This window comes from Pseudomonas oryzihabitans, assembly GCF_007665395.1.
Taxonomy (GTDB): domain Bacteria; phylum Pseudomonadota; class Gammaproteobacteria; order Pseudomonadales; family Pseudomonadaceae; genus Chryseomonas; species Chryseomonas psychrotolerans_C.
The window spans coordinates 339,570-394,327 of sequence record NZ_VDND01000001.1 but is presented as its reverse complement, the minus strand read 5'-3'; the positions used below and the strand labels follow the sequence as shown (position 1 = coordinate 394,327).

Genomic DNA, 54,758 nt, shown 5'->3' with positions numbered 1-54,758 from the left:
TGATGGGGCCGTCCTTGAGATGGGCCCACTCGGCCTCGACCTTCTCGGCGAAGACGTCGGCACCTAGGGCCTTGACCAGGATCTTGATCCGCGCCTTGAACTTGTTGTCGCGGCGGCCATAGCGGTTGTAGACCCGCAGGGTGGCTTCCAGGTAGCTGAGCAGGTGCTGCCAGGGCAGGAATTCACGGATGAATTCGCCGGTGTGGGGCGTACGGCCCTGGCCACCGCCGACGAGGACGCGGAAGCCCAGTTCGCCGGCCTCGTTGCGCACTGCTTCCAGGCCGATGTCGTGCACCTCGATGGCGGCGCGGTCCAGGGCGGCGCCGTTGACGGCGATCTTGAACTTGCGCGGCAGGAAGGCGAATTCGGGGTGGAAGGTCGACCACTGGCGGATGATCTCGCACCAGGGGCGCGGATCGACCAGTTCGTCATGGGCGACGCCGGCGAACTGGTCGGTGGTGGTGTTGCGGATGCAGTTGCCGCTGGTCTGGATGGCGTGCATCTGCACGGTCGCCAGCTCGGCGAGGATCTCGGGGACGTCTTCCAGCTCCGGCCAGTTGAACTGGAAGTTCTGCCGGGTGCTGATGTGGGCGTAGCCCTTGTCGTAGTCGCGGGCGATCTGCGCCAGCTTGCGCACCTGGGTGGTGTTCAGCAGGCCGTAGGGCACGGCCACGCGCAGCATGGGCGCATAGCGCTGGATGTAGAGGCCGTTCTGCAGGCGCAGGGGGCGGTATTCCTCGCCACCGAGCTCCCCGGCGAGGAAGCGGCGGGTCTGGTCGCGAAACTGGGCGACACGTTCTTCGACGATCCGCTGATCGTACTGATCGTAAACGTACATGGTCATCCTGCTGTCAGGCGGCGCGCACGGCTGCGCGTGATCGAAGTCTTCGGCTCCCCCGGAAGGGCGCTAGGGACTTTTCTAGGCCGTGAACGATAGCAGCAGGGCTATATGCTTAAAAGCGATGTTTCTTTATATATAAATCTATTCCGGCGATAAGTGGTAGCAGGGGGCGGCGCCGGACACCGCCCCCTGGGGCTGCTTAATTGAGGCCCAGCTTGCCACGCAGGGTGGACAGATCCTCGGCCAGGGTATTGACCGGACCGACCAGCGCCTTGCGATCCCGCTCGCTGACCTTGTCGTAGGTCTCGAAGCCGCCGTCCTTGGTCTTGTACTTGGCCAGGATCTTGTCGACCGTGGCGAAGTTCTTGTCGACCTTGGCGACGAAGGCCTGGTCCTGCTTCTCGATCTGCGGACGGAACAGGTCGACGATCTTCTTCGCGCCATCGACGTTGGCCTGGAAGTCGTACAGGTCGGTATGGCTGTAGCGTTCCTCCTCACCCGAGACCTTGGTCGCCGCGACCTCTTCCATCAGCGCTGCTGCGCCACCCACCACCTTTTCCGGCGGGAAGGTCAGGCCGTCGACCCGGGCCTGCAGGTCCTTGACGTCGCTCAGCAGCTTGTCGGCCAGGGCGCCCTGGCCGTCGGTGGTGTTCTGGGTGAAGAGGGCGTATTCCAGGCGGTGGAAGCCGGTGAAGTCCTCCGACTTCACGCCCTGCTCATGGTCGTCCTCGCGGGAGTCGATGGCGGCGTCCAGATCGCTGAACAGCTCGGCGATGGGCTCGACCTGCTCGTAGGACACCCGGGTCGGGGCATAGAGCTTGCGCGCGGTGGCCAGGTCACCGCGCTTGACCGCGGCGGTGAAGGCCTGGGTCTGCTCGGTCAGCTTGGCCAGGTTGTCGGTGACGTAGATCTTGTAGTCGGAGATGGGGCCGACCAGATCCAGCGGCGAGTTGGCGGCGAACACCGGCATGGCCAAGGCCAGACCGAGGGCAACGGCGAGGGACGAGCGTTTCATTCGACTTCTCCTGTCGAGGGTTCAAGACGTTGCCGCGGCCAACAGGCTGCGGCCGAGATAATCCTTTGGATCGGTGACCCCGGGCAGGACGAAGAAGTAACCGCCGCCGATGGGCTTGATGTATTCCTCCAGCGGCTCGCCATCCAGACGCTTCTGCACGGCGATGAAGCCCTGTTCCAGATCGGCCTGGTAGGCAATGAACAGCAGCCCCATGTCGAGCTGGCCGTTCTTGCGTACGCCGTTGGAGTAGTTGAAGGGCCGGCGCAGGATCAGGTTGCGCTGGCTCTCCGCGGTGCGCGGATTGGCCAGGCGGATATGGGCGTCCAGGGGCGTGATGGCGCCCTTGGGATCGCTGGCGTAGTCCGGTACGTCGGTTTCGTGGCCACCGGCCATGGGTGAGCCGCTGGCCTTGCGCCGACCGAAGATGGCCTCCTGCTCCTGCAGTGGCGTGCGATCCCAGCGTTCGACGAAATTGCGGATGATGCGTACCGCCTGGTAGCTGCCCTGGGCCGCCCAGGCCGGCTCGCCGCTGTCGGGCTGGACCCAGACGATGCGCTCCATGGCCTGGACATCGGTGGAATCCGGATTGGCCGAGCCATCGCGGAAGCCGAGGAAATTGCGCGCGCTCTCCGCCGGTTGCCCGGGCGGTGGGTCCTGCACCGGTACGCTGCCCTCCTGTTTCCAGCGGATCGCCAGCAGGTCGGGCAGGTTCTTCACGATGTCGCGCAGGGCGTGGATGTTGGTGTCGGGGGTGTTGGCGCAGAACTGCAGGCAGAGATCGCCGTGGCAGCAGTCCGCCTCCAGAGCATCGTTGGGAAAACCGCTCATGCGCTGCAACTGGCGCGGCTTGGCCGCGGTCAGGCCGAAGCGGTCGTCGAACAGGGATTCACCCACCGAGACGGTGATGGTGAGGTTGTCCGGCGTCACCACTGGCCCGAGGATGCCGGAATCCAGCGGCGGCAATTTGGGGTCCACTTCCGGGACCGGACCGCCCTGCATCAGAAAGCGGATGCGTTCGTCGAGGGTACGCAGCAGCCGTTCCAGGTCTTCACGATCGCTGGCCAGCACATCGAAGGCCACGATCATCCCGGCTGCTGGACGCGGGGTGACGATGCCGCTCTGGTGCTGCCCGAGGAAGGCTTGGCGCTGATGGGTATTGGTGCTGCCGGGCGCGCGGGTGACTTCGGCGGTGCTGGCCGCCCGGGCATGCATCGGGCAGAGCCCGGCACCGGCCAGGGCCACGCTGGCGGCGCCGAGGCCACCTAGCAGGCGGCGACGTTCGATGTTGGGCTGATCGGGAGCGGACTTCTTCATGGCGTGGTCTTGGTCGCGGCAAGGCCCAGGGCCGGGGCGACCTGGTCGAGGGAGTCGGCCAGGGCCTGGGCCGCCGTGGCGACGCGCTGGCGGTCGTCAGGTGAAAGGGCGGAGTAGGGACGCTGGACATCGCCCAGCGCTGTTGCCAAGGCGTCGGCCTGGGTATCCAGGCGGTGCTGAAGTTCGGGATGCCCCTTGCCGAGCAGCGGGCGCAGCAACCCGATCACCTTGCGCGTGCCGTCCAGATTGGCGGCGAAACCAGGCAGGACGAGCTGGCTGTAGCGTTCTTCCTCACCCGAGATCCGGGTGCTGGCGAGGTTGTGCAGCAAGCGGGCGGCATTGCCGCTGAGCTGCTCGGGCGGCAGCGCCTGGCCGAGCAGGGCATCGCGCAGGGCCGCGGCGTCCTGCTGCAGGCGAGCGGCGACGGGTTCCAGTCCCGCCGTGCCGCCGGCGGCGAAGAGGCCTTGCTCGATGCGGTGGAAGCCGCCGAAGGCCGGATCCTGCTCGCGCTTTTCGTAGTAGTCGGCGCGGGCGTTGAGGCGGTTGTCCAGTTCGGCGAAACGCTGGGCCGTCGCCGCCAGGCGCTGGTAGGGCAGGCGGGCCGCGGCGTAGGCGGCGCGCGCCTGGCCCAGGTCACCCGTGGCCAGCGCCTCTTGCAGGGTGGTGATGCCCTGCAGCAGCAACCGGCTCTGCTGGTTGAGATAGACCCGGTATTCGGACAGCGGTCCGACGAACTGGGTCAGAGTCGGACCTGCCTTGCTGGCGGCCTCTGATGCTGCCGTGGGCAACACCTTCAGGGTTCCGCGCGGATTGCTCAGCAAGCCGCAGGTAATGGCGTAGTCGCCGGGAGCCAGGGTGGCATTGATGACCTGGCTGAGGCCAGGCGCGATGTTCTCGCGCTCTTCCACCACCAGGACGCCAGCGAGAATTTCCCATTCCACGGCCCGGTCCGAGCGGTTGACGATGCGGAAGCGCGCCGGACCCGCGGGTACTTCCAGCGCATTGGGTTCGCAGCGGTTGGCCAGGATATCGACCCTGACTTCACCATCGCCCACCGCGGCATGGCGCTGACCGGCGGAGCGCGAAGCGTAGTAGAAGGCGGCGGCCGCTACGATCAGCAGCGTTGCGGACCCCGCCACGGCCAGGCGCATGGCTGCCGACGTCTTCTTCGGGGGCTGGGCAAGGGGTGCGTTCAAGAGGGGCGCTCCAGCGAGGCGGGGGTGGCGGCGGCCGGGCGTTGCGCGGGCGCGGGCGGGCGGAAGAACAGTGGCAGGGTGACGGCCAGGAACAGCAGATAGGCGCCGAGGGTGCTGACCGTCGGGGTGTCCTGATAGCCGAACATGCCGGCCAGCACCGTACCGACCGGACCGTCGGCGGGCAGTACGTGGCTCCAGTCGAACACCACCTGTTGCAGCGAATTCCACAGCCCGGCTTCGTGCAGCGCCTTGATGGAATTGGTGAACAGGCCGGCGGCCACGAACAGGATGAACAGCCCGGTGAAGCGGAAGAATTTGCCGAGGTTCAGCCGTACGCCGCCGTTGTACAGGCCGTAGCCGACCGCAAGAGCGATGGTCAGGCCCAGCAGGGCGCCCAGGGGCGCGCCGGGGCCCTCGCTCTGCTGGAAGATGGCCAGCAGGAAGAAGACGGTCTCCAGGCCCTCACGGGCGACGGCCAGGAACACCATGCCGATCAGGGCATAGACCTGGTTGCGTGAGGCGGACAGGGCAGCGTCCAGCGACGCGTGCAGCTCGGTCTTGATCGAGCGCGCGGCCTTGCGCATCCAGAACACCATGGAGGTGAGGATGGCGGTCGCGGCCAGGCCGACCACCGCTTCGAAGAGTTCCTGCTGGCGCTGCGGAAACTCGGCGCTGGCCAGTTGCAGGCCGGCGCCGACGAAGAGGGCGAGGGCAGCGGCCAGCATCACGCCGATCCAGACCGCAGGCATCCAATGCCCCCGGCCGGTCCGCTGCAGATAGCTGGCGATGATGCCGACGATGAGCGCCGCTTCGATGCCTTCGCGGAGCATGATCAGAAAGGGGACGAGCATGGAGAAAGTCACCGACATGAGCGCGGGCGCGCCAATGCGCCCGGAGATCGGTGATTTGTATCACAATGATTCGGATTGTTAAATGAGGATGATTCTCGTACCGCGATCCTTGCGCCTTTTGGCGCCCAGACGCCTGGCGCGGTACGGCCCCGACTCAGGCCAGGAAGGCCACGGCGGTGTCCGGTGACTTGCCGGTGGAGAAGCGCCGGAGCTCCCGCCAGCTGCGCAGGTCGACGACCGCCAGCTGGTTGTCTTCGAGGGCGGCGAATAGCCGCTCGCCTCTGGCATCGACGTTGAGGCCGGGCACGGCGCTGCCCATGGGCAGGTAGGCCACCTCGGCCAGGGTGTCGGGGCGCAGCAGCGACAGGCTCTTGTCCGCCAGGTTGGACACCAGCAGGCGCCCATCCGGCAAGGCGGCGACCCGCACCGCCTCGCCGCGCAGCTTGGCCTGCCGCAGCGGGGTCAGGTCGCGAGCGTCCAGCGCATGCAGTATGCCGGCGAAGCGATCCAGCACATAGAAGGTGCGCTCGTCCGGGCTCAGGCAGCAGCCCTCGGGCGCCTGGCCGAGGAATCTTTTCACCGGCAGGACGGCGGGATTATGGGCATTCACCAGGATCACCAGGCCGCTCAGGGTATCCGCCACGTAGGCGCGGCGACCGTCGCGGGTCAGTACGAAGTAGTGGCTGCGGGTACCCCCGACGGGGACGATCTGGCTGGGCGAGGCGTCGGTAGCCGGCTGGTCGAAGCGGATGAGCAGCGAATCGGTCTCGCTGAGCACATAGAGGCGACCCTGGTCGTCCAGGCGCATGCCGTGCAGCCGGTGGTAGGGCGCCAGGTCGATGGCGCGCACCAGCCGCTGGGCGGCCAGATCGATCACGCTGACCTGATGGCCACCCTCGCCGGGCGCCTGCCAGCTTTTGACACCGTATTGACCGACGTAGGCAAAGCGCCCCTGGCGGTCAGCGACGATCTCGTGAGGCTGGGTCGGCAGTTCGAGACTGCCGACGCGCTTGCCGTCCGCCAGCCGATAGAAGCCAACGCCCGGGGCTTCCTTTTCGACCAGGGCGAGATATTCCTCGCCGGCGGCCAGTGTCTTGAGTGGATAGGCGCCCAGAAGAGGCAGGGCGGCACTGGCGGCCAACAGGCCAAGGGTCCGGCGACGATTCAGGTGAAGCATAGGAGGTCTCCCGAGGGGCAAGCCTCCGTGCCAGGGTCAAGCAAGTCCGTGCTAGTCGAATAGACCCTTGAACCAGGTCCAAACTCCGAAGGAGTAGTCGGGGAAGATGTCGATGTTCAACGCGGACTTGAGCAGATAGAGCAGCAGCAGGCCGACCAGGCCGCAGGCCAGCAGGATTACCGCCATCACCGTGGCCTTGCCGAGCAGCGACAATTCCTGTTCCAGGCGCGAAAGTTCGCGGTAGTTGCGGCCGGCCAGGAAGACGAAATAGTAGCGGCGGTGCCAGAACTTCACGGTGCCCCGCAAATCCACGCGGTGCTTGTTCCAGCTGCGGGTACCGAAAGCCAGCTTGAGGGCTTCCAGCTGGGCGTCGGTGAAGGATTCGCGCAACTCTTCGGGAAGTCGCTCCTTCAAGCCAGCGATGAAAGGATCATGGCGTTTGATGCGGTCCTGCATGAAAGGAGCTTCCCTCTGAATGGTGCGAATGCACTCTGAGGGAGCGGACGTGGGGGTGTTCCGCCGCAACCGATGGGCGGAGCCGTCCGCGGGATGATCGGTCAGGCGCCAACGCGTCGCGGTCGCAGCACCTCCGCCCGGGCGCGTAGCTGGCCACAACCGCCATCAACGTCCTGGCCGGCGGAGTTGCGTACCTTGGTAAGCACGCCACGGCTGTGCAGGTAGCGCACGATCTGGACGATGCGCTCGCCGTCGGGGCGCTGGTAGTCGTCCACTTGCAGGCTGTTGTAGGGGATGAGGTTTAGCACACCGTACTTGCCTTTCATGAGCCGCAGGAGCTCGTCCATTTCTTCCTGGCTGTCGTTGATCCCTGCGAGCAGGGTCCACTGGTACTGGATGGGGTAGCCGATCAGCCGGGCATAGGCTTCGCCCTGAGCGATCAAGTCGGCGGGCTCGTAGCGCGGCGCCCTGGGCAACAGTCGGGCCCGGCGCTCGGCGTTGGTGCTGTGCAGCGACAGCGCCAGGGCGGGCCTGACCTCCTGCCGGGGCAGGCGCTCGAACACCCGAGGATCACCCACCGTGGAGAACACCAGGTTGCGATGACCGATGCCACCGGCGGTACCCAGCAGGTCGATGGCTTCCAGCACGTTGTCCAGGTTGTGGGCTGGCTCGCCCATGCCCATGAAGACCACCTTCTTGACCGGCCTGATCCGGCGCGCCAAGGCCACCTGGGCAACGATCTCGGCGCTGCCCACCTGCCGCAGCAGGCCACTCTTGCCGGTCATGCAGAACACGCAACCCACGGCGCAGCCGACCTGGGACGACACGCAGAGGCCATCGCGGGGCAGCAACACGCTTTCCACCGCCTGGCCATCCGCGAGGGTCACCAGCATCCGCGCCGAACCGTCGGCGCCAGGATGCTCCGAGGTCATCCTGGCCAGGCCTTCCAGTCGTGCGGTCAGCGCCGGGATCGCCTGGCGTACCTCCAGGGGCAGGAAGTTCTCCGCCTGCTGGCGGCGGGTGCCGGTGTCCAGCGGCAGGCCCTGGCACCAGGCGCGCAGGATCCGGGCGCTGTGCTTGGGCTTGGCACCGGCAGCGGCGAGCAACTGGACGACATCGGCAATACGCATGGGAAAAGGGCAGGTCGAGGGCGGGCGGCGATAATAGGACAGGGCAGGGATGCTATCCTAGTCCTTTGCACGACGAGGACCCGTCATGAAGTTCATCCACCAGCGCGAGCATCTCAACGAGGGCGATCTGGTCGTCATCCAGAGTTCGGGGGTGTGCAACATCCGCCTGATGAACGATGCCAATTTCCGTAGCTTCAAGAATGGCGGCCGCCACACCTACCATGGCGGCGCCTTCGATACCTTTCCGGCGCGCATCACCGTTCCCAGCACCGGCTTTTGGAACATTACCCTGGATACCGTCACCAAGCGGCCGATCAGCGTGACCCGCAAGCCCGACATCAAGCACTCGATCAAGATCGTCCGCCGCTCGCCTTCCGAGCTACGCTGAGACAGCGGTCACCCCTCCCTGGGTGACCCTGGCCGCTACTTCGGCTGCAATTCCAGCAGCCGCGCGTTCGTCCCGTCTTCCAAGACCCAGAGACTGCCGTTGGGGCCTTCCTCGACATCGCGGATGCGCGTGCCCATGGCATAGCGCTCCACCTCGCGGGCCTCTTCGCCCTTGAGTTCGATCCGCACCAGCGCCTTGGACGACAGCCCGCCGATGAAGGCATTGCCCTGCCAGGCGGGGAAGCGGTCGCCCTGGTAGATCATCAACCCAGCGGGCGAGATCACCGGGGTCCAGGTGATCTTCGGCGGGATGAATTCCGGCCGGGTGGCGTGATCTGGAATCGGCTTGCCGCCGTAGTGGTCGCCATTGGAGACCTCGGGATAGCCGTAGTTGCCACCACGCTGGATCAGATTCAGCTCGTCCCCGCCCTGGGGGCCCATCTCCTGCTCCCACAGCCGTCCCTGGGCGTCGAAGGCGATACCCAGCGGATTGCGATGACCCAGGGACCAGACCTGCGCCGCGACACCGCCTTGCTTAGCGAAGGGGTTGTCTTGAGGAACGCTGCCATCGTCGTTGAGACGGATGAGCTTGCCGAGGTTGCCGCTCATGTCCTGGGCGGGGGTGAATTTCTGCCGCTCGCCGGAGGTGATCCATAGCTTGCCGTCCGGCCCGAATTTCATCCGATGGCCGTAGTGGCCATTGCCAGTCACCTTGGGCGTCTGGCGCCAGATCACCTTGAGGTCGCTGAGCGAGCCGCTGCCGTCTTCTTGCAGGGTCAGCTTGGCGCGAGCCACGGTGGCGCCCTGGGTACCGCCTTCGCCAGCCTCTGCGTAGCTGAGATAGATCAGCCGGTTACTGGCGTACTGTGGATGCAGGATGACATCGCCCAACCCGCCCTGGCCCGCATGGACCACCTTGGGCACGCCACTGATGTCCTGCGCCTTGCCGGTCTGCACATCTAGATGCTTGAGCGTGCCACCCTTCTCGGTGACCAGGACCGTACCGTCAGGCAGGAAGGCGATGGCCCAAGGGGCGTCCAGGGTGGCCCGTGGGGTCGCGGTGAAGGGCCACTGAGCTTCACTCAGCGGCTGGGGCGCGGCACTGGCATTCAGGGTGGCAAGGCCAAGCAGGAGACTGCCGGCGGCTAGGGTAAGGCCTCTCATGGGCACGCGGTCCTCGTCGGTGGAAGTCCCCCTACACCCTAGTAGGGACGCCCGCGAAAAGGGCCGCGTCTTTGTTACTTGAGGCGTCTGCCAGGCTAGTTGTCATACCCCAAATTAGGCGCCAACCACCGCTCCGTCACCGCCAGGTCTTGCCTCTTGCGCTCGGTGTAACGCTCGACCTGATCCTTGTCGATCTTGCCCACGGCGAAGTACTGGGCCTCGGGATGGGCGAAGTACCAACCGCTGACGGCGGCGGCGGGGAACATGGCGTAGTGTTCGGTGAGGAAGACACCGCTGCGGCCGGCTTCGTTGAAGCGTGCCTCGGGGTCGAGCAGGGCGAAGAGGGTGGCCTTCTCGGTGTGGTCGGGGCAGGCCGGATAGCCGGGGGCAGGGCGGATGCCCTTGTACTGCTCGCGGATCAGCGCCTCGTTGTCGAGCGTCTCCTCGGCGGCATAGCCCCAGTGCTCCTTGCGCACCCGCTCGTGCAGCCATTCGGCGCAGGCCTCGGCTAGGCGGTCGGCCAGGGCCTTGACCATGATGGAGTTGTAGTCATCGCCCTTGCGCTCGTAATCCTTGGCCAGCTCCTCGGCGCCAATACCGGCGGTGACGATGAAGCCGCCCACGTAGTCGGTCACCCCCGTTTCCTTGGGCGCGACGAAGTCGGCCAGGGACAGATTGGGCTTGCCCTCGGGCTTGATGGTCTGCTGACGCAGATGGTGCAGGGTGGCCAGGGGTTGGCCATCCTCGCCATAGACTTCCAGGTCATCGTCGCGCACCTGGTTGGCTGGCCAGAAGCCGAACACGGCGCGGGCCTTGATCAGCTTCTCGTCGATCAGCTTCTTGAGCATGGCCTGGGCATCGTGGAACAGCGCGGTCGCCGCTTCACCCACCACCTCGTCGGTGAGGATGCGCGGGTACTTGCCGGCCAGGTCCCAGGAGATGAAGAAGGGCGTCCAGTCGATGTACTCGGCCAGTACCGCCAGGTCGATGTCCTCCAGCACCCGGGTGCCGGTGAAGCTCGGCTTGGTCGCCTGGTAGCCCAGCCAATTGAAGGCCGGCTTGTTGGCCACCGCTTTCTCATAGGACAGGCGTTCGGTGCGGGCGCTACGACTGGCGGTGCGCTCGCGCACCTCCACGTAGTCGACGCGGGTGCGTTCGACGAAGCCGGCCTTGAGTTCCTTGGACAGCAGCTGGGTGGCCACACCTACGGCGCGCGAGGCATCGGTGACGTAGACCACGGCATCATTCTTGTACTGCGGCTCGATCTTGACCGCAGTATGGGCCTTGGAGGTGGTGGCGCCGCCGATCATCAGCGGCAGGGTGAAGCCCTGCCGCTGCATCTCCTTGGCGACGTGGACCATCTCGTCCAGCGAAGGGGTAATGAGGCCGGAGAGGCCGATGATGTCGCACTTCTCGGCGATGGCGGTCTGCAGGATCTTTTCCGCTGGGACCATCACACCCAGGTCGACGATGTCGTAGCCGTTGCAGCCCAGCACCACGCCTACGATGTTCTTGCCGATGTCATGGACGTCGCCCTTGACCGTGGCCATGAGGATCTTGCCCTTGGCTTCGGGCTTGTCGCCTTTCTCCGCCTCGATGAAGGGGATCAGGTGGGCCACCGCCTGCTTCATCACCCGGGCGGACTTGACCACCTGGGGCAGGAACATCTTGCCCGAGCCGAACAGGTCGCCGACCACATTCATGCCACTCATCAACGGGCCTTCGATGACCTCGATGGGCCGCGCGCACTGCTGGCGGCACTCCTCGGTGTCCTCGACGATGTAGGTGGTGATGCCCTTGACCAGGGCGTGCTCCAGGCGCTTGTCCACCGGCAGGCCACGCCACTCCTCGGTCTCGGCTTCCTTGACCGCGCCGCCGCCCTTGTAGTCGTCGGCGATGGCCAGCAGGGCGTCGGTACCCTCGGGGGTGCGGTTGAGCACCACGTCCTCGACCTTCTCACGCAGGGCTGCGGGGATCTCGTCGTAGATCTCCAGCTGACCGGCATTGACGATGCCCATGGTCAGGCCGTTCTGGATGGCGTGGTAGAGGAAGACCGAGTGGATGGCCTCGCGCACCGGGTTGTTGCCGCGGAAGGAGAAGGAGACGTTGGACACGCCGCCGGAGGTGAGGGCGTAGGGCAGGTTGTCGCGGATATAGGCGCAGGCGTTGATGAAGTCGACCGCGTAGTTGTTGTGTTCCTCGATACCCGTGGCCACGGCGAAGATGTTCGGGTCGAAGATGATGTCTTCCGGCGGGAAGCCGACCTGGTTGACCAGGATGTCGTAGGAACGGGCGCAGATCTCGTTCTTGCGCGCCTCGGTGTCGGCCTGGCCGTCTTCGTCGAAGGCCATGACCACCACCGCCGCGCCGTATCTCTTGCATAGCTTGGCGTGATGGATGAAGGCCTCGACGCCCTCCTTCATGGAGATGGAGTTGACGATGCCCTTGCCCTGGATGCACTTGAGGCCTGCTTCGATCACTTCCCACTTGGAGGAGTCGATCATGATCGGCACCCGGGAGATGTCCGGCTCGGAGGCGATCAGGTTGAGGAAGGTGACCATGGCCGCCTTCGAGTCCAGCATGCCCTCGTCCATGTTGATGTCGATGACCTGGGCGCCGGCTTCGACCTGCTGCTGGGCCACTTCCAGGGCCTCGGCGTAGTTCTCCTCGCGGATCAGCCGGGCGAACTTGGCCGAACCGGTGATGTTGGTGCGCTCGCCGACGTTGACGAACAGCGACTCGCGGCTGATGGTGAAGGGCTCCAGGCCCGACAGGCGACAGGCCTTGGGAATGTCCGGCAACTGGCGCGGGGCGTGCTTGGCGACGGCCTCGGCGATGGCCTGGATATGCGCCGGGGTGGTGCCGCAGCAACCGCCGACGATGTTGAGCAGGCCACTGGCAGCGAATTCCTCGACCACCACGGCCATCTGTGCCGGGGTTTCGTCGTATTCACCGAAGGCATTGGGCAGGCCGGCATTGGGGTGGGCCGAGACGAAGGTGTCGGCCTTGGTCGCCAGTTCCTCGACATAGGGCCGCAGTTCCTTGGCCCCCAGGGCGCAGTTGAGGCCCACGGAAATTGGGTTGGCGTGGCGCACCGAGTTCCAGAAGGCCTCGGTGGTCTGGCCGGACAGGGTACGACCGGAGGCGTCGGTGATGGTGCCGGAGATCATGATCGGCAACTCGACGCCAACCTCCTCAAATACGCCCTGGACCGCGAAGATCGCCGCCTTGGCGTTGAGGGTGTCGAAGATGGTCTCGATCAGGATGAGGTCGGCGCCGCCTTCGATCAGGCCGCGGGTGGCCTCGGTGTAGTTCTCCACCAGTTCGTCGAAGGTGACGTTGCGATAGCCGGGGTTGTTGACGTCCGGGGAGATGGAGCAGGTCCGACTGGTCGGGCCGAGCACGCCGGCGACGAAGCGCGGCCGGTCCGGCGTCTCCAGGGTCTTGGCGTCGGCCACCTCGCGGGCGACCCGGGCGCCGGCCAGGTTCAGCTCATAGGTGATTTCTTCCATGCCGTAGTCGGCCTGGGATACCCGGGTGGCATTGAAGGTGTTGGTCTCGAGGATGTCCGCGCCAGCGTCCAGGTAGGCTTTTTCGATCTCGGCGATGATCCGCGGCTGGGTCAGCAGCAGCAGGTCGTTGTTGCCCTTGACGTCGCTGGGCCAGTCGGCGAAGCGCTCGCCACGGTAGTCCGCTTCCTCCAGCCGATAGCTCTGGATCATGGTGCCCATGCCGCCGTCGAGGATGAGGATGCGCTGCGCGAGGGCATGGCGAAGGGCGGACAGGCGAGCGGTACGATCGGTCATGGGCGTTCCAAGGAAAAAGAGGAGGCACGGGGCAAAGGGTGGCAGCATAGCAAAAGCGGGCGTTGGTCCCGGCATTGGCAACCCGGCAAGATGAGCTGCGCTCATGCAGGGTCGGCGCCTTTCTCATGCGGCCGATGCCAGCCGTGCAAGGCAGGGGCGTGCAAGCCGGCCAAGTGCTGCTTTACTGTCTGATATCAGACGTTTACTGTGCGTCAAAACCGCGTCATGGAAGGTAGCCGTGATTCCTCTGGTGATATGCGACGACTCGAACATGGCGCGCAAGCAGCTGGTTCGCTCCCTGCCGGAAGGCTGGGCGGTATCCATCACCCAGGCGACCAATGGCGAAGAAGCCCTGGTCGCGCTGCGTCAGGGCCTTGGCCAGGTGATGTTGCTGGACCTGACCATGCCGATCCTGGACGGCTACGGCACCCTGGCGGCCATCCGCAACGAAGGGCTGGCGGTCAAGGTGATCGTCGTCTCCGGCGACGTCCAGGAGCAGGCGGTGGCCCGGGTCCGCGAACTCGGCGCGCTGGACTTCCTGCGCAAGCCGGCGGATCCAGGCGAACTCGCCGCAGTGCTCGAGCGCCACGGCCTCTACAGTCCGAGTCCCTCCCTGCCGGCGCAGCCGCTCGAACGCCCGGAGCTGCAGGTCAGCTTCCGCGATGCCTTCCGCGAGGTGGTCAACGTATCCATGGGCCGCGCCGGTGCGCTGTTGGCGAAGGCGTTGGACGTCTTTGTCGAACTACCCATTCCCAACGTCAACATCCTCGAAGTCAGCGAGCTGCACATGACTTTGCAGGATGCCCAGCGCGAGGATCGGCTCAGCGCGGTCTGCCAGGGCTACATCGGCGAGGGCATCGCCGGCGAGGCGCTGCTGATCTTCCATGACTCAGAATTCGACGACATGGCGCGGCTGGTGCGCTGGCGTGAAGCAGGGCAGTCGGGCGACATCGAGATGCTGCTGGACCTGTCGAGCATCATCATCGGCGCCTGCCTGGCCGGCATCGCCGAGCAATTCGATATCCGCTTCTCCCAGGGGCATCCCACCATCCTCGGCCACCATGCGTCCATCGACGAACTCATCGTCATCAACAAGACCCGCTGGAAGAAGACCCTGGCCGTCGAACTCAGCTACAGCCTGGAAGGCCACAACGTCCACTTCGATCTGCTGCTGCTGTTCACCGAGGACTCGGTGAAACGCATCACCCGCAAGATCGGCTACCTGATGAGTTGAGCATGGCCGCACAGATCGATATCAACGAACTCCACTGGCTGCTGGACATCGTGCAGAACATCGATGTCGGCGTAGTGGTGCTGGATCTCGACTACCGGATCGAGGTCTGGAACAGCTTCATGGAAAACCACTCCGGGCAGATCTTGAGCGAGGTCAACCAGCAGTCGCTGTTCGCGGTCTTCGCGGAAATCGACGAAGCCTGGTTCCGGGCCAAGGCCGAGAGCGTGGTGCTGCTGGGTACCCGGGCCTTCTCCATCTGGGAGCAGCGGCCCTACCTGGTGCATTTCAAGAGCTACCAGCCGATCACCGGCGTGGAAGCCTTCATGTACCAGAACGTGACCTTGCTGCCGCTCCGCGACTCCACCGGGGCCATCGCGCATATCTGCGTGGTGATCTACGACGTCACCGACGTGGCCATCAACAAGCGGCAGCTGGAGTTTTCCAACGACAAGCTGCAGGAATTGTCGCGTACCGATCGGCTCACCGGCCTCGCCAACCGCGGCTACTGGGAGGAGCGCCTGATCGAGGAATTCGCCCGGCACCAGCGCTATGGCGGTCGCCTGGCGCTGATGATGCTCGACATCGATCATTTCAAGCGCATCAACGACACCTATGGCCACGCGGTCGGCGACCAGGCGATCAAGGCCCTGGCCGGGGTGATCAAGACCCATGTGCGCAATGCCGACATCGCCGGCCGCTACGGTGGCGAGGAGTTCGGCGTGGCCCTGCTCGACACGGCGGTGGAGGGCGCGCGCCTGCTCGCCGAACGACTGCGCGAGGCGGTCGAGGCCATGCGCCTGGACGTGCTGGGCACGCCGGTGGCCTTCACCATCAGCGTCGGCATCACCGACCTGTCGGTCCCGCTGGGCAACCACGAGCAACTGATCCAGCAGGCCGACAAGGCCCTGTACGAATCCAAGCACGCCGGGCGCAACAGGGTCACCAGCTTCGTCCACCGCCTGGACTGACTGCTCTCGTGGTAAAGCCCTGGCAGGCCAGCGCCGCCATGCTCCTTTTTTACTCGTAAGCGCATCCGAGCCCGATCCGCTTCCTCACATCTCTGCGCGGCGCCGGCAGGGTGTCGTCTGGTGCCAGCCCGCCAGACGTCGAGAGACGCCAGACGATTATCCGACTGTTTCACTAGGGCTTTCGTCCGGGGGTAGGGTGGCGTAAACTTGTCACACCTGTTGAGGAGTGACCATGAGCGCCATCATCATTACCGACGCGGCTCAGGATTACCTGGCCGACCTGTTGGAAAAGCAGAACACCCCCGGGATCGGTATCCGCATCTTCATTACCCAGCCCGGCACCCAGTACGCCGAGACCTGCATCGCCTACTGCAAGCCCGGCGAAGAGAAGCCGGACGACCAGCCCATCGGCTTGAAGGCTTTCACGGCCTACATCGATGCCATCAGCCAGCCCTTCCTCGAAGACGCCCTGGTGGACTACGCGACCGATCGCATGGGCGGCCAGCTGACCATCAAGGCGCCCAACGCCAAGGTGCCCATGGTCAACGAGGACAGCCCGCTCAACGAGCGCGTCGACTACTACCTGCAGACCGAGATCAATCCGGGGCTGGCCAGCCACGGTGGCATGGTCAGCCTGGTCGACATCGTCGACGACAACGTGGCCGTGCTGCGCTTCGGCGGTGGCTGCCAGGGCTGTGGTCAGGTGGACCTGACGCTCAAGGACGGGGTGGAACGCACCCTGCTGGAGCGGATTCCCCAGCTCACCGCCGTGCGCGACGTGACCGACCATACTAACCGCGAAAACGCCTACTACTAGAGCTGGCGCGTTCGTGCGGTCGCGGAGGGCTATCGACCTGGTCGATAGCCCTCTGGCGTTTTAGTGGCGCGCCGCATCCTCCGGCAGGGCCATCAGGCGCTGTTCCTGTGCCCAGTCGAAGGTTTCGCCGCGGGATTCCGCTTCGTGACGGCGTTCGTCCAGTCGCTGATAGAGCGCCAGCTCTTCGTCCGGCATGAAGTGCAGGCAATCGCCACCGAAGAACCACAGCAGGTCGCGCGGCACCCGGTGGGCGATCTGCGGATAGCGGCTGAAGATCTGGCTCAGCAGGTCTTGGCCGAGATAGGCGTACTCTTCCGGCGCCTGCGGCAGCCCGGCGACCAGCTCGTCGAAGCGCTCGAGGAACAGAGCGTGGTTCTCCGAGGGCACCTGCTCCGCCGCGCCGACATCGGCCAGGACCGCTCGCAGCTGGGCGAGGAGGGCAACGTGGTGGGCGAGATAGGTAGTGGCCATGGGTGTCTCCTGAAAAAGCGGCTGCGCAGTATAGGGGCACTGTCCGGCGTTGTCTGGTTCGACTAGGATCGAACCTTTGCCCGTTGCCGGGGTTATAGGAAGTAGCACTTTTCTTTGCGAATCTGTTCTTGCCGGGAGGCACATGAGTCTAGCTCTCTCCATTCGCGGTCTGACCAAGACCTACAACAATGGCTTCACCGCCCTCAAGGGTATCGACCTCGATGTGCTCGAAGGTGACTTCTTCGCCCTGCTCGGTCCGAACGGGGCAGGCAAGTCGACCACCATCGGCATCCTCTCGACCCTGGTCAACAAGACCGGCGGCTCGGTGTCGGTGTTCGGCAACGACCTGGACAAGGACCCGGCAGGTCTCAAGCGTTGCCTGGGCGTGGTGCCCCAAGAATTCAACTTCAACCAGTTCGAGAAGGCCTTCGACATCGTGGTGACCCAGGCGGGCTACTACGGCATCCCGGCCCGCATCGCCGGCGAGCGCGCCGAGGAGTACCTCACCCAGCTCGGCCTCTGGGACAAGCGCGATACCCCCTCGCGGATGCTCTCGGGCGGCATGAAGCGCCGGCTGATGATCGCCCGCGCCCTGATCCACAAGCCGCGTCTGCTGATCCTCGACGAGCCCACCGCCGGGGTGGACATCGAGCTGCGCCGCTCCATGTGGAATTTCCTCACCGAGTTGAACGGGCAGGGGACCAGCATCATCCTCACCACCCACTACCTGGAAGAGGCCGAGCAGCTCTGCCGCAACATCGCCATCATCGACCATGGCGAGCTGGTGGAGCACACCAGCATGCGCAAGCTCCTGCAGAAGCTCAACGTCGAGACCTTCATCGTCGATGTGGTCCAGCCGCTGACGGCGGCGCCCATCCTGGAAGGCTATCCGACCAGGCTGCTGGGCGATCACTCCTTCGAGGTGGCCATCGACAAGGCCAGCGGGGTCAACGCCCTGTTCCGCCAGCTGGATGCCGCGGGTATCCAGGTCCAGAGCCTGAGAAACAAAGCCAATCGCCTGGAGGAGCTGTTCGTCTCCCTGGTGGAAAAGAACCTAGCCAAGGTCGCCCGATGAGTACCGAATTCCAAGCCAACCTGGTGGCGCTGCGGACCATCGTCCACCGCGAAGTGCGCCGCTTCACCCGTATCTGGGCGCAGACCCTGCTGCCCCCGGCGATCACCATGGTCCTGTACTTCGTGATCTTCGGAAACCTCATCGGCAATCGTATCGGCGGCATGGGTGGCTTCACCTACATGCAGTACATCGTGCCAGGTCTGATCATGATGTCGGTGATCACCAACGCCTACAGCAACGTGGTCTCCAGCTTCTTCAGTAGCAAGTTCCAGCGCTCGGTGGAAGAGCTGCTGGTGTCGCCGGTGTCGCCCCACGTGATCCTCATCGGCTACGCCATGGGCGGCATCCTGCGCGGTCTCGCCGTGGCGGCCATCGTCAGCCTGCTGTCGCTGTTCTTTACCGACATGCAGGTCCACCACCTCGGCATCATGCTGCTGGTGATCGTGCTGACGGCGGCAATCTTCGCCCTGGGTGGCTTCATCAACGCCGTCTATGCGCGCAACTTCGACGACATCTCCATCGTGCCGACCTTCGTGCTGACGCCTCTGACCTATTTGGGCGGGGTCTTCTATTCCATCGACCTGCTGCCCGCCTTCTGGCAGAAGGTGTCGCTGGTCAACCCCATCCTGCACATGGTCAACGCCTTCCGCTACGGCATCCTCGGGGTGTCCGACATCCGCATCGGGGTGGCGATCGCCTTCATGCTGTTCGCCGTGGTCGTGCTTTATCTGGTCAGCATCCGCCTGCTCGTGAGCGGGCGCGGCATGCGTCATTGAGTGTCCGAGTGTCATGCATAGCGTAGAACAATCGCCCCTGGGCAAGAGCACCGAGTACGTCAGCCAGTACGCGCCGACGCTGCTCTATCCGATCCCGCGCGCGCCCAAGTGGGCGGAACTCGGCCTGGATGGGCAGGCCCTGCCGTTTCGCGGCGTGGATGTCTGGACCTGCTACGAGCTGTCCTGGCTGCTGCCTTCGGGCAAGCCGGTGGTGGCGATCGCCGAATTCTCGATTCCGGCCGACTCGCCGAACATCATCGAGTCCAAGTCGTTCAAGCTGTACCTCAACTCGCTGAACCAGTCGGTGTTCGCCAGCCTGGCGGAGCTCGAGGCCGTCCTGGTCGAGGACCTCAGTGCCGCGGCGGGTGGCCGGGTCGGCGTCGCCCTGGCGTCCCTGGATGACTGGGCCGCGCGGGGTGTCCAGCGCCCGCATGGCCGGTGCATCGATGAATTGGACGTCACTGTTGATCGCTACGCCCACCCGCAGCCGCAGTTGCTGAGCGTGGGCGCGGCGCGGGACAGCCAGGGCTACTACAGCCACCTGTTGAAATCCAACTGCCCGGTCACCGGCCAGCCGGACTGGGGCACCGTGGTGGTCGAGTACGACGAAGGCTTGGCCCTGGATCCGGCCAGCCTCCTGCGGTACCTGGTCGCCTTCCGCCAGCACGCCGACTTCCACGAGCAATGCGTCGAGCGTATCTATCTGGACCTGTGGCGGTTGCTCCAGCCGGCGCGGCTGACGGTATTCGCCCGCTACGTGCGCCGTGGCGGGCTGGACATCAATCCCTACCGAAGCAGTGACGCCATCCAGCCCGCCGCGGAGCGCTACGTCCGGCAGTGATCAGATGCCCATGCTGCTCAGGCTGTTCATGATCGACCGGAGCGTGCCGGCCATGGTCGGGTGACTGGCCTCGAAGCGCTCCACCGCCAGGTTGACGCCGTCGGCCAGGCTGCCATCGCGGGTGTGGGTGGCGTCTTCGTTGGCCAGCTGGAACTCAATGTCACGGATCAGCAGCTCCAGCTCCTCTCTGTCCTCGGGCGAGGCGGGCGGGTCCTGGTCCAGCTGGTGGCGGAGGTGGTCGAGTTGTTCCTGCAGATGAGAGGTGGTCATGGCGTTTCTCCTGTGTCCGGACTCTTTGACCGCGACGGTGGGTCAAAGATCGAGTGACTGAGCCTAGCCCTAAGCCAAACTGGCAAAGCTGTGACTATAATCGGCGCCTTTCAGGCGTCTGAGTGCAACGAGGAGAGAAGCGATGACGGTCGAGCGACGTAGTTCCAGGGTCTGGGGCCCGCTCCTGGCAACGGCCCTGACGTTTGCCGGTCAGGCGATGGCAGCGGATGCCGGGAATCCCGATCCCTGGGAAGGCTTCAACCGCAAGATCTTCGTGTTCAACGACACCCTGGACACCTATGCCCTGAAGCCAGTCGCCCAGGGCTACCAGCGTTTCACCCCGGGTTTCGTGCAGACCGGTGTGAGCAACTTCTTCAACAACCTGGGTGACGTGCGCAACCTGGCCAACGACCTGCTGCAGGGCAAGGTCGAGCATGCCGGGGTGGACACGGCGCGCCTGCTGATGAACACCACCCTGGGTGGCCTCGGCCTGGTGGATGTGGCGACCAAGGCCGGCCTGCAGCGCAATGACGAAGACTTTGGCCAGACCCTCGGCAAATGGGGCGCCAACAGCGGTCCCTACCTGGTCCTGCCGTTCTTCGGGCCCAGCAGTGTGCGCGACGGGATTGGCCGGATTCCCGACAGCTACACCAGTGCCTATCCCTACGTAGACGATGTGGCCGTGCGCAACAGCGCCTTCGCCCTCAGCACCGTCGATACCCGGGCCGGTCTGCTGCAGGCCGAGCGCCTGATCACCGGTGACAAGTACGTGTTCATTCGCAACGCCTACCTGCAGACCCGCGAATTCAAGGTCAAGGATGGCCAGGTGGTCGACGACTTCTAGTCCGCTCGCCGCCAAGAAAAAAGGCAGCCCGAGGGCTGCCTTTTTCGTGGGTCGGGCGCCTAGCGCATTTCCAGGACGGACAGTCCCAGGAGCTGCTGGCCGGAGGCCGTCGCCTCGACACGCAGCACCTCGGCTTCCGCTTCCAAGCCCTGGAGCTCCGCGTGGCTGGAGGGAATCAGCACGGTGACCTTGTCACCCACCTGCAGGCGGGTGGCGGCCTCGATCTGGAAGCCGGTGCTGGACAGGTCGACGCAACGCGCCTCGAAGGTGCTGTCGCCGACTTTAATGAGGGCCTTGGAGTCGACGTTCATGCGAATGAAGTCGCGCTTTTCACTGTAAGAGCGGTCAATGGTGCTCATGGCTATCCTACTGCTTGGGAGGATGGAAGGCGGTCTCCTGGAGGTATAAACTCTAGAAAGCTACCCTGTAAAGATATTCCATCCGGTTGGCAAGCTTGAACCCCCCGATGGATGGGAGTAGTGTCTCCGCCGTGTCGTAATCACCGTGGCCCGTGTCGGATAGCGTCCGCCGGTTTGCCGTTCGGGTGCATGCCTGGATCCTCTATGTCTAATTCGCCTGCCACGCTCTTGATCATTGACGATGACGAGGTGGTTCGCCTCAGTCTCGCCGACTATCTCGAAGACAGTGGCTTCACCGTCCTGCAGGCCAGCAATGGTCAGCAGGGCCTGCAGATTTTCGAGCGTGAACAGCCCGACCTCATCATTTGCGATCTACGCATGCCGCAGGTCGATGGCTTGACCTTGCTGCGCCGTATCAGCGAGCTCTCCATCGATACGCCGGTGCTGGTGCTGTCCGGCGCCGGAGTCATGAGCGATGTCGTGGAAGCCCTGCGCCTGGGCGCCGCCGATTACCTGATCAAGCCCCTCGAGGACCTGATGGTCCTGGAGCACTCGGTGAATCGGGCCCTGGACCGTGCCCGGCTGCGCTTGGAGAACGATCGCTACCGGGTCAAGCTGGAGAATGCCAATCGCGAGTTGCAGGCCAGCCTGAGTCTGCTGCAGGAAGACCAGAACGCCGGTCGCCACGTGCAGATGAATATGCTGCCCGTGACGCCTTGGGAGACCGAAGGGCTGAACTTCGCCCACGAAATCATCCCGTCGCTGTATCTGTCCGGCGATTTCGTCGATTACTTTCGCATCGACGAGCATCGGGTCGCCTTCTATCTGGCGGACGTCTCCGGCCACGGCGCCTCCTCGGCGTTCGTGACGGTGCTGCTGAAGTTCATGACCACGCGCCTGCTCTATGAGTCCAGGCGCAATGGCACCCTGCCCGAATTCAAGCCATCGGACGTCCTCGGCCATATCAACCGAGGACTGCTCGATTGCAAGCTGGGCAAGCACGTGACCATGCTCGGTGGCGTCATCGATGAAACCACGGGTACCCTGGCCTACAGCATCGGTGGCCATCTGCCGTTACCCGTGCTGCACACGCCGGAAGAAACCCGTTTCCTGGTCGGCAAGGGGCTGCCGGTGGGCCTGTTCAAGGAAGCCACCTACAATGACCACCAGATGGCCTTGCCCGAGCGGTTCAGCCTTACCCTCTTTTCGGATGGCATCTTCGATCTGCTGCCGGGAGACAATTTGAAAGAGAAAGAACACAGCTTGCCCGATTACGTCCGCCGCGCCGGCGGTACACTGGCAGGCCTGAGCGAAGCCCTCAATCTGGCATCCGTCTCCGAGATGCCCGACGATATCGCTTTGCTGGTGTTGAGCAGGAACCTGGCATGAGCACCGGAAAAATCCAATTTGCCGAGCAGGATGGCACCTTCGTCCTGAAATTCACCGGCGAGGTGCGCCTGACCCTCTGCTCGGCGCTGGACGCGACCATCGAGCACATCTTCTCGTCGCTGAATTTCTCGTCCATCGTCATCGATCTGACCGAGACGCAGAGCATCGACAGCACCACCCTGGGCCTGCTGGCCAAGCTGTCGATCCTGTCGCGGCAGCGCATCGGGCTGCTGCCCATGCTGACGACGAACAACCCGGACATCCTGCGCCTGCTGGACTCCATGGGGTTCGATCAGGTGTTCAATATCGTCGAGACCGTACTGCCTTGCCCGGAGTGCCTGACCGACCTGCCGCCGCAGGATCAATCGGAAGCCGAGGTGCGCAGTCGCGTGCTGGAAGCCCATCGGGTGTTGATGGGCCTCAATGAATCCAATCGCAATGCCTTTCGCGATCTGGTCAGTGCCCTCGAAAGGCACTGACCAGGCTGTCGCTTACGTTCTGTCCGAGAAATGCCTGCGCATCGGTGATGCTGCGCGGAAAAAGGCTTCGGAATGCTCATTTACCCCTCGTAAACTCCGTTTCCTCAGCCTTTTTCGCCTTGCCTGACCTTCGCTCGGCGAATAGAACTTAGCGCTTGCCGGGCAGCAGCACTTCCAGCTTTTCCTGATCCCGGGCGAACTGGCGAATGCCTTCGGCCAGTTTCTCGGTGGCCATGGCGTCTTCGTTATGCGCCCAGCGGAAGGCGGCTTCGTTCAGTTGCTGCTTGGGCTCACCACCGTTGGCGTCGGCAGTCAGCACCCGCGGCAGGTCGCCCTGGGCTTCCGACAGCTGCTGCAGCAGTTCGGGGCTGATGGTCAGGCGATCGCAGCCAGCCAACTGCTCGATCTGGTTCAGGTTGCGGAAGCTGGCGCCCATCACCACGGTCTCGTAGCCATTGGCCTTGTAGTACTGGTAGATGCGGGTCACGGACTTCACGCCCGGATCCTCGGCGCCTTCATAGTCGCGGCCCTCGGCCTTCTTGTACCAGTCGTAGATACGGCCAACGAAGGGCGAGATCAGGAACACGCCGGCATCGGCGCAGGCGGCGGCCTGAGCGAAGGAGAACAGCAGGGTCAGGTTGGTCTGGATGCCTTCCTTCTCCAGCTGCTCGGCGGCGCGGATGCCTTCCCAGGTGGAGGCGATCTTGATCAGCACGCGGTCCTTGCCGATGCCGGCCTTCTCGTACAGCTCGATCAGGCGATGGGCGCGATCCAGGGTGGCGCTGGTATCGAACGACAGGCGGGCATCCACCTCGGTGGAGATGCGGCCCGGGATCAGCTTGAGGATCTCGCCACCCACGGCCACGGCGAAGCGATCGCAGGCCAGGCCGATGTCGCCACCCGCGCCGCTGAAGGCGGCCTGCAGGTGATCCTCATAGCGGGGCAGGGCGGCAGCCTTGAGCAGCAGCGAAGGGTTGGTCGTGGCGTCGTAGGGCTTGAGGCGGGCGATGGCGTCCAGATCGCCGGTATCGGCGACGACCGTGGTGTATTGCTTGAGTTGTTCCAGCTTGCTCATGGCAGGTCTTTCCTTCGGTTAGCGAATGGACATCGTGGAGACGTGACTCAATGGCCCCTGAGAAGTTCAGTGGCCTCGTCGTACAGGCGCAGCGGTTCAGGGCTGCGATGCAGGTCGGTGGAGAGCAGTTGGCGGAAGCGTCGGGCGCCGGGAAACCCCTGCGCCAGGCCCAGGACATGGCGGGTGACGTGGTGGATGAGACCACCCTGTTGCAGATGCGCCTCGACATAGGGCCGCAGCTGCAGCATCACCTCGTGACGGGTCAGTTGCGGACGGTCACAGCCGTAGAGCGCCGCGTCCACCTCGGCGAGCAGGTAGGGGTTCTGGTAGGCCTCGCGGCCCAGCATCACGCCATCGAATACCTCCAGTTGCTCGCGGCAGGTGTCGAGGGTCTTGATGCCGCCGTTGAGGATGAACTCGAGATCCGGAAAATCCTCCACCAGCTGCGCGGCCACATCGTAGCGCAGCGGCGGGATCTCGCGATTCTGCTTGGGCGACAGCCCTTCGAGGATGGCGATGCGGGCATGCACGGTAAAGCTGCGGCAACCCGCCTCCGCGACCTGGCCGACGAAGTCCTGCAGGGCTTCATAGCTGTCGCGCCCGGAAATCCCGATGCGGTGCTTGACGGTGACCGGAATGGCTACCGCATCGCGCATCGCCTTGACCCCATCGGCTACCCGCTCCGGATAAGCCATAAGGCAGGCGCCGATCAGGTTGTTCTGCACCCGGTCGCTGGGGCAGCCGACATTGAGGTTGATCTCGTCGTAACCCGCCTGTTCACCCAGCCGCGCTGCCGCTGCCAATTCACCCGGTACACTGCCGCCTAGCTGCAAAGCCAGCGGATGCTCGGTCTCGTCATGCCGGAGAAACCGCTGGGCATCGCCATGTAGGAGGGCGCCGGTGGTGACCATCTCGGTATAGAGCAGGGCATGCTGCGACAACAGGCGGTGGAAATAGCGGCAGTGACGATCCGTCCAGTCCATCATGGGCGCCACGGAGAAGCGGCGGGACGGCTCAGGGCGCGTGGTTGCTGGGTTTGAGGCGGTTTCAGCTAGCATCTGGAGATTTCGTTTGTAGCACTGTTTTGCCCCATTTTTGCCGGTTTTTTAGATGTCAGTGCTAAATTTAAGCACTGGAAAATCTTTTTAAGCACTGGACGCTGAATGGGGACGATTACACGGCGGGAAAACAAGAAGGGCGTGACTTATACCGCCCAGATCAGGCTGCGCCGCGAAGGCCTCATAGTCTACCAAGAATCCCAGACCTTCGAGCGGAAGCAGACCGCACAGGCATGGATTCGCAAGCGAGAAGCGGAGCTCGCTGAGCCTGGAGCCCTGGAACGCGTTCGGCGGCAGGGTGCGACCGTGCGCCAGATGATCGGCAGGTACCTGAAGGAGTATGGCGGCACCATGGGCCGGATGCGGGTGGGATTGAGCCGCAGCTTTCCGCGCCTGAGGGCGATCACGGTCATGGACTTGGCCTGCACGGCGGTGGCGTCACAGAGCAACTGATCGACCAGGCCTAACAGGTCGCTGCCATAGGGGCGGCGCATCAGGCGTGTGCCGATTGGCGTGGTGAGGATGTCGGCGACCGACTGCTGGAGCTCCTCAAGCTCGGTAACGGCAAAACCCGTTGCGCGGCTCATCATGGCGTGGGCGCTCCGGTCCTCGCGTTGCCGGCCTGGACACCCACGTGCGGGTGCTTGACCAAGCTGATGCCGGCGGCGACGACATCGCGGGTCACGGTCACCAGGCCCGCGATGTCTACGTCGCCCTGCAGCGTGAAACCGCCCGGGGCGACGATCTCGACACGTCCGCCGGAGGCAGGGTGGCCAGCAACTGGTGGGCTTCGCTGTCGTACTCAACGACAGCGCCGTCCGGGTAGGTGCGGCGGCGCAGGCCGGCGCGATCGCCGTTGGCGGGGATGTGCGCGCTGAATAGGCCACGGAGAACGAGGCCCTAGGCGGTCTGATCGTTGGGACTGAGGACCAGCATCGGCCCGCCCATGGTGGACGGATCCCAGTCGCGCGTGGTGCCGGCGCGCAGTGCGGTCCAGAGCAACCAGCCGGTCAGCAGGTCGCCGTTCTGAACCCGAACCCGAACCCGAACCCGAACCCGGGCAAGGCATTTGGCTGTGAGACTGCCGTGGTCGACCTCGGCGATGGTTCCGAGGCGGATCAGGTTCTCGATGAGGCGGCAGAGGGCGGCGATGTTGGTCATGGCGGCGAGGATGGCCGGCGCGTGCGAGCCGCACAGCAACCAGCACTTGTAACCAAGCTAGCTACAAATCAAAGTGTGTGGGCAAGATATGAGCATGTAAGAGAAGAAAGCCGCCGAGGCCTTCCATCGTTGCCTAAGTCGCTAAACTTATAAAAGGGATTTCATAATGCAAGCTTTGGCGGTACCAGCTTTGGCGAAAGAATTTAGGGGTCTTCTAAATAAAGCGTTTCGTAATGAAGGTTTTGTAGGTGCAACGAATTTTTATAAGCCGATGGATGATGATTGGTATGCGTTTGTGTCAGTCGCCATTGGTAAGTGGTATGGGTTTTATTGGGCTAATTATAATATCGGTGTCCATTGGGTGCCCGTAGAAAAGTTGTGTGCGACTTGCTTGGGTTCTAAATATGATAAGCGAATCGCGTCATACGGATATGAGGTCAAGGCTGCAACGGGCATCGCACTAGATCTAAAATTCTCTGACTCGGATGGGGCGGCCGAAACGGTAGACATTGCTCTGCGTCTATGGCGGGAAAAAGTTGGTTCATATCTGCGCAAAATGGCGAATGAGCAAGAGGCGGAGCGAAAGATCAAGATTAATGTCGGAATGATGGGTGGTAATCCACAAAGATATGCCGCTTTGTTGAAATATACCGGGCAGGGTGCCAAGTGTGAGGCTTTTTTAAGTGAGTTTGGTGAAGGCCTGAAAGCGCGCGATTCAGACTACTATCTGCAAGAATGGAAGCCTTTTACTTCACGCCTTGAAGTTGCTGGGTCGTCCGATTAATCACTCGATTATTAGGCGATAAAGCTTTGGCGGTTGGTATTGAAGATTGGTTTCACGAGCTAGGTAGCCTCGTCACCGGCCGATCCATCCTCCTGCTCGTCGAGCCGTTCTCCGTTGGCAAAGACCTGCCAGGCGGCCGGCGGGCGGGGTGGCCAGCAGTTGGTGGGCTTCGCTGTCGTACTCGACCACGGCGCCGTCCGGGTAGGTGCGGCGGTGCAGACCGGCGCGATCGCCGTTAGCGGGGATGAGGGCGTTGAATAGGCCGCCAATGGCAATTCCCTGGGCGGTCTGGCCGCTGGGGCTGCAAACCACGACCTGCTCGCCCACGGTGGGCGGATCCCAGTCGCGGGTGGTGCCAGCGCACAGGGCGGCCCAGGGCAACCAGCCGGTCAGCAGCTCGCCGCTCTGAACCCGAACCCGGGCAGGGCGTTTTTCTTGGAGACTGCCATGGTCGACCTCGGCGATGGTGCCAAGGCGGATCAGGTTCTCGATGAGGCGGGAGAGGGCGGCGATGTCGGTCATGCCGCGGAGGATGGCTTCAGCTAATTTTCCTTTCATCCATTGTCTTTTGTGGGAACGTCGCCTACAAAGGACGAAGTCCTAAGGGCGTCAATTGGCTCAGATCAAGGAATAAAAATGGTTAAGCTTTCAGAGGTGTATGGTGTTGCTCGGGGGATACCAAAGACTTACGTCAAAAGAGACTATGTAGATAATAAATTTGTGAACTCTCTAAATAGGGATAAGCATATTGTTATTTTTGGAGGGTCTAAGCAGGGTAAGACCTGTGTTAGGAAATATAACTTATCTGATGATGACTATATTGTCGTGCAGTGCAGCAGTGGTACCTCGCGCCTGCAAATTTATGAAAGTGTATTTAAGCAGGTTAACGTTTCACTTAAGGTTACAGATAAATCGACGGTCTCAGGTACTAAGAAGTTTGAGATTACCGCCTCAGGCAAGGGTGGGGTACCATTTTTTGCAGAGGCATCAGGACAAGGTAAGGCCGGATACGACACCAAGGATGAGTCCGTTACGGAGCAATTTTATCTTGAATTGGATCCGGCAGATCCTAATGATGTGGTACAGGCATTGAAGGCCCTTGGTTTTAAAAAGTATATTGTACTTGAAGATTTTCATTATTTGTCGGAAGAGGTTCAAAGAGAGGTTTCGTTCGATCTAAAAATTTTCCATGAGAAGTCTGATATAGTCTTTATTGTTGTAGGTGTGTGGCTAGAGTCTAACAAGCTTGTATTATATAATGGAGACTTAGCGGGTCGCCTCGTTCCTGTAGACGCTGATAGGTGGGAGGAGCATGATCTTAAACAGGTTATCCTAGAAGGTCAGCCCCTTTTAAATGTCGAGTTTTCCTCAGAGGTTAAAGATGAAATCCTTAGGCTATGCCAAGGCAATATCGGCGTTTTGCAGGAGACCTGTTATAGGCTGTGTGAGAGGGCCGATGTCTTCGAACGGCAAGATGAACTCAAGCAAATTGATGATCCTTCAGAAGTAAAGGATATCGTAAAAAGCATCGGGGCAGAGCAGGCCGGTCGCTATCAGAAGTTTCTAGAGGAGTTTTCAGAGGGGCTCAACAAAACTGAACTTGAAATGTATCGCTGGATTACATATGTATTGGTCACTAGCGATTCGATTGCATTAAAGAAAGGTTTAAAGCTTTCTGTGATTTTTAGGCGTCTTAACGAGGTTCATCCAGAAAGACAAGGGCAACTGCTGCAAAACAACGTGCTTCAGGCTTTGCAGAACACAGCGAAAGTGCAGCATAAGTATCATGTTAAGCCAGTGATATTGGACTTTGATCAAACAGAAAATCAACTCAGGGTAACGGACAGCGGATTTATTCTCTACATCGTTTCTCAGGATGAAGTGGAAATGCTTGATCGGATTGGAATTGATCGTTCAGCTATTGATGATGAAGCTACTAGTGCGGGTCAGGACGAACTAAAGCTTTAGGGCTTTTTGTGTGAGTGCTTTGCGCGGAGCTCGCTATATATCAAGTTCTTCTAATGGCGCGAATCTGAAATGTCGTAGGTCTTGGTCAGACAAACCGAGCAACTCGCGGCGAGCCACCGGACCTCGGGTGCTCCGCGCTCGGCGCGGTCTTTCAAGCCGTGCTGGTGGACGCGGGCGATGCGGGAGACGCGGCCGGCGAAGCCGATCACTGCCTGCTGCGGCGTTCCCTTGGCCTTGAGATAGCGGGCCATCTTGAGCTTCTCGAACATGCGCCGCTTGATCCGTCCCTTCTTGCCACGCTGATCCCGCGGCTTGCGCGCCTCGAACGGCGAGCCATCCGGGTTCACCTGAGCGCGGATCCGCTGCTGCTGGCCGCGGCGCAGTTGCTGGGCAGCCTTGCGGGCCAGTTGGGGCTGGCCGCGGCTGTCGAGCTTCTGCAGCAGCGGCGAGAGCCAGGTCTCCAGTGCCTCGAGGTCAGCCACGGCTGCGGCCTGGGTGAGGCGTTTCCAGGGCAATGGCGTCGCCGGCGGATCCTGATCGCCACTCGGCCAGCAGCTCGCCGCCGGCGAAGACCTGCCAGGTGGCCGGCTCATGGTACGCGGTGTATTGCGGCTCCGGGACGTGCTCGATCTGGTAGGTGCCGTCGGCCTGGCGCTTCACGACCACCCGTTCGGTGAGGGGCAGGGTGATCGCCAGGTCGACCTTGGAATTGTCCAGGATGTCGGCTTCGAAACCGATGCCCTGGGCGGCCTTGTCCTGGTTGGCCAGCAGCTCGGACTGATTCGTGCGCACCCAGGCCAGGAGCGGCAGCATCACGGCGTCCGGGTGGCCGGCGAAGTCGGTCAGGATGATCTGCAGCTCGTAGCCGTACTCCCAGGACAGGCTGGCCGCCGCTGTGCAGCTGAGCTTGCCCTTGTCGATGAAGACCAGCAGCCGGTCAGGGCTGTGGCGCAGCTCTGCCACAGCGGCGAGCAGGTGCGCGCGAAGGCTCTCGGGCTTGTTCATGCTGCATCTCTCGTCTGGGCAGCGCTGTAGCGGGCGAATACGCGCTCCGGCTTCACTTGTAGGCCGGGCCGTTGTAGCCGCGGGCGACGTGGTCCACTTACGGTCTCGAGCGCCTAGAGCAGCGCGGCATCCGCTTTGATGAAGCGGACGAAGCCGTCGAGCTACTTGGCTTCGCTCTTCTGCAATGCAGGGAAGAGCGCGGGAAAGGGGGCTGTGCAAACGCGGGCATTTTGAAAGCCCCTACGGAATTCAGCCTCCATGACCACCACCGCTCGATCCAGCGGACACTCTATTCAAGTGCCCGCCGGACCTGACGTCTTACTTCGGCATCAACACGGTATCCACAACATGGATCACGCCGTTCGACTGCATCACGTCGGCAATGGTGACGGCGGCCTTGCCGCCCTTGGCGTCGACGACCCAGAGCTTGCCGTTGTGCAGCTTGATGGTCAGGTCTTCCCCCTGGACCGTCTTCAGCTTGACCATGCCGCCGTGCGCCTTGGCTTCGGTCATCAGCTGCTTGGCGGTATGGGTACCCGGCACCACGTGGTACGTCAGGATCTTGGTCAGGTCAGCCTTGTGTTCGGGCTTGACCAGGGTATCGACCGTGCCGGCCGGGAGCTTGGCGAAGGCTTCGTTGGTCGGGGCGAAGACGGTGAAGGGGCCGCTGCCGTTGAGGGTGTCGACCAGGCCGGCCGCCTTGACCGCCGCCACCAGGGTGGTGTGGTCCTTGGAGTTGACCGCGTTCTCGACGATGGTCTTGGAGGGATACATGGGCGCACCGCCTACCATCACGGTGTCGGCGGCGAAGCTGAGCGAAGCGGTGGCGCAAAGGATCGCGAAACTGGCTACAGCGGCGAGTCGTTGTAGAAAGGTATGCATGATGCGTCTCCTGAGTTCTTCGGCCCTCCGGATGAGGGTGATGAATGTACGGAGCGGCCAGCGAAACGGATGCATCACAGCGCGATTATTTTACCCTGGGCGATGACCGGCCCCGTGGGTGAGCCGGTCGGAGAGCCTGCCGGAGGCTCGAGAGAAACCGCGAGCACGGTTCCGCCCGCAACCGCCTTCGCCAGTCCGGCAGGCACGGTCAGCGCGACCGCTGCGTCGTCGCGGAGCAGACCCAGCGAGTGGGGCTTGCCGTCGGCCGTGATGAGCCAGGCCTCGGCGCTCTGGCCAGGCCAGCGGGACGTGCCAGCGGGTACGAACAGGACCTGTCCGCCGTCAGGCTGCAGGGTAGCGCTGAAGACCAGGCGACCATCGCTCTGCTCCAGACGCGCCAGCAGCGTGGGCGCCGCTACCTGGGCCGGACGCAGCACCAGCAATACGGCCAGCACCAGCGAGGCGGCCAGGGCCACGACCGTGGTCCAGCGCCAGAGCCGAGCGTTGTCCCAGGGCCGGGGTGGTTCCGGCGGCTGGTCCGTCGTGGCGAATAGTCGTTGCTGGATACCATGCCAGACGTGAGCGGGCGGCTCGACGGCGGGAAACTCCGCGAGCCATTCCGCGAAGTGTCGCTGCCAGACCGCCAACTGCTGCTGGTAACTGGGATCCTGCTGCAGCAGTTCTTCCACCTGAGTCCGTTCGGCGGCGGAGAGCACGCCCAGGGCATACTCGGCGATCAGCAGCGAAGGCTGGTCGAGCGGTGGCAGGTCGTGGTCGTTCATAGTCCCAGGCACGCTCGCAGTTGTAGGAGCCCTCGACGAATCCAGCTCTTCATCGTTCCCAGCGCGATACGGTGGCGCGCGGCCAACTCGGCGTAGGAGTAGCCCTCGAAGAAGGCGACCCGGATGTAGGTCTGCTGGTCCTTTCCCAGTGTTTCCAGGCAACGGTCGATCTGGCGCCTTTGGCGCTCCGCCTCGAAGGCTTCCGCCACGGACTCCGCGCTCGGACGCTCTTCCAGGTCGTCAAGAGGTTCATGGCGTGGCTGCGCGCGCCGTCGGTCGATGGCCTTGTGCCGGGCGATGGTCGCCAGCCAGGTGATGGCGGCGGACCGCTGGGGGTCGTAGGTGCTCGCCTTCAGCCAGACGCTGGTATACACCTCCTGCAAGACCTCCTCGGCCTCCGCGCGATTTTCCAGGTATTGCAGGCACACGCCGAACAGCCTGCTCGACGTCACGCGGTAAAGGGTCTCGAACGCCAGGCGATTGCCCTGGCCGCAGGCCTGCAGCAGGACGCCGAGCGCCACGGGCTCTGCATCGACGTCTGGAATGGCGGGGGCGGGTGGTCTGGTCGTCAAGAAAGAGGTTCCTGGCGGAGCTGCGGGACGAGGGCCACGGAATCGAAGTCGGCGATGTCTGTGCGAACGCAGGAAGTACCGCAACGCCGGTGCCTGACGTGCTGGCGATGAAGCCGTCATCCGCTGCCAGCCGCACGGGCTGGCGCCGGACTCCGTCACGGTGCCGGACGTACCGCTTCGCTTCGACCGATTTAGCATCCTTCCCGATCTTGCGCAATCGTGAGCGAGGGTCGGGTCCTGTAGTCCACCGGGTTGAGGAAGCGCGTCAGCCGGCCGGTCCGGGCTTTCGTGTCCGCGCCTTGACCAGCTTTACACAAGGCTACAAGGCAATCGGTAGCTGTCCGTCGCGCTGAGCGGCTAGCATGCGCGTTCAGATCGTACGACCCTTCAGGTAGCCCCGATGTCGCTGTCTTCCGAATCCCCGCGCTGGACTTCGCGCATCCTGCTGGTGGATGACGATCCGTCGATCCGCGAACTGATCTGCGGTTACCTGGCGCGGTTCAGTATCAGCGCGCGCGGGGTCGGAGACGGCGTGGAGATGCACCAGGCGCTGGCCGAGGAGACCTTCGACCTGGTCGTGCTGGACCTCATGCTGCCCGGCGAGGATGGGCTTTCGCTCTGTCGCTCGCTGCGGCGCGACAGCGGCATTCCCATCCTCATGCTGACGGCCCAATGCGAGCCGGCCGACCGCATCCTGGGGCTCGAGCTGGGCGCCGACGACTACATGGCCAAGCCCTTCGAGCCGCGTGAGCTGGTGGCGCGCATCCAGTCGGTGCTGCGTCGCACCCAGGACGGCCGGACCGCGCGGCGCAAGGCACCGCGGACCAGTGTCAGCTTCGACGGCTGGAAGCTCGATGGCGTCCTGCACCAGCTGCATTCCCCGAGCGGGGTCATGGTTCCACTGTCCAACGCCGAGGTGCGCTTGCTGTGGGTCTTCATCGAGCAACCGCGGCAGGTACTGAGCCGCGAACAGTTGCTCGATGCCACCCGCGGACGGGCGATCGAAGCCTTCGATCGCAGCATCGATCTCCAGGTCTCGCGGTTGCGCAGCAAGCTCGGTGACGACCCCCGCGCACCGCGGCTGATCAAGACCGTCCGCGGCGAAGGCTATCTGTTCGATGCCAGGCAGATAGGGCACTAGTCATGCGCCGCCTGGATACCCTGTTCGCCCGGCTGTTCGGCGTCTTCCTGCTGGCCATCCTGCTGGGGCATCTGCTGGCGTTCTTCTGGTTCCGGCATGGCCTCGGCGAACGTCCGCCGCCGCCGCCACCGATGGCCGGAGAGGCGTCCTTCGACCGACCTCCGCCGCCGCCCGAGCATTTCGCCGGTCGCGAGCCTGGCGTCTGGCGGCGCCTCGAGTGGCTGCTGGGTGGCCCGCTGATCTTCCAGCTGGGTTCGCTGGTATGTGCAGCCTGGCTGGGCGCTAGGCTGCTGACCCGGCCGCTGCGCCAGCTGACCGAGACCGCCGAGCACCTGAGCCATAACCTGGATGGCCCACCCATCCCCGTCACCGGACCGCGGGAAACCCGCGAAGCCGCACGAGCGCTCAACCGGATGCACCAGCATCTGCTCGATCAGCTGCAACAGCGCGGGCGCATGCTCACGGCGATCTCCCATGACTTGCGGACGCCCCTGGCACGGGTGAAGCTGCGGATCGAAGACATCGACGATCCCCGGCTGCATGCCCGGGTCAGCCAGGACGTGGATGACATGATCGAGCTGCTCGACGGCACCCTGAGGTACCTGCGCGAACAACACCGCGAGGAGCGTCCGCTGCTCTGCGACGTCCAGGCCTTGGTCGAGGCCATGGCGGAAGATGCGGCGGAGGAGGGTGGCCAGGTTGTAGTCGCGGGCACGTGCCAGCCGCTGCGGGTAGCGCCCATGGCTCTGCGCTCCTGCCTCGCCAACCTGCTCCAGAATGCCCTGCGCTACGCCGGCCATGCGGAAATCCACCTTGCCGAGCAGCCGGAACGGCTGGTCATCAGCATCGTCGACCATGGCCAGGGCATCCCCGTGCAATATCGGGAAGCCGTCTTCGAGCCCTTCTATCGCCTGGAAGGCTCGCGTAATCGCGCCTCGGGTGGCACCGGACTGGGCCTGGCCATCGCCCGGGAGGCGGCAGCGCACATGGGCGGCGACCTGACCCTCGGAACGACGCTCGGTGGCGGCTTGACCTGCCAGGTAGTGCTACCGCGCCACTAGATGTATCGCCTGGCCTACAAAGTGGGCAAATTGCCGACATCTGGCACGCGGATACTAATAGGCGCGGAACACTAACGTCCGCCTTTCCCGGGAGAAACGTCCATGATCAGCGGAATAGGCAGTGGCTACTCCAGCTACTACAGCAGTGCCAGCGCGATCAAAGGCACCAGCACCAGCACCAGCACTACTAGCAGCACCACTAGCAGCGACGCTGATAACCCGCTGAAGAAGCTGTTCGCCAAGCTCGACAGCGATGGCGACGGCTCCATCAGTAAAAGCGAGCTGACCACCGCCGCCAGCGCCGCGAGCGATACCGACACCAGCACCGATGACAGCAATGGCATCGATGTCGACCAGTTGCTCGGCCTGCTCGACCAGGATGGTGATGGCGCTGTCGGCGAGAACGAATTCGCTGCGGCTTTCGCGCCGCCCTCCAGCGGCGCTACGGGTCAGGCGAGCACCGCAGACGCCAGCGATACCGGCGTCCAGGGCCTCGGGGGTGCCTCGAGCTCCCGCCAGCCGCCGCCACCGCCGCCGCCAGGCGGCAGCGAGGACGACGGCAGCGATACCACGGCCACGGCCCAGAGCTCGTCGAGTTCCTACGACCAGCTGGTTCAGGCGGTATTGCGCCAGTACCAGAGCATCGGTAGCGCTGGCAGCAGCGCGTCGTTGGGCAGCACCCTGAACATCGCTGCCTGAGCCAAGGCCGCCGCTGGAGAGGCGGGCGGCCTGGGTCGTCCGCCTCCAGAACACGGTAGTGTCTTTCGGCTGCTGATCCGTGCGGCGCGGTCAGTCAACAGTCAGGCTGATGACCACGCCTGACTCAGGTCCGGGGACCAAGAATCCTTAGCTGTTTCAAGATGTTGCCACAAGGGCTGGGCTAGGTTCTTCAACGAAAACGTTATGATATAACGTGCGCCTCTTTTGGCCTGCCGCTGTCGCCGTCTCCCTGGCCGGCAGCGGCATTTCGTTCTCACAAGGACTGTCATGCTCTCATCCCGCCCCCTGCGTACGGCCCTGACGGCTGCTGCCGTGGCGACCCTGGTCGCCTTCCTTCCCCCGCTTTCCATCGCCGAGGAACGCGTCTTCGACGTGGTGGGTCCCTTCGAGATCGGCGGGCTGGATCCGTCCATCTCAGGCCTGGTCTTCCAGCGGATGCAGATTGCCGAGACGCTGCTCGACGTCGATGCCCAGGGCCGGCCGGTGCCCGGCTTGGCCGAGCGCTGGACGGAGTCGGCGGATGGCCGGACCTGGCGCCTGGCCATTCGCCAGGGGGTGAAATTCCATGACGACAGCGAGCTCACCGCGGCCGCGGCTGCCGCTGCCCTGAACGTGGCGCGCGGCAAGCCCGGCGTGCTCAAGCAGGCTGGCATAGCCTCGGTTACCGCCTCCGGCAACGAGGTGGTGATTCAGCTCGAGAAGCCATTCAAGCCGCTGCTGGCACTGCTGGCCCATTCGTCCACCAATATCCTGGCGCCCAGTGCCTACGATGCCGATGGCAAGGTACAGAAGATCCTCGGTACCGGACCCTACCGCCTGACCCTGCTGGAGCCGCCGCAGCGGCTGGCCGCGGAACGCTTCGCCGGCTACTGGGGCGCCCAGCCGCAGATCGCCAGGACCTCCTACCTGGCTGCGGGCCGTGGTGAGACGCGGACCCTGATGGCGGAAAGCGGCGATGCCGAGCTGGTGTTCCAGATCGATCCGCCGAGCATCGCCCGGCTCAAGCGCTCCAGCAGCCTCAAGGTGCTGATCGAGCCGATCCCGCGGGTGGTGCTGCTGACCCCGAATTCCGGCGCGGGTGCCACCGCACCGGTGGAGGTACGCCAGGCGCTCAGCCTGGCCATCCAGCGGGAGGGCGTGGCCGCGGCGGTGCTGCGGGCGCCGGGTACGGGGGCGACCCAGTTGTTCGCCCGGAATGTGCCCGCCTGGCATGACCCGCAGCTGGTCCCCCTGGCCTATGACCCCGCGGCGGCGCGCGCGCTGCTGGCCAAGCAGGGCTGGACACCCGGCGCCGACGGGATCCTGGAGAAGGAGGGCAAGCCGCTCAAGCTCAAGCTGCTGACCTATTCCGATCGGCCCGAGCTGCCCCTGATCGCCACCGCCCTCCAGGCACAGCTGCGCGAGGTGGGGGTAGACGTCGAGGTCGCCGTGGAGAACTCCAGCGCCATCCCGGCCGCCTACAAGGACGGTACGTTGCAGCTCGCCCTCTATGGTCGCAATTTCGCCCTGGTACCCGATCCCCTGGTCACCCTGCTCAACGATTTCGCCAAGGGTGGCGCCGAATGGGGGCCGCTGGGCTGGAAGAACGCCGCCTTCGATCAGGCCCTGGATGCGCTGCTGGCCAGCGACGACCCGGCCGAACAGCAGCGCCAGCGCTACGCCGCCATGGCCCAGGTCCAGCAGGAGCTGCCGGTCATCCCGGTCGCCTGGTACCGCCAGACCCTGGCCGTCTCGGATGCCGTCGAAGGGGCCAGCATCGATCCCTTCGAGCGCACCTTCGGCCTCAGCAAGATGCGGTGGGCCCAATGACGCGCCTGCTCGCCTTCCGCCTGCTGCAGGCCGGCCTGGTTGCCCTGCTGGTAGGGGGACTCACCTTCCTGTTCATGAGTCTGCTTCCCGGAGACGCCGCCTACCGCATCGCGGCCGGGCGCTATGGCTACGATCTGGTGGATACCGCGGCCGCCGACGCGGTGCGCGCCGAGCTCAACCTCGATCAGCCGCTGTTCTGGCGCCTGCTGGCCTGGATCGGCGACCTCCTGACCCTGGACCTCGGCCGCTCGCTGGTATCGGACAAGCCGGTGGTGGAGGTGGTCGCCCATGAGCTGGGCAGCTCCATCCGCCTGGCGGTCGGCGCCGTCGGCGTGTCGCTGCTGCTCGGCCCGCCGCTGGGCGTCGTGGCTGGCCTGCGTCCGGGCAGCCTGCTGGATCGCGGTCTGCTGGTGCTGACCACCGCGATCCGGGCGTTGCCGCAATTCGTCCTCGGCGTACTCTTCGTGCTGCTCTTCGCCATCGCCTGGAACCTGCTCCCGGCGGCCGGGCACGGCACCTTCTGGCACAGCGTGCTGCCGACGCTGACCCTGGCCCTGGGCCTGGCCGCCGTGTCCTCGCGGGTAGCCCGGGATGCGACGGTCGAGGTGGCGGCCTCCGCCTACTACGCCTTCGGTCGGCTCAAGGGCCTGAGGGGCGCCGGGGTGTTCCTGCGCCACGGCCTGCGCAATATCGGTGTGCCGGTGGTGACCTATCTCGGGGTGCAGCTGGTGTACCTGATCGAGGGTGTGGTGGTGGTGGAGACGCTGTTCGCCTGGCCGGGCATCGGCCACGGGTTGGTGCATGCCATCGTCCAGCGTGACGTGCCCATGGTGCAGGGCACGGCCCTGGCGATGGGTCTGCTGTTCGTGATCCTCAATACCCTCGTCGATCTCGCCAACCACCTGATCGACCCGCGCGGGAGCAACGCATGAATCTGGAAAGTACCGTCGCCCTGGCGGCGCCACCGGCGCGTGCCTCGGCGCGCTGGCTGGGCCTGGGTCTGTTGGCGTCCCTGATCGCCTTCGCCGTGCTCACGCCGCTGCTGTGGCCGGGTGACATCGCCCGCCAGGATTATCTGGCGATTCTGGCGGCGCCGAGCGGGGCCTATCCCCTGGGTACCGACCACCTGGGGCGGGACATGCTCGCGCGGCTGGCGGTGGCCGTGCGCTTCTCCCTGGGGTTGGCCTTCATCAGCGTCTGCACCGCGGCGCTGCCGGGGGTGCTGCTGGGCATCCTGGCCGCTTGGAAAGGGGGGCTGGTCGACAAGTTGCTGGGCGGTCTGGCCGAGCTGTTCCTGGCACTGCCGGGCCTGCTGCTGGTGCTGCTGATCGTCGCCGTGTTCCCCGGCTCCTTCATCGCCCTCTACAGCGCCGTCGCCCTGGTGCTGTGGGTGGAATACTTCCGCATGACCCGCGCGCTGTCCCGTACCGTGCTGGCGTCGCCCGCCGTGGCCGCCAGCCAGCTGCTGGGCTTCGGCCCGGCCTATATCATCCGCCGGCACCTCTGGCCGCAGCTGGCGCCGGTCCTGCTGACCATCGCCGCCTTCGGCGCTGCCTCGACCATCATGGCCATCGCCGCGCTCGGCTTCGTCAGCATCGGCGTCCGGCCGCCCACCGCCGAGTTGGGGCTGATGATCACCGAATTGCTGCCGTATCACGCCGAAGCACCCTTCGTCATCGCCCTGCCGATCCTCGCGATCTTTCTCACCGTACTGTCGCTGATGCTCATCACCGGAGGGCGCAAGCCATGACCTCGTCGCTCACCACCACGGCGCTGGAGATCCGTACCGCCCAGGCGCAACTCGTGGAACCGCTGTCGATCCGCCTGGCGCCAGGCCAGGTGCTGTCGATCATCGGTGAGACCGGCTCCGGCAAGAGTCTCTTCGCCCAGGGCGTGGTCGGTAACCTGCCGGCGGGACTCCAGGCCATCGGCCAGATCGGCCTGCCAGACGGCTTCAGCGAGGAGGGCCGGCAGGCGGGCCGCCGGCAGCACTGGGGCAGGGGGCTCGCGGTCCTGCCCCAGGAGCCCTGGCTGAGCCTGGACCCGACGATGAAGGCGCTCGCCCAGGTGACCGAGACCTACACCCAGGTGGTTGGTCTATCCTCCGCTCAGGCCCGGGAGCAGGCGTCGGCGGACCTGACACGGCTGGGTCTGGCGGGCGCCGAGCGCAAGTATCCGTTCCAGCTGTCGGGCGGCATGGCGCAGCGCCTGGCCTTCGCCGCGACCCATGCGGGCGGCTCGCCGGTATTGATCGCCGATGAACCCACCAAGGGCCTGGATCGCGACCGGATCGACGAGGTCATCGAGCTGCTCCAGGCGATGCTCGCCGAGGGAGGCAGCCTGCTGATCATCACCCATGACCTGGAGATCGCCCGGCGGCTGGGTGGCGAGGTGATGATCATGCTCAAGGGGCGGGTGATCGAGTCCGGCCCGGCCGCTCAGGTCCTCGACCAGCCCCAGCATGCCTACACCCGCCAATTGCTGGCCGCCGATCCCGCGCAGTGGTCGCAGCGCCCACCGCAACGGCTCGCCGACGAGGCGGTGGTCACGGTCGAGGATCTCTGCGCCCGGCGCGGTGGCAAGCAGCTGTTCGAGGGCCTGTCCTTCACGGTCAGGGCCGGCGAGATCCTCGGGGTGACCGGGCCTTCCGGCTGTGGCAAGTCGACCCTCGGCGACATCCTGCTGGGTCTGACCGATCCCAGCGCTGGAGCCATCCGCCGGCGCGCGGGCCTGAGTCGGTTCGCCTTCCAGAAGCTGCATCAGGACCCGGTGGCCGCCTTCGCGCCCTCGGTGACGCTGCGCCAGCTGCTGGCGGACCTGGTCCGGCTGCACCGTCTGGATGCGTCGCGGATCGGCCGGCTGATGCAGCGCCTGCGCCTGGACGAGCGGCTGCTGGATCGGCTGCCGGGCAATATCTCCGGCGGCGAACTGCAACGCTTTTCCCTGTTGCGCGTGCTGCTGCTCGATCCTGCGCTGATTTTCGCCGACGAACCCAGTTCGCGGCTGGATCTCATCACTCAGAAGGAAATGGTCGAGCTGCTGGTCGAGACCGCCGAAGCCTTCGGCACGGCGATCCTGCTGGTCAGCCACGACGAAGCCCTGGTCGACGCGGTGGCCGATCGGCGTATCCATCTGGCCACCAGCACCCCGGCAGCGACAGCACTGGCACCTGCTGCAGGGCAGCTTCGTCCAGTGGCGCCATCCCTGAGCTGAGATCTCGGCCCGCGTGGCCTACGCGGGCCTCTGGCAAGGCGTGCCACCAAGGCGGCGATGCGCGCCTGTTTCAACCCTATCGAATGGCCTATCACAGGCAGAGGACTTCATGGATAGCTCGCACTATCAACAAGGAACGGCACCGACCGGGCGTCAGCAGAAGCGAGGCGCCCTGGTCGCGCCTCTGGCGTTGGGTATGCTGGGCAGCTGTGCGCTGCTGGGAGGGGGGCAGGACGCCGCGGCCGAGGGCTTCCTGGAAGACAGCAAGCTCACCCTGACCCTGCGCAACTACTACTTCGGCAGCGATCGTCGCAATGGCCGGGCGGACCAGCAGGACTGGACCCAGGGCTTCCTGCTCGACTACCAGTCCGGGTTCACCCAGGGCACCGTTGGCTTGGGCATCGATACCTTCGGCTATCTGGGACTCAAGCTCGATGGCGGTCCCGGCCGGCGTGGCACCGGCAACCTGCCGGTCCATGCCGGCAACGAACCCGCCGACGAATATGCCCGTGCCGGTGCGGCGGCCAAGGTACGCCTGGGCAAGACGGTGGTGCGCTATGGCCAGCAGCTACCCACGGCGCCGGTGTTCGCCATCAGTACCAGCCGACTGTTGCCGCAGAGCGCGACCGGTTGGAGCCTGCTGAGTACCGAGGCGCCTGACCTGGCCCTGGAGGCCGGCCACTTCACGGCCGGCACCGATCAGGTCAGCACCAACCGCGATGGCGACCTCTGGGCCGGCTACGCCCGGCGGCGGGCCGACCATGTCGACTTCGCCGGCGGCAAGTACAGCCTGGCCAAGGGTGTCAGCCTGTCGCTCTATGCCGCCCAGCTCGACGACATCTGGAACCAGTACTACGGCAACTTCAACCTGGTGCAGCCGCTCTCGGCGACCCAGGCACTGACCGTCGACGTCAATCTCTACCGCACCCTGGACACCGGCGCGGCCAAGGCCGGCCCCATCGACAATACCTCCTACAGCCTGGCAGCCGCTTACAGCCAGGGCGCCCAGACCTTCACCCTCGGCTGGCAGCGGATCGATGGCGATACGCCCTTCGACTATATCGGGCTGGGTGACAACAACCGGGTGGGCGGCGGTCTGTTCCTCGGCAATGCCTCGATGTTCTCGGACTTCAACGCGCCGGGCGAGCGGTCCTGGCAGGCGCGTTACGACCTCAACTTCAAGACCCTGGGGGTGCCGGGCCTGAGCTTCATGACCCGCTACATCAAGGGCACCGATATCGACGGCAGCCAGCTACCGGCGACCAGTGCCTATCGTGGCCTCTATGGCGCCGACGACCAGGAGCGGGAGCTGAACGTGGAGGGCCGCTACACCCTGCAGTCCGGTTCGGCCAAGGGCCTGTCGATCAGGGTCCGCCAGGCCTGGCATCGCGGCTCGCTGTCCACGGGAGGCTCGGTCGACCAGCTGCGGGTGATCCTCGACTATCCCTTGCGCCTGTTGTGAAGGTGGCCAGTGGTGGTCATCCCGGCCAGGGCCGGGCGTAGGGTCACAGTCGCGCCAAGCGATGCGCGGCGATGCGTCCGGAATCGCCAGCAGCCCGGCGGCTCTGGAGCGGGCGGCCAGGGGGCAGCGGTATCGTTGCGTTGCTTCGCATTCGGTTACAGCACCTGCGTTCGAGGTGAGAGAACGAATCGGCGCTTGGCCTGCCTAAACAGTGTCCAATCAACCTGGAGTCCTACCATGAACGCAAAGAAAACCGCCGCCTTGATGTTCGCTGGCCTGATCGCCGTCAGTGGTGCCGCTTTCGCCACCGAGACCGCCGGTAATCCGCCGAAGGCCAACAGCGCTGGCATGGGTACCCCGTCGGGTCAGAAGACCGGTGAGGGTGCAGGTGCGGCGACCGGTGCCGGCAAGACCACCATCAATGAGCAAGGCCAGAAGCAACAGCAGTAAGGCTTATGGGTCGCCGGCTCTGGCTGGCGGCCCGTTACCTTTTCTCAGAGCGGAACTTTATCGGCATCGCCTGTCCAAGGGAGCCGAGCGCGTGGCTACAGGGGTTAGATGGTGAGTGCGGAAACTGGCAAGGTTGTCCTGGTAGTCGAGGATGAGCCGCAGATCTTGATGATTCTGGCGGACTACCTTTCCGAACTTGGCTATACCGTCCTGCAGGCGCCTTCATCGTTGGAGGCCTTCACTATCCTGGCGGGCCGCCCCTGTCTCGACCTGCTGATCACCGACTTCCGGCTGCCCGACGGGGTGTCTGGCGTGAAGATCGCCGAGCCCGCCCTCAAGCTGCGTCCCGATCTCAAGGTGCTGTTCATCAGTGGCTACCCGGCGGAGATCATCGACACCGGATCGCCGTTGCTGGGCAAGGTCCCGCTGCTGACCAAGCCGTTTTCCCTCGAACGCCTGCACCTGCAGGTGCAAAAGCTTCTCGGCGCCTGATCGGCGCTCCGCCAGAGATCGTTTTTCCGCTTGGGTAGTCTATTGACCAGGCGCGACCAGTCCGGTCGCCGCAGGTTGGGAGACATCGCCGTCCATGGCCATCAAGCATTTCACTCATCACGAAGCGATCTCGTCCGCCGTTCCGGCTGAACAGGGATTCGAAGCCGTCATTGCCGTCAAGGCACGCCGGGAAGATGCGCATCCGACCTTTCACAAGGTCGCCACCGAGCGTCATTTCGATCTGGCTTCCGAGGCGGAGGAGGCGGCCGATGCGGCGCTCAATCGCGTGACCGAAATCGGCGATGACGATGAACTCCTCTGGGACGAGCAGGCCGTCTGATGAACCGAGACCAAGGAAAGGCCGAAGAACCTCGACAGGGTCAGGAGTCGGGTCCGGATGATCCGGAGCTGACTCGTGAAGAAGCGGAGGATGTCGACGAAAATCAGCTGCCACGGGCCGCGGTCCTGCACGAGATCATCCGGACCCAGGGTGATCACGAACTCGAGCGGACCCTGGCAGCGTTGTTCTGGTCGGCGCTGGCGGCGGGCCTGACCATGGGGCTGTCGCTGATGGCCATGGGGTTGCTCAACGCCAACCTGCCAGAAGGCGGCTACAGCAAGGTCATCGCCAGCTTCGGCTATTCGGCTGGTTTCCTGGCGGTGATCCTGGCGCGGCAGCAGCTGTTCACGGAAAACACCCTGACCGCGGTGCTGCCGGTGATGAGCGAACCCACGCTGCACAATTTCGGCCGCCTGGCGCGCCTGTGGGGAGTCGTGCTGGTGGGGAATCTGCTAGGCACCATCCTGGTGGCCTACGTGATCCTGCATCTGCCACTGTTCGATGCCAAGACCGATGCGAAATTTCTCGAGATCGGTACCCATGTCATGGAAAACGACGCCTCGACCATGTTCGCCAAGGGCATAGTCTCCGGCTGGATGATCGCGACCATGGTCTGGATGCTGCCCTCCGCGGAAAGCGCCAAGATCTGGATCATCGTGCTCGTCACCTACCTGATGGCCCTGGGTGACTTCACCCACATTGTGGTGGGCAGCCTGGAGGTCGCCTATCTGGTGTTCGCCGGGGAAGCGAGCTGGGGGGATTTCTGGCTGACCTTCGCCGGCCCCACCCTGGCCGGCAACATCGTCGGGGGTAGCCTGATCTTCGCGCTGATCAGCCACGCCCAGGTACGGAGCGACAGCTGAAAGCAGAAGGGCCGGCATATTGCCGGCCCTTCGCAGTGATCAGGCAGCCGCCGCTATCACTCGTCGTCGTTGAGCTGGCCCATGGCGGTGGTGTTGAAGCCGCCGTCGACGTAGAGGATCTCGCCGCTGATGCCCGACGCCAGGTCCGAGCAGAGGAAGGCGCCGGCGTTGCCGACTTCGTCGATGGTGACGTTGCGACGCAGGGGGGTCTGGCGCTCGTTGGCGGCCAGCATCTTGCGGAAGCTCTTGATGCCCGAGGCCGCCAGGGTGCGGATGGGACCGGCGGACACCGCGTTGACGCGGGTGCCTTCCGGGCCGAGGCTGCCGGCCAGGTAGCGTACGCCGGCCTCGAGGCTGGCCTTGGCCATGCCCATGACGTTGTAGTTGGGCATGGTGCGCTCGGCACCCAGGTAGGACAGGGTCAGCAGGCTGCCGTTACGGCCGCGCATCAGTTCGCGACCGGCCTTGGCCAGGGCGACGAAGCTGTAGGCGCTGATGTCGTGGGCGATCTTGAAGCCATCGCGAGTGGTCACGGCGGTGAAGTCGCCGTCCAGCTGGTCGCCGGGGGCGAAGCCCACCGAGTGCACGATGCAGTCCAGGCCGTCCCACTTCTTCGCCAGCTCGGCGAAGACGGCTTCGATCTGGGCGTCGTCGGCGACGTCGCAGGGGAAGCACAGCTCGGGACCGGAGCCCCAACCGGCGGCGAATTCCTCGACGCGGCCCTTGAGCTTCTCGTTCTGGTAGGTGAAGGCCAGCTCGGCGCCCTCGCGGTGCATGGCGGCGGCGATGCCGGAGGCGATGGACAGCTTGCTGGCGACACCGACGATGAGAACGCGCTTACCGGCGAGAAATCCCATGGTTTTTTCCTCTTCTGTGTTGAATCCCCGGCCGCAGCCAAAGGGCTGGGTCCCGGGTTGGGCAGGGCTCTGCGCGGGTCAGAGCGAGATCTGGCCTGGCCCTTCTCGAGGGCCAGGCACGGGTGGGGCGGTAAGGTAGCAGGTCGATACCCGCGACAAAAGCGCTGGATGAACGCTGCGGTGAGCGGTCGCGGCTCAGTTGAGGAACAGGGTCAGGGTCTGGCCGGGTGTCAGGGCCGAGGCGACGCGTGGATTCCAGTCCTGCAAGGCCTGGACGCCGATGTTGTAGCGCTTGGCGATCTGGTACAGCGAATCGCCCGCCTTCACCCGATAGTAGGTGGGGGCGCTCTTGCTGGCCTTGCCGGCCACCTTGGCGGTCTTGACCGTGTAGGACGCAGGGATGGCCGCGGCGGTCTCGGTCGCACCGCCATTGCCGTGCAGCTTGAGGGTCTCACCGACCTTGAGGCCGCGCTTGCCGAGGTCGTTCCAGCGCTTGAGGTCGCCCAGCTCCACGTCGTTGGCCCGGGCGATGGACCAGAGGCTATCGCCAGTCCTGACCTTGTAGGTGCGGACCACCGGCTCTTCGGCCACGGCGATGGTTTCGAGCGGTGTCGTGGTGTTGCCGGTCTCGCGGCGCGGGATCAGCAGTTCACGCCCCGCGGCCAGGCGGCTGCCGCTGCTGAGCTTGTTCAGTGCGGTGAGCTGCTCGACGCTCACGCGATTGCGCTTGGCGACGCTGCGCAGGGTATCGCCCCGCCGGACCCGGTACTCCTGCCACTGCACCACGGCATCGGAGGCGATGGTGGGCAGGGTGGCCATGAGCCGCTTGGCCTTTTCTGCCGGTACCAGCAGGTGCTTGGGACCGTCCATGGCCACCCGCTGGGTGTAGGCGGGATTCAGCCGGTAGAGTTCGTTGGCATCCAGGTCCGCCAATTCCGCGACCCGGGTCAGGTCCAGCTGCTGCTTGATGTCCACCACCTCGAAGTAGGGCTCGTCGGGAATGGATTCCAGGGCGAGGCCATAGGCGGCGGGGTTGCGCACGATCTGGGAGACGGCGAGCAGCTTGGGCACGTAGTCCTGGGTTTCGGGCGGCAGCGAGGACAGGTTCCAGTAATCGGTGGGCAGGCCGAGCGACTGGTTGCGCTCGATGGCGCGGCTGACCGTGCCTTCGCCGGCGTTGTAGGCGGCCAGGGCCAGCAGCCAGTCACCGCCGAACATGTCGTGCAGCTTGCTCAGGTAGTCCAGGGCGGCGTTGGTCGAGGCGGTGATGTCGCGGCGACCGTCGTAGAAGCGGGTCTGGCGCAGGTTGAAGTACTTGCCGGTGGTGGGAATGAACTGCCACAGGCCGGACGCCGCGCTGCGGGAGAGGGCATTGGGGTTGAAGGAGCTTTCCACTACCGGGAGCAGCGCCAGCTCCAGGGGCATGTTGCGCTCTTCCAGGCGCTCGACGATGTAGTGCAGGTAGGGCGCACCGCGGCTACAGGACTGGGAGAGGGCCGCTTCGTGACTGGCGTACCAGAGGCGCTGGCGATCGATGCGCGGGTTGGTGCCGTTATCGCCCGCGCCTTGCAGTTGGTAGCCGTCCCTGACCCGATCCCAGATATCGCCGCTGGTGGCCGCTGCCGCCGGGGCCTTGCGCAGCCATTCCGGCGGCCGCTGGATCTTGTTGGGCGCCATTTCCAGATCGGCCTGATAGGCGCGATCCGCCGGTTGCTGATTGCTCTGGCAACCGGCGAGGAAGAGGGCGAGGCACAGCGCCGAGACTTTGAAAGAGGTGGCCAGCACGTCTGTTTCGCGGGTTTTCGGCGTCGCTGGCGGCATCAGTCTGGGCATTCCGGGAGCTGGAGGATGGGCGATTCTAGGAACCGCACCCCCGGGGGTCAAGGAACAACCCACAGGCCTGTGACCGGAACGACGGCCGGAACGGCGGTGCGGCCGCCTTCCGGAGGGCCTTCGTCAATGCATGTCAGAACGTGTCCTTCCAGGCTCTCAAGGCGGCGAAGAAGGTATCCTCCGACGCATCCGCGGCCACCCCGCGCTCGTCCTGCAGGCGGCGTCGCACACTGGCTTCGGCGGTGCGCAGGAAGGGGTTGAAGGTGCGCTCGCGAGCCAGGGTGGTGGGCAGGGTGGGGCGGTTGGCTTCGCGCAGGCGACGGGTCTCTTCCAGCGCTGCCTGGACCGCCGGATTGGCGGGTTCGACCGCCTGGGCGAAGCGCAGGTTGCTCTGGGTGTATTCATGACCACAGTAGATCGCGGTGGCATCCGGCAGGCTCGCCAGCCGCTGCAGCGAGGCCAGCATCTGGCTCGGCGTGCCCTCGAAGAGGCGCCCGCAACCGGCCGAGAACAGGGTATCGCCGCTGAACAGCAGGGGATGTTCGCCGGCCAGGTAGTAGGCGATGTGGCCGGCGGTATGGCCCGGTACCCGCAGCACCTCGAAGGTGGCGCCGAGGACCTCCAGGCGGTCGCCGTCCTGCAAGGCGAGGTCGACCCCGGCGATGCGCTCGTCGGCCGGCGCGGTGACCCGGGCGCCGCTACGCTGCTTGAGTGCGGCGATGCCGCCGGTATGGTCATTATGATGGTGGGTGATGAGGATGTCGGTCAGGCGCCAGTCCGGATGGGCGTCGAGCCAGGCCAGCACCGGGGCCGCATCGCCCGGGTCGACCACGACCGCCTGTCTCGTCGCGGCGTCCTTGAGCAGCCAGATGTAGTTATCGTTGAAAGCGGGCAGGGGCAGGATGTCGAACATGGGTACGCTCTCTGGTGGGACGGCAGGTCCCTAGGGTAGCAAGTCAGTGGCAGGGCAATAGCTTCGGCTTCCGCAAGAGAGGACCAGACGATGCATGATGAATTCTCCGCCCAGGTCGATCCGCGCTGGCTGAAGCTCATGAGCTCCGCTCGCGAGTGGCTGGCCGGGCCGCTCGGCCAGCTGTTGCTGGAGCAGGAACGGGTGCTGATCGACGAAGAGCTCAAGCGGCACTTCGGCAGTTATCTCGTCCACTATGGCCCGCATCCCGAATCGCCGGCCAACTGTGGCCAGCTGCGTCACTCGGTGCGTATCGGTCCGCCGCTGGGCGATGTCGACATCGTCTGCGAGGAGGGGGCCTGGCCGCTGGGCGAGCATGCCGCCGATGTGGTGCTGTTGCAGCACGGCCTGGATTTCTCGCTGGCGCCCCATCGGCTGCTGCGCGAAGCGGCGCTGAGCGTGCGGCCCGGTGGCCATCTGGTGGTGGTGGGGATCAATCCCTGGAGCCTGTGGGGCGTGCGTCACTACCTGGCCCGGGACGCGCTGCGCAAGGCGCGCTGCTTCGGTGCCAGCCGGGTGGGGGACTGGTTGTCGGTCCTGGGCTTCGCGCTGGAGAAACGTCGCTTCGGGTGTTATCGTCCGCCGCTTTCATCCCCCAAGTGGCAGCAGCGCCTGGCCTGGATGGAGCAGGGCGAGCCCGAACCCCCTTGCGAGCAGGCAGCGGGCGCGGGCTTCTACCTGCTATCGGCGCGCAAGCTAATGTTCGGCTTGCGCCCCGTGCCTCAGGCGCGCAAGGAACCGCGTGGCAAGCTGGTGCCCATGCCGGTGGCCAAGATCAGCCGGCGCGAATCGAGTGAATCCAATGAGTGACGACATCGTCGAGGTCTTTACCGACGGCGCCTGCAAGGGCAATCCCGGCCCCGGTGGCTGGGGCGCCTTGCTGAAGTTCAAGGGTGCGGAGCGCGAGCTCTGGGGTGGTGAAGCCAACACCACCAACAATCGCATGGAGCTGATGGCGGCCATCCAGGCCTTGGCGGCGCTCAAGCGCCCCTGCCGGATCCGCCTGACCACCGACTCCGAATACGTGATGAAGGGCATCACCCAGTGGCTGGTGAACTGGAAGAAGCGCAATTGGCAGACCGCCGCGCGGCAGCCGGTCAAGAACGCCGAGTTGTGGCAGGACCTGGATGCCCAGGTTCAGCGCCACGACGTCGAGTGGCGCTGGGTGCGCGGTCATACCGGCCACCCCGAGAACGAGCGCGCCGACCAGTTGGCCAACCGGGGGGTCGATGAAGTCCGCAAGACCCTGCAGGCCGCCAAGGCGTAACCCGCCAGAGAGGAAACGATGAGATACGTAGTTCTGGATACCGAAACCACCGGCATGCCGGTAACCGATGGCCACCGCATCATCGAGATCGGTGGAGTGGAAGTCATTGGCAGGCGGCTGACCGGGCGGCATTTCCATGTCTATCTCAATCCGGATCGGCAGATCGACGAAGGCGCCATCGCGGTCCACGGCATCACGGACGAATACGTCGCCGACAAACCGCGCTTCGCCGAGATCGCCGACAGCTTCTTCGAATTCATCGAAGGCGCCGAGCTGGTCATCCATAACGCGCCCTTCGACGTGGGCTTCATCAACATGGAGTTCGCCCGGCTGGGCAGCCATCCCGAGCGGGCCGACATCGCCCAGCACTGTTCGGTGCTCGATACCCTGGTCATGGCGCGCGGACGGCATCCCGGCCAGCGCAACAGCCTGGATGCCCTGTGCAAGCGTTATGGCGTAGACAACTCCAATCGCGAGCTGCACGGCGCCCTGCTCGACGCCGAGATCCTCGCCGACGTCTACCTGGCGATGACCGGTGGCCAGACCAGCCTGTCACTGGCGGCCCACGGCCAGGAAGGCAACGGCGATGGCGACTACATCATGCCGATCCGGCGCCTGCCGGCCGAGCGCCCGCGCACGCGGGTGATCACGGCCACCCCGGCGGACCTCGATGCCCACGCCGCCCGGATGGCGGCCATCGAGAAGAGCTGTGGCAGGAAGCCGCTCTGGCTGGCGGGTTCCCCCGCGGAATAATTACTCCCTCCTGGCGCGAATGCCCGGCCTCGCCAGAGGCCGGGCATTCGCGTTCGTCCGAATAAGCTGAAAGGCTTCACAATTTTCAGCTACCGTTCAACAAGGATGCTGCAGGCTGGTCATTTGAGCCCGCATGAAGCCTCACATTTCGAACTACGCGGAACTTTCAGAGTCAGGAAGTTTCATATGACGATTCGGAATGATCGCTTCGCTTTTGTGGATGTACAGGTCTAGCGTTCCAGAGCGGTGGTTCCAGTGGATGCTCGTGGCAAGGCGACGAGTGAGCGTTGGATGAATGGCGTGGCCCGGTCAGGAAGACGCGGGTATCCAGGCTCCATCAGGAATAGCAAGCCTTTCTTCCCGTTTTAGAGTGGCGTTTGCGAGGTTGTAATGGCGCAGGAGGCGTAAGGCACCATGGTGACCGGAGCGAGAGCTTTGAGCTTGGTTCGTGAACAGCTGTTCGCGACCATCGAGGAAGCAGAGTCCCATCTTGAACGATTCATCGTCGAACGGCACTGCAGCAGCCTGTTGCAGCGGGCCGTCGAGAGCATCGGCCAGATCCGTGGCGCCCTGACGCTCATCGAGCTTTCAGGTGCCCAGCTGTTGGCGCACGAGACGCTGCAGATCGCCAATGACATTCCCGCCGGCGCGGGCGCCGAGCACGACGAGCACCTCATGGCGATCTGCCGGGGGCTGCACGTCCTGCGTCGCTACCTTGAACAACTGCGCAGTGGCCAGGACGAGATGCCCGAGCTGCTGCTACCGGCTATCAACGCGCTGCGCCTGGCGGGCGGCGAGCCCGAACTGCCGGAAAGCTACTTCTTTAGCGTGCGCCTCGATCAGCGCCCGGCTGTCACCGAGGTGACCCGGCTGGCGGCGCGGGAGCGCCAGGCCCAGGCGCGCAGGATGCGGCAGATGTACCAGATCGGCCTGCTGGGGTTCCTGCGCGATGTCACAGGCACCGCCAGCCTCAAGCTGATGGCGCGGGCGCTCGAGCGTTCCGCCGCCCTGCTGCATGACCACGTCGGCGGTTACCTGCCCTGGGTGGCCGCCGCCACTGCCGAGGGTTTCGCCCAGGGTCGGCTGACCGCCACCCGTGAGCGCAAGCAGCTGTTCGCCCGCGTCGACCGCGAACTGCGCCAGATGCTCAGCAACGAACTGCACGAGCCGGCGCGCAGCACCCTCAAGGAATTGCTCTATCTGCTGGCACTGGCGGGCGTCGACAGCGCCCATCCGCGTCAGGTCATGGCCGCCTACGGCATCGAACGACTCGGTTTCACCGACGCCCAGCTCGAAGCCGGCAAGAAGCGCCTGGCCGGCCCGGGGCAGGCGGTGATGCACTCGTTGTCCGCCGCCATCCGCGAAGAGCTTGATACGGTGAAGGACCTCATCGATCTCATCGAAGGCGAGGTGTGCACCAGCAGCGAAGCAGGGCGGGTGCCGCTGTCGGACAACTTCTCGCGGCTGTACGTCCAGGTCGGGCTGCTGGGCAAGACCCTGGAGATGGTGGGCCAGGAGAGCGCCGGCCAGATACTCCAGCAGTGCCTGCCGAGCATCTCCCAGCTGAGGGACCGCAGCCTGGTGCTGGAGGACCTCGCGCCCCTGGCTGATGCGCTGCTGCTGGTGGAAAGCCTGATCGCCCATCCCGAAGGGCAGGGCTCGCTGATGGACGTCCCGCTGGAAGCCCAGGACGTGCAAGGCAGCGTCGCCAACTACCAGCTCGGCGAGGCCCAGGCCTTGCTGCATCGGGAAGCCTACCGCGGTCTGACCGATGCCAAGCGCGCCATAGGCGCCTTCCTCGACTCCCGTGGCGATACCCTGCACCTGGCGACCGTGCCGGCGTTGCTCGATACCGTGCGCGGGGCGTTGTTCTTCCTCGGTAATCCGCGGGCGGCCGAGCTGGTGCGCGCCTGCACCGGCTATATCCAGCGCTGCCTGATCGAGGGTGGCCAGGCGTGCGAACCCGCGACGCTGGAGATGCTGGCGGATGCGCTCAGCAGCATCGAATTCTTCGTCGAGAGCGGCGGTACCGAGAGCCAGGACGGCACGCCGGAGATCCTCGATATCGCCGCGCAAAGCATTCGTGCCCTGGGCTGGACGTCGGCCGCGGCATGATCGAGTGGCAGGCCGGCTGGTTCCAGACCACCGCGACCCCGACCGGCTGGCTGGTGGTGCATAGCGGTCAGGCCTTCCTGACCGCTGCTGCCGAGGTGCTGTTCGCCGTGGACGACCCCAGGCTGCAGGGCCTCGACGGCGAGCGCCATGGCCTGGGGCAGTGGCAGGGGCAGGCTGTCACCCTGCTGGAGCTGGACACGCCTATCGAACTCGCGGGCTGCACCTGGCAACCGCTGCGGCCGCTGATGCTGCAATCACCCCATGCGCTGTTCAAGCTGCTGGGTTACGCCAACCAGATCGGTACCTGGGCACGCCAGCATCGCTTCTGCGGTCAGTGCGGCACCCGTACCTTCGCCCTCGACGGCCAGCGCGGGTTGAAGTGTCCCCAGTGCCATCTCACCCAGTATCCACGCCTGTCGCCCAGCATGATCGCCCTGGTCACCCGCGGCGATGAGGTCTTGCTAGCACGCTCGCCGCGCTTCGCACCCGGGGTCTTCAGTACGCTGGCCGGCTTCGTCGAGCCGGGCGAGTCGGCGGAAGCCTGTGTGCATCGGGAGATCCTGGAAGAGGTGGGGGTCACGGTCACCAATCTGCGCTATCAGGGTAGCCAGAACTGGCCCTATCCCCATTCCCTGATGCTGGGCTACCACGTCGATTACGCGGCCGGTGACATCCGTTGCCAACCGGATGAGATCGAAGATGCTCGCTGGTTTCACCTGGAGCGGCTGCCGACCCTGCCGCCGCCGTTCTCCATTTCCCGCTACCTGATCGACCTCTATCGGGCCCAACGGCTAGGCGGCGCTGAACCAGTGCTGCCAGATTAGCTTGACGGTCAGCGCCAGCACGACGCAGATGAATACCGGCCGGATGAACTTGGCGCCGCCGGCGATGGCGCTGCGCGCGCCCAGGTAGGCGCCCAGGGTCAGCGACAGGCCCATGGTCAGACCCAGTACCCAGAGCACCTGGCCGAGCAGGATGAACATGACCAGGGCGACACCGTTGCTGACGAAGTTCATGGTGCGGGCCACACCGCTGGCCTTGAGCAGGTCCAGCGGATAGAGCAGCAGGCTACTGACTGTCCAGAAGGCCCCGGTTCCGGGACCGAAGATGCCGTCGTACATGCCCAGGGTCACGCCCTGGGGCCACTGGCGCCGCTGGGGGACGGGCGCGTCGCTTAGGACGGGTGCCTTCGGCGTACCACCGAACAGCAGATAGAGGGCGCAGCTGAACACCACGACGGGGAGGAGCTGGTTGAGGAATTCCGCGGACAGGTGATGGGCCACCAGGGCCCCCACGCCGGCGCCAATGGCCGTGGCGATCAGCGCGTGGCGCCACTGGCGCGGCTGGAAGAGCTTGCGGCGGTAGAAGGTATAGGCGGCGGTGGCGCTACCGAAGGTGGAGCTGAGCTTGTTGGTGCCTATCGCCAGGTGCGGCGGCACCCCAGCCATCAGCAAGGCGGGCACCGTCAGCAGACCACCGCCGCCGGCGATGGCATCGATGTAACCCGCGAGGAAGGCGACCCCGGCAAGCAGCGTCAGGGTCATGGGGTCCAGGGTGAATTCGAACATGCAGAGGGGCGCCAGGTGGGACGGGGGCGCCATCATGCATCAGACGCGCGGCCGTCACCACCGGTCGGCGAGGTCTGTCAGTCGAGGGCGGGGAAGGGCAGGCCCACGTAGTTCTCCGCCAGGGTGGTGCGCCCCGCTCTGGAATCGAGTAGCGCCTGCAGTTCGGCGTCCTGGACGCGCTGGGTGAAGGGGTCGGTATCCGGGAACCGGTGCAGGGCGGTGGTCATCCACCAGGAGAAGCGCACCGCAGCCCAGATTCGCTTCAGGCAGAGCGCCGAATAGCGTTCCAGGCAGCTGGGATCGCCGGTGCGGTAGGCGCGCTCCAGCAGCAGATGCAGGTTGCGGACGTCCCCGAGCGCCAGGTTCAGGCCCTTGGCCCCGGTGGGCGGGACGATATGGGCGGCATCGCCGACCAGGAACAGGCGACCGTACTGCATGGGCTCGACCACATAGCTGCGCAGCGGCGCGATGCTCTTTTCCAGGGATGGGCCGGTCACCAGGCGGGCGGCCGTCTCCGCGGGCAGGCGGGCCTTGAGTTCGTCCCAGAAGCGCTCGTCCGACCAGTTCTCCACCGCATCGCCCGCTTCCACCTGCAGGTAGTAGCGACTGCGGGTCGCGGACCTCATGCTGCAGAGGGCGAAGCCCCGTGGGTGATTGACGTAGATGAGCTCCTCGCTGGCAGGGGGCGTATCGCTGAGCAGTCCCAGCCAGCCAAAGGGGTAGACCCGTTCGTACTCGGTGAGCACGCCCTCCGGGATGGTGCGGCGCGAGACGCCGTGGAAGCCGTCGCAGCCGGCGATGTAGTCGCAGTCGATCCGCACCGTCTCGCCGGCGACCTGGCAAGTGACGTAGGGGCGCTCACCCTTGACCTCGTGGGGCTGGACCTCGCTGGCGAGATAGAGCGTGGTGGCGCCGCTGGCTTCCCGCGCGGCCATGAGGTCGCGGGTGACTTCGGTCTGGCCGTAGACGGTGACACAGCGTCCGCCCAGCAGGTCCTTGAGATCAAGGCGTTCGTGCTGGCCATGGAGGGCGAATTCCACGCCTTCATGGACCTGGCCTTCGCGCTCCAGGCGCTCGGCGGCACCGGCCTGGCGCAGCAGCTCGACGGTGCCCTGCTCGAGTACCCCGGCGCGGATGCGGCCGAGCACGTGGTCCGCGCTCTGGCGTTCGACGATGACGTTGTCGATACCGGAGCGGGTGAGCAGTTGCCCCAGTAGCAGGCCGGAGGGGCCGGCGCCGATGATGACGACTTGGGTTTGCATGGAGCCTGTCCTCTTGTTGGGCGTGATCGCCGCCTTGTTGTTGGGCTCCGGTATTTTTGGACGATCTTTTCAGGTATAGACAGGGCGCTTTAGGAGACTTTCTGGTACTTTCCGATGATTCGTGCGGCTATCGCCCGGGGTTGAACGTGAGCAGTGCCTATCCACCCATATTCAAGCTGTATGGCGAGGCCCAGGCCTGGCCGGCCCCCGATCTCCTGCATTGCGAGACGATCGAGAGCCGTAGTCGCCTGCATGCCTGGCACATCGAAAGCCATCGCCACGCGGACCTGGCCCAGTTGCTGTACGTGCGCCAGGGTGGCGTGAAGCTACAACTGGAAGACTGGCGCGGGGAGATGACCGGGCCCTTGCTGGTGGTGTTGCCGGTGCTCTGTGTGCACGCCTTCGCCTTCGATCCGGCCGTCGAGGGGTTCGTCA

At 64.6% G+C, this 54,758-nt stretch carries 55 protein-coding genes and 3 pseudogenes (2 of these 58 cut by a window edge); 31 read left to right on the top strand and 27 right to left on the bottom strand.

All coding sequences use genetic code 11. The annotated features are described in order from the left end of the window. The 8 genes from FSV73_RS01825 to FSV73_RS01790 form a co-directional block, all read right to left on the bottom strand. Positions 1-838 carry the 5' portion of a nitrite/sulfite reductase gene (locus tag FSV73_RS01825; RefSeq protein WP_145003006.1) on the bottom strand. 821 nt of this gene lie to the left of the window's left edge, so 838 of the gene's 1,659 nt are visible here — the first part of the coding sequence; its start codon is at positions 836-838; its stop codon lies beyond the left edge, outside the window. A 202-nt stretch (positions 839-1,040) separates the two neighbouring features. Next, entirely contained in the window at positions 1,041-1,856 is an 816-nt protein-coding gene (efeO, locus tag FSV73_RS01820; RefSeq protein ID WP_145003004.1) for an iron uptake system protein EfeO, read from the bottom strand. Between the two features lie 21 nt (positions 1,857-1,877). Next, a complete protein-coding gene (efeB, locus tag FSV73_RS01815) occupies positions 1,878-3,170 on the bottom strand; it encodes an iron uptake transporter deferrochelatase/peroxidase subunit (RefSeq protein WP_145003001.1) in 1,293 nt (430 codons plus the stop codon). Next, positions 3,167-4,321: an iron uptake system protein EfeO gene (efeO, locus tag FSV73_RS01810; RefSeq protein ID WP_145004157.1), complete on the bottom strand. Its 1,155-nt coding sequence runs from the start codon at positions 4,319-4,321 to the stop codon at positions 3,167-3,169. Before efeO (FSV73_RS01810) ends, efeB begins: the two co-directional genes overlap by 4 nt. Positions 4,322-4,362: 41 nt before the next feature. Beyond that, entirely contained in the window at positions 4,363-5,217 is an 855-nt protein-coding gene (gene efeU, locus FSV73_RS01805; protein WP_145002998.1) for an iron uptake transporter permease EfeU, read from the bottom strand. A gap of 154 nt (positions 5,218-5,371) precedes the next feature. Continuing rightward, positions 5,372-6,394, bottom strand: a complete 1,023-nt coding sequence (locus FSV73_RS01800) for a twin-arginine translocation pathway signal protein (RefSeq protein WP_145002995.1) — start codon at positions 6,392-6,394, stop codon at positions 5,372-5,374. Positions 6,395-6,445: 51 nt separating this feature from the next. After that, positions 6,446-6,850: a 3-phosphoshikimate 1-carboxyvinyltransferase gene (locus tag FSV73_RS01795; RefSeq protein ID WP_145002992.1), complete on the bottom strand. Its 405-nt coding sequence runs from the start codon at positions 6,848-6,850 to the stop codon at positions 6,446-6,448. Between the two features lie 101 nt (positions 6,851-6,951). Beyond that, on the bottom strand, positions 6,952-7,980 hold the full coding sequence (locus FSV73_RS01790; protein ID WP_145002989.1) for an RNA methyltransferase: 1,029 nt from the start codon (positions 7,978-7,980) through the stop codon (positions 6,952-6,954). Between the two features lie 85 nt (positions 7,981-8,065). On the opposite strand from FSV73_RS01790, the gene FSV73_RS01785 reads away from it, so the two are divergent. Next, on the top strand, positions 8,066-8,368 hold the full coding sequence (locus tag FSV73_RS01785) for a DUF1883 domain-containing protein (RefSeq protein ID WP_007158402.1): 303 nt from the start codon (positions 8,066-8,068) through the stop codon (positions 8,366-8,368). A gap of 35 nt (positions 8,369-8,403) precedes the next feature. On the opposite strand, the gene FSV73_RS01780 is transcribed toward FSV73_RS01785, so the two are convergent. Together FSV73_RS01780 and metH are read right to left on the bottom strand one after the other, a co-directional pair. Further along, a complete protein-coding gene (locus tag FSV73_RS01780) occupies positions 8,404-9,531 on the bottom strand; it encodes a PQQ-dependent sugar dehydrogenase (RefSeq protein ID WP_145002986.1) in 1,128 nt (375 codons plus the stop codon). A gap of 95 nt (positions 9,532-9,626) precedes the next feature. Beyond that, positions 9,627-13,385 (bottom strand): methionine synthase, encoded by a 3,759-nt coding sequence (gene metH / locus FSV73_RS01775; RefSeq protein ID WP_186309138.1) that lies wholly within the window; start codon positions 13,383-13,385, stop codon positions 9,627-9,629. Positions 13,386-13,608: 223 nt separating this feature from the next. Between metH and FSV73_RS01770 the strand changes: the two genes are divergently transcribed. The 3 genes from FSV73_RS01770 (at position 13,609) to nfuA (ending at position 16,356) form a co-directional block, all read left to right on the top strand. Then, positions 13,609-14,571: a response regulator gene (locus FSV73_RS01770; protein WP_437179250.1), complete on the top strand. Its 963-nt coding sequence runs from the start codon at positions 13,609-13,611 to the stop codon at positions 14,569-14,571. Positions 14,572-14,573: 2 nt separating this feature from the next. Next, positions 14,574-15,539, top strand: coding sequence for a sensor domain-containing diguanylate cyclase (locus tag FSV73_RS01765; RefSeq protein ID WP_145002977.1), 966 nt, complete (start codon positions 14,574-14,576; stop codon positions 15,537-15,539). A 232-nt stretch (positions 15,540-15,771) separates the two neighbouring features. Then, positions 15,772-16,356 (top strand): Fe-S biogenesis protein NfuA, encoded by a 585-nt coding sequence (nfuA, locus tag FSV73_RS01760; RefSeq protein ID WP_145002973.1) that lies wholly within the window; start codon positions 15,772-15,774, stop codon positions 16,354-16,356. Positions 16,357-16,416: 60 nt separating this feature from the next. Here nfuA and FSV73_RS01755 read toward each other — a convergent pair whose 3' ends face one another. After that, on the bottom strand, positions 16,417-16,827 hold the full coding sequence (locus FSV73_RS01755; RefSeq protein WP_145002970.1) for a PA2817 family protein: 411 nt from the start codon (positions 16,825-16,827) through the stop codon (positions 16,417-16,419). Between the two features lie 142 nt (positions 16,828-16,969). Between FSV73_RS01755 and FSV73_RS01750 the strand changes: the two genes are divergently transcribed. Genes FSV73_RS01750 through queF form a run of 3 tightly spaced genes read left to right on the top strand, consistent with a single transcriptional unit; the run spans position 16,970 to position 19,519 of the window. After that, positions 16,970-17,902, top strand: a complete 933-nt coding sequence (locus FSV73_RS01750) for an ABC transporter ATP-binding protein (protein WP_145002967.1) — start codon at positions 16,970-16,972, stop codon at positions 17,900-17,902. After that, on the top strand, positions 17,899-18,678 hold the full coding sequence (locus tag FSV73_RS01745; protein WP_145002965.1) for an ABC transporter permease: 780 nt from the start codon (positions 17,899-17,901) through the stop codon (positions 18,676-18,678). The genes FSV73_RS01750 and FSV73_RS01745 overlap by 4 nt, the downstream gene beginning before the upstream one ends. Positions 18,679-18,691: 13 nt before the next feature. After that, entirely contained in the window at positions 18,692-19,519 is an 828-nt protein-coding gene (gene queF / locus FSV73_RS01740) for an NADPH-dependent 7-cyano-7-deazaguanine reductase QueF (RefSeq protein ID WP_145002962.1), read from the top strand. Here queF and FSV73_RS01735 read toward each other — a convergent pair whose 3' ends face one another. Continuing rightward, positions 19,520-19,789 carry a DUF4404 family protein gene (locus tag FSV73_RS01735; RefSeq protein ID WP_145002959.1) on the bottom strand — a complete coding sequence of 90 codons (270 nt, stop codon included), beginning with the start codon at positions 19,787-19,789 and terminating at the stop codon, positions 19,520-19,522. It abuts the gene before it with no gap. A 217-nt stretch (positions 19,790-20,006) separates the two neighbouring features. On the opposite strand from FSV73_RS01735, the gene FSV73_RS01730 reads away from it, so the two are divergent. Further along, positions 20,007-20,633, top strand: a complete 627-nt coding sequence (locus FSV73_RS01730; protein ID WP_437179249.1) for an MlaA family lipoprotein — start codon at positions 20,007-20,009, stop codon at positions 20,631-20,633. A 59-nt stretch (positions 20,634-20,692) separates the two neighbouring features. Here the strand turns inward: FSV73_RS01730 and FSV73_RS01725 are convergent, their stop codons facing one another. Next, positions 20,693-20,992: a PilZ domain-containing protein gene (locus tag FSV73_RS01725; RefSeq protein WP_145002953.1), complete on the bottom strand. Its 300-nt coding sequence runs from the start codon at positions 20,990-20,992 to the stop codon at positions 20,693-20,695. Positions 20,993-21,196: 204 nt separating this feature from the next. Between FSV73_RS01725 and rssB the strand changes: the two genes are divergently transcribed. Continuing rightward, the gene (gene rssB, locus FSV73_RS01720; RefSeq protein ID WP_145002950.1) at positions 21,197-22,381 is read left to right on the top strand and encodes a two-component system response regulator RssB; all 1,185 of its coding nucleotides are present in this window, start codon (positions 21,197-21,199) and stop codon (positions 22,379-22,381) included. Continuing rightward, positions 22,378-22,860: an anti-sigma factor antagonist RssC gene (gene rssC / locus FSV73_RS01715; protein WP_059229407.1), complete on the top strand. Its 483-nt coding sequence runs from the start codon at positions 22,378-22,380 to the stop codon at positions 22,858-22,860. The genes rssB and rssC overlap by 4 nt, the downstream gene beginning before the upstream one ends. A gap of 148 nt (positions 22,861-23,008) precedes the next feature. Here rssC and tal read toward each other — a convergent pair whose 3' ends face one another. Continuing rightward, complete coding sequence (gene tal, locus FSV73_RS01710) at positions 23,009-23,935, bottom strand: transaldolase (RefSeq protein ID WP_145002947.1); 927 nt, start codon at positions 23,933-23,935, stop codon at positions 23,009-23,011. Positions 23,936-23,982: 47 nt separating this feature from the next. Then, positions 23,983-24,993 carry a tRNA dihydrouridine(20/20a) synthase DusA gene (dusA, locus tag FSV73_RS01705; RefSeq protein ID WP_145002944.1) on the bottom strand — a complete coding sequence of 337 codons (1,011 nt, stop codon included), beginning with the start codon at positions 24,991-24,993 and terminating at the stop codon, positions 23,983-23,985. Between the two features lie 141 nt (positions 24,994-25,134). Between dusA and FSV73_RS26000 the strand changes: the two genes are divergently transcribed. Then, the gene (locus FSV73_RS26000) at positions 25,135-25,446 is read left to right on the top strand and encodes a hypothetical protein (protein WP_186309137.1); all 312 of its coding nucleotides are present in this window, start codon (positions 25,135-25,137) and stop codon (positions 25,444-25,446) included. Between the two features lie 133 nt (positions 25,447-25,579). Here the strand turns inward: FSV73_RS26000 and FSV73_RS01695 are convergent. Further along, positions 25,580-26,154 (bottom strand): annotated as a pseudogene (locus tag FSV73_RS01695) (phage baseplate assembly protein V). Positions 26,155-26,320: 166 nt separating this feature from the next. On the opposite strand from FSV73_RS01695, the gene FSV73_RS01690 reads away from it, so the two are divergent. Next, positions 26,321-26,938: a hypothetical protein gene (locus tag FSV73_RS01690; RefSeq protein WP_145002941.1), complete on the top strand. Its 618-nt coding sequence runs from the start codon at positions 26,321-26,323 to the stop codon at positions 26,936-26,938. Between the two features lie 120 nt (positions 26,939-27,058). On the opposite strand, the pseudogene FSV73_RS01685 reads toward FSV73_RS01690, so the two are convergent. After that, positions 27,059-27,460: pseudogene (locus FSV73_RS01685) on the bottom strand (phage baseplate assembly protein V); the annotation flags it as partial. A 114-nt stretch (positions 27,461-27,574) separates the two neighbouring features. Here FSV73_RS01685 and FSV73_RS01680 point away from each other — a divergent pair. Beyond that, positions 27,575-28,906, top strand: a complete 1,332-nt coding sequence (locus FSV73_RS01680) for a hypothetical protein (RefSeq protein ID WP_145002938.1) — start codon at positions 27,575-27,577, stop codon at positions 28,904-28,906. Positions 28,907-28,939: 33 nt separating this feature from the next. Here FSV73_RS01680 and FSV73_RS01675 read toward each other — a convergent pair. The 5 genes and pseudogenes from FSV73_RS01675 to FSV73_RS01655 form a co-directional block, all read right to left on the bottom strand. Continuing rightward, positions 28,940-29,388, bottom strand: a pseudogene (locus FSV73_RS01675) (phage virion morphogenesis protein). After that, positions 29,381-29,911 carry a phage tail protein gene (locus FSV73_RS01670; RefSeq protein ID WP_145002935.1) on the bottom strand — a complete coding sequence of 177 codons (531 nt, stop codon included), beginning with the start codon at positions 29,909-29,911 and terminating at the stop codon, positions 29,381-29,383. The pseudogene FSV73_RS01675 and the gene FSV73_RS01670 overlap by 8 nt, the downstream one beginning before the upstream one ends. Before the next feature lie 318 nt (positions 29,912-30,229). Next, positions 30,230-30,793: a fasciclin domain-containing protein gene (locus FSV73_RS01665; protein WP_145002932.1), complete on the bottom strand. Its 564-nt coding sequence runs from the start codon at positions 30,791-30,793 to the stop codon at positions 30,230-30,232. A 74-nt stretch (positions 30,794-30,867) separates the two neighbouring features. Continuing rightward, positions 30,868-31,575, bottom strand: a complete 708-nt coding sequence (locus tag FSV73_RS01660; RefSeq protein ID WP_145002929.1) for an anti-sigma factor — start codon at positions 31,573-31,575, stop codon at positions 30,868-30,870. Further along, the gene (locus FSV73_RS01655) at positions 31,572-32,096 is read right to left on the bottom strand and encodes a sigma-70 family RNA polymerase sigma factor (RefSeq protein ID WP_222119432.1); all 525 of its coding nucleotides are present in this window, start codon (positions 32,094-32,096) and stop codon (positions 31,572-31,574) included. The genes FSV73_RS01660 and FSV73_RS01655 overlap by 4 nt, the downstream gene beginning before the upstream one ends. A gap of 451 nt (positions 32,097-32,547) precedes the next feature. Between FSV73_RS01655 and FSV73_RS01650 the strand changes: the two genes are divergently transcribed. The 12 genes from FSV73_RS01650 to FSV73_RS01595 all read left to right on the top strand — a co-directional run bounded on the left by FSV73_RS01650 (position 32,548) and on the right by FSV73_RS01595 (position 43,698). Beyond that, positions 32,548-33,288, top strand: a complete 741-nt coding sequence (locus tag FSV73_RS01650) for a response regulator (RefSeq protein ID WP_145002926.1) — start codon at positions 32,548-32,550, stop codon at positions 33,286-33,288. A 2-nt stretch (positions 33,289-33,290) separates the two neighbouring features. Further along, positions 33,291-34,349 (top strand): ATP-binding protein, encoded by a 1,059-nt coding sequence (locus FSV73_RS01645; protein WP_145002922.1) that lies wholly within the window; start codon positions 33,291-33,293, stop codon positions 34,347-34,349. 102 nt (positions 34,350-34,451) lie between these two features. Beyond that, entirely contained in the window at positions 34,452-35,048 is a 597-nt protein-coding gene (locus tag FSV73_RS01640; RefSeq protein WP_145002919.1) for an EF-hand domain-containing protein, read from the top strand. A 288-nt stretch (positions 35,049-35,336) separates the two neighbouring features. Next, positions 35,337-36,878 (top strand): ABC transporter substrate-binding protein, encoded by a 1,542-nt coding sequence (locus FSV73_RS01635; protein WP_145002916.1) that lies wholly within the window; start codon positions 35,337-35,339, stop codon positions 36,876-36,878. Next, entirely contained in the window at positions 36,875-37,810 is a 936-nt protein-coding gene (locus FSV73_RS01630) for an ABC transporter permease (RefSeq protein WP_145002913.1), read from the top strand. The genes FSV73_RS01635 and FSV73_RS01630 overlap by 4 nt, the downstream gene beginning before the upstream one ends. Continuing rightward, positions 37,807-38,628, top strand: coding sequence for an ABC transporter permease (locus tag FSV73_RS01625; RefSeq protein WP_145002910.1), 822 nt, complete (start codon positions 37,807-37,809; stop codon positions 38,626-38,628). The genes FSV73_RS01630 and FSV73_RS01625 overlap by 4 nt, the downstream gene beginning before the upstream one ends. Then, on the top strand, positions 38,625-40,091 hold the full coding sequence (locus tag FSV73_RS01620; protein ID WP_260856007.1) for an ABC transporter ATP-binding protein: 1,467 nt from the start codon (positions 38,625-38,627) through the stop codon (positions 40,089-40,091). The genes FSV73_RS01625 and FSV73_RS01620 overlap by 4 nt, the downstream gene beginning before the upstream one ends. Positions 40,092-40,287: 196 nt before the next feature. Next, a complete protein-coding gene (locus FSV73_RS01615; protein WP_437179254.1) occupies positions 40,288-41,553 on the top strand; it encodes an OprD family porin in 1,266 nt (421 codons plus the stop codon). A 237-nt stretch (positions 41,554-41,790) separates the two neighbouring features. Next, the gene (locus FSV73_RS01610) at positions 41,791-42,003 is read left to right on the top strand and encodes a hypothetical protein (RefSeq protein WP_145002904.1); all 213 of its coding nucleotides are present in this window, start codon (positions 41,791-41,793) and stop codon (positions 42,001-42,003) included. A 108-nt stretch (positions 42,004-42,111) separates the two neighbouring features. Continuing rightward, a complete protein-coding gene (locus FSV73_RS01605) occupies positions 42,112-42,495 on the top strand; it encodes a response regulator (protein ID WP_145002902.1) in 384 nt (127 codons plus the stop codon). 94 nt (positions 42,496-42,589) lie between these two features. Then, positions 42,590-42,835, top strand: coding sequence for a hypothetical protein (locus FSV73_RS01600; protein ID WP_017640235.1), 246 nt, complete (start codon positions 42,590-42,592; stop codon positions 42,833-42,835). Then, a complete protein-coding gene (locus FSV73_RS01595) occupies positions 42,835-43,698 on the top strand; it encodes a formate/nitrite transporter family protein (protein WP_145002899.1) in 864 nt (287 codons plus the stop codon). Before FSV73_RS01600 ends, FSV73_RS01595 begins: the two co-directional genes overlap by 1 nt. A gap of 56 nt (positions 43,699-43,754) precedes the next feature. Here FSV73_RS01595 and fabI read toward each other — a convergent pair whose 3' ends face one another. From fabI to gloB, 3 genes are all read right to left on the bottom strand, one after another. Next, positions 43,755-44,555: an enoyl-ACP reductase FabI gene (fabI, locus tag FSV73_RS01590; RefSeq protein ID WP_145002896.1), complete on the bottom strand. Its 801-nt coding sequence runs from the start codon at positions 44,553-44,555 to the stop codon at positions 43,755-43,757. A gap of 195 nt (positions 44,556-44,750) precedes the next feature. Beyond that, a complete protein-coding gene (locus FSV73_RS01585; protein ID WP_145004151.1) occupies positions 44,751-46,376 on the bottom strand; it encodes a lytic transglycosylase domain-containing protein in 1,626 nt (541 codons plus the stop codon). A gap of 145 nt (positions 46,377-46,521) precedes the next feature. After that, on the bottom strand, positions 46,522-47,301 hold the full coding sequence (gene gloB / locus FSV73_RS01580; protein WP_145002893.1) for a hydroxyacylglutathione hydrolase: 780 nt from the start codon (positions 47,299-47,301) through the stop codon (positions 46,522-46,524). 90 nt (positions 47,302-47,391) lie between these two features. Between gloB and FSV73_RS01575 the strand changes: the two genes are divergently transcribed. The 5 genes from FSV73_RS01575 to nudC all read left to right on the top strand — a co-directional run bounded on the left by FSV73_RS01575 (position 47,392) and on the right by nudC (position 52,317). Next, positions 47,392-48,168 (top strand): methyltransferase domain-containing protein, encoded by a 777-nt coding sequence (locus FSV73_RS01575; protein ID WP_145002890.1) that lies wholly within the window; start codon positions 47,392-47,394, stop codon positions 48,166-48,168. Beyond that, on the top strand, positions 48,161-48,625 hold the full coding sequence (gene rnhA / locus FSV73_RS01570; RefSeq protein WP_145002887.1) for a ribonuclease HI: 465 nt from the start codon (positions 48,161-48,163) through the stop codon (positions 48,623-48,625). Before FSV73_RS01575 ends, rnhA begins: the two co-directional genes overlap by 8 nt. A gap of 18 nt (positions 48,626-48,643) precedes the next feature. Beyond that, a complete protein-coding gene (gene dnaQ / locus FSV73_RS01565) occupies positions 48,644-49,378 on the top strand; it encodes a DNA polymerase III subunit epsilon (RefSeq protein ID WP_145002884.1) in 735 nt (244 codons plus the stop codon). Positions 49,379-49,813: 435 nt separating this feature from the next. Continuing rightward, a complete protein-coding gene (locus FSV73_RS01560; RefSeq protein ID WP_313955117.1) occupies positions 49,814-51,493 on the top strand; it encodes a ferrous iron transporter B in 1,680 nt (559 codons plus the stop codon). After that, on the top strand, positions 51,490-52,317 hold the full coding sequence (gene nudC / locus FSV73_RS01555) for an NAD(+) diphosphatase (protein WP_145002878.1): 828 nt from the start codon (positions 51,490-51,492) through the stop codon (positions 52,315-52,317). Before FSV73_RS01560 ends, nudC begins: the two co-directional genes overlap by 4 nt. On the opposite strand, the gene FSV73_RS01550 is transcribed toward nudC, so the two are convergent. Further along, positions 52,285-53,061 carry a TSUP family transporter gene (locus tag FSV73_RS01550; RefSeq protein WP_145002875.1) on the bottom strand — a complete coding sequence of 259 codons (777 nt, stop codon included), beginning with the start codon at positions 53,059-53,061 and terminating at the stop codon, positions 52,285-52,287. The genes nudC and FSV73_RS01550 overlap by 33 nt on opposite strands. Positions 53,062-53,138: 77 nt before the next feature. After that, positions 53,139-54,323 carry a 4-hydroxybenzoate 3-monooxygenase gene (gene pobA, locus FSV73_RS01545; protein ID WP_145002872.1) on the bottom strand — a complete coding sequence of 395 codons (1,185 nt, stop codon included), beginning with the start codon at positions 54,321-54,323 and terminating at the stop codon, positions 53,139-53,141. A gap of 146 nt (positions 54,324-54,469) precedes the next feature. Between pobA and FSV73_RS01540 the strand changes: the two genes are divergently transcribed. After that, a protein-coding gene (locus FSV73_RS01540) for a helix-turn-helix domain-containing protein (RefSeq protein ID WP_186309135.1) crosses the window boundary here: on the top strand, positions 54,470-54,758 show its 5' end (the start). The gene runs 596 nt beyond the window's last position; only the first 289 of its 885 coding nucleotides appear in the window; it begins with the start codon at positions 54,470-54,472; its stop codon lies beyond the right edge, outside the window.

Bases quoted from the DNA above. Each gene is read 5' to 3' on its own strand.
- FSV73_RS01690 (WP_145002941.1), top strand. From the start codon at position 26,321: ATGCAAGCTTTGGCGGTACCAGCTTTGGCGAAAGAATTTAGGGGTCTT.
- FSV73_RS01770 (WP_437179250.1), top strand. From the start codon at position 13,609: ATGGCGCGCAAGCAGCTGGTTCGCTCCCTGCCGGAAGGCTGGGCGGTA.
- efeU (WP_145002998.1), bottom strand. From the start codon at position 5,217: ATGCTCGTCCCCTTTCTGATCATGCTCCGCGAAGGCATCGAAGCGGCG.
- FSV73_RS01665 (WP_145002932.1), bottom strand. From the start codon at position 30,793: ATGCATACCTTTCTACAACGACTCGCCGCTGTAGCCAGTTTCGCGATC.
- FSV73_RS01615 (WP_437179254.1), top strand. From the start codon at position 40,288: ATGCTGGGCAGCTGTGCGCTGCTGGGAGGGGGGCAGGACGCCGCGGCC.
- FSV73_RS01725 (WP_145002953.1), bottom strand. From the start codon at position 20,992: ATGAGCACCATTGACCGCTCTTACAGTGAAAAGCGCGACTTCATTCGC.
- FSV73_RS01610 (WP_145002904.1), top strand. From the start codon at position 41,791: ATGAACGCAAAGAAAACCGCCGCCTTGATGTTCGCTGGCCTGATCGCC.
- rnhA (WP_145002887.1), top strand. From the start codon at position 48,161: ATGAGTGACGACATCGTCGAGGTCTTTACCGACGGCGCCTGCAAGGGC.
- FSV73_RS01575 (WP_145002890.1), top strand. From the start codon at position 47,392: ATGCATGATGAATTCTCCGCCCAGGTCGATCCGCGCTGGCTGAAGCTC.
- rssB (WP_145002950.1), top strand. From the start codon at position 21,197: ATGTCTAATTCGCCTGCCACGCTCTTGATCATTGACGATGACGAGGTG.
- FSV73_RS01755 (WP_145002970.1), bottom strand. From the start codon at position 16,827: ATGGCCACTACCTATCTCGCCCACCACGTTGCCCTCCTCGCCCAGCTG.
- efeO (WP_145003004.1), bottom strand. From the start codon at position 1,856: ATGAAACGCTCGTCCCTCGCCGTTGCCCTCGGTCTGGCCTTGGCCATG.
- FSV73_RS01635 (WP_145002916.1), top strand. From the start codon at position 35,337: ATGCTCTCATCCCGCCCCCTGCGTACGGCCCTGACGGCTGCTGCCGTG.
- FSV73_RS01660 (WP_145002929.1), bottom strand. From the start codon at position 31,575: ATGAACGACCACGACCTGCCACCGCTCGACCAGCCTTCGCTGCTGATC.
- queF (WP_145002962.1), top strand. From the start codon at position 18,692: ATGCATAGCGTAGAACAATCGCCCCTGGGCAAGAGCACCGAGTACGTC.
- FSV73_RS01605 (WP_145002902.1), top strand. From the start codon at position 42,112: ATGGTGAGTGCGGAAACTGGCAAGGTTGTCCTGGTAGTCGAGGATGAG.
- FSV73_RS01730 (WP_437179249.1), top strand. From the start codon at position 20,007: ATGGCAGCGGATGCCGGGAATCCCGATCCCTGGGAAGGCTTCAACCGC.
- FSV73_RS01780 (WP_145002986.1), bottom strand. From the start codon at position 9,531: ATGAGAGGCCTTACCCTAGCCGCCGGCAGTCTCCTGCTTGGCCTTGCC.
- FSV73_RS01800 (WP_145002995.1), bottom strand. From the start codon at position 6,394: ATGCTTCACCTGAATCGTCGCCGGACCCTTGGCCTGTTGGCCGCCAGT.
- FSV73_RS01625 (WP_145002910.1), top strand. From the start codon at position 37,807: ATGAATCTGGAAAGTACCGTCGCCCTGGCGGCGCCACCGGCGCGTGCC.
- FSV73_RS01745 (WP_145002965.1), top strand. From the start codon at position 17,899: ATGAGTACCGAATTCCAAGCCAACCTGGTGGCGCTGCGGACCATCGTC.
- FSV73_RS01735 (WP_145002959.1), bottom strand. From the start codon at position 19,789: ATGACCACCTCTCATCTGCAGGAACAACTCGACCACCTCCGCCACCAG.
- dnaQ (WP_145002884.1), top strand. From the start codon at position 48,644: ATGAGATACGTAGTTCTGGATACCGAAACCACCGGCATGCCGGTAACC.
- FSV73_RS01650 (WP_145002926.1), top strand. From the start codon at position 32,548: ATGTCGCTGTCTTCCGAATCCCCGCGCTGGACTTCGCGCATCCTGCTG.
- nfuA (WP_145002973.1), top strand. From the start codon at position 15,772: ATGAGCGCCATCATCATTACCGACGCGGCTCAGGATTACCTGGCCGAC.
- fabI (WP_145002896.1), bottom strand. From the start codon at position 44,555: ATGGGATTTCTCGCCGGTAAGCGCGTTCTCATCGTCGGTGTCGCCAGC.
- metH (WP_186309138.1), bottom strand. From the start codon at position 13,385: ATGCTGCCACCCTTTGCCCCGTGCCTCCTCTTTTTCCTTGGAACGCCC.
- FSV73_RS01795 (WP_145002992.1), bottom strand. From the start codon at position 6,850: ATGCAGGACCGCATCAAACGCCATGATCCTTTCATCGCTGGCTTGAAG.
- rssC (WP_059229407.1), top strand. From the start codon at position 22,378: ATGAGCACCGGAAAAATCCAATTTGCCGAGCAGGATGGCACCTTCGTC.
- gloB (WP_145002893.1), bottom strand. From the start codon at position 47,301: ATGTTCGACATCCTGCCCCTGCCCGCTTTCAACGATAACTACATCTGG.
- FSV73_RS01785 (WP_007158402.1), top strand. From the start codon at position 8,066: ATGAAGTTCATCCACCAGCGCGAGCATCTCAACGAGGGCGATCTGGTC.
- FSV73_RS01670 (WP_145002935.1), bottom strand. From the start codon at position 29,911: ATGAACAAGCCCGAGAGCCTTCGCGCGCACCTGCTCGCCGCTGTGGCA.
- FSV73_RS01620 (WP_260856007.1), top strand. From the start codon at position 38,625: ATGACCTCGTCGCTCACCACCACGGCGCTGGAGATCCGTACCGCCCAG.
- efeB (WP_145003001.1), bottom strand. From the start codon at position 3,170: ATGAAGAAGTCCGCTCCCGATCAGCCCAACATCGAACGTCGCCGCCTG.
- FSV73_RS01585 (WP_145004151.1), bottom strand. From the start codon at position 46,376: ATGCCGCCAGCGACGCCGAAAACCCGCGAAACAGACGTGCTGGCCACC.
- dusA (WP_145002944.1), bottom strand. From the start codon at position 24,993: ATGCTAGCTGAAACCGCCTCAAACCCAGCAACCACGCGCCCTGAGCCG.
- FSV73_RS01750 (WP_145002967.1), top strand. From the start codon at position 16,970: ATGAGTCTAGCTCTCTCCATTCGCGGTCTGACCAAGACCTACAACAAT.
- efeO (WP_145004157.1), bottom strand. From the start codon at position 4,321: ATGCGCCTGGCCGTGGCGGGGTCCGCAACGCTGCTGATCGTAGCGGCC.
- FSV73_RS01595 (WP_145002899.1), top strand. From the start codon at position 42,835: ATGAACCGAGACCAAGGAAAGGCCGAAGAACCTCGACAGGGTCAGGAG.
- nudC (WP_145002878.1), top strand. From the start codon at position 51,490: ATGATCGAGTGGCAGGCCGGCTGGTTCCAGACCACCGCGACCCCGACC.
- tal (WP_145002947.1), bottom strand. From the start codon at position 23,935: ATGAGCAAGCTGGAACAACTCAAGCAATACACCACGGTCGTCGCCGAT.
- FSV73_RS01600 (WP_017640235.1), top strand. From the start codon at position 42,590: ATGGCCATCAAGCATTTCACTCATCACGAAGCGATCTCGTCCGCCGTT.
- FSV73_RS01765 (WP_145002977.1), top strand. From the start codon at position 14,574: ATGGCCGCACAGATCGATATCAACGAACTCCACTGGCTGCTGGACATC.
- FSV73_RS01630 (WP_145002913.1), top strand. From the start codon at position 36,875: ATGACGCGCCTGCTCGCCTTCCGCCTGCTGCAGGCCGGCCTGGTTGCC.
- pobA (WP_145002872.1), bottom strand. From the start codon at position 54,323: ATGCAAACCCAAGTCGTCATCATCGGCGCCGGCCCCTCCGGCCTGCTA.
- FSV73_RS01550 (WP_145002875.1), bottom strand. From the start codon at position 53,061: ATGTTCGAATTCACCCTGGACCCCATGACCCTGACGCTGCTTGCCGGG.
- FSV73_RS01680 (WP_145002938.1), top strand. From the start codon at position 27,575: ATGGTTAAGCTTTCAGAGGTGTATGGTGTTGCTCGGGGGATACCAAAG.
- FSV73_RS01790 (WP_145002989.1), bottom strand. From the start codon at position 7,980: ATGCGTATTGCCGATGTCGTCCAGTTGCTCGCCGCTGCCGGTGCCAAG.
- FSV73_RS01640 (WP_145002919.1), top strand. From the start codon at position 34,452: ATGATCAGCGGAATAGGCAGTGGCTACTCCAGCTACTACAGCAGTGCC.
- FSV73_RS01645 (WP_145002922.1), top strand. From the start codon at position 33,291: ATGCGCCGCCTGGATACCCTGTTCGCCCGGCTGTTCGGCGTCTTCCTG.